Origin of the sequence: Pseudomonas sp. R43(2017) (assembly GCF_002112345.1) — a bacterium.
GTDB lineage: Bacteria > Pseudomonadota > Gammaproteobacteria > Pseudomonadales > Pseudomonadaceae > Aquipseudomonas > Aquipseudomonas kribbensis.
On sequence record NZ_NEHJ01000010.1, the window covers coordinates 172293 to 228791 of the forward strand.

The window sequence follows — 56499 nt, forward strand, 5'->3', positions numbered from 1 at the left end:
GCCTATGTGCCGTCGTCCGACACCTTCATCGAGAAGGATGCGTCGATCAACGATCACATCGAGCAGATGCGTCTGTCGGCGACCAAGGCATTGCTCGAGCGCAAGGACGCGATCATTGTCACCACGGTGTCGTGCATCTACGGTCTGGGCAGCCCGGAAACCTATTTGAAAATGGTCTTGCACGTCGATCGCGGCGACAAGCTCGATCAGCGCGCGCTGGTACGGCGCCTGGCCGACCTGCAATACACCCGCAACGACATGGATTTCGCCCGGGCGACGTTCCGGGTGCGCGGCGACGTGATCGACATTTATCCGGCCGAATCCGACCTCGAAGCGATCCGCATCGAGCTGTTCGATGACGAAGTGGAGAGCATTTCCGCGTTCGACCCGCTGACCGGCGAAGTCATCCGTAAACTGCCGCGCTTCACCTTCTACCCGAAAAGCCACTACGTGACGCCCCGGGAAACTCTGCTCGACGCCATCGAAGGGATCAAGGTCGAGTTGCAGGAACGTCTGGAATACCTGCGCAATAACAACAAACTGGTCGAAGCTCAGCGTCTGGAGCAACGGACCCGGTTCGACCTGGAGATGATCCTCGAACTCGGCTACTGCAACGGCATCGAAAACTACTCGCGCTATCTCTCGGGGCGTCCGGCCGGCGCTGCGCCGCCAACGCTCTACGATTACCTGCCGGCGGATGCATTGCTGGTGATCGACGAATCCCACGTCAGCGTGCCGCAAGTCGGCGCGATGTATAAGGGCGACCGTTCGCGTAAAGAAACGCTGGTGGAATACGGCTTCCGCCTGCCATCGGCGCTGGATAACCGGCCTATGCGCTTCGACGAGTGGGAAGGGGTGAGCCCGCAGACGATTTTCGTCTCGGCCACGCCCGGCAACTACGAAGCCGAACATGCCGGACGAGTGATCGAACAGGTTGTGCGCCCGACCGGTCTGGTCGACCCGCAGGTGGAAGTGCGCCCGGCGCTGACTCAGGTTGACGATCTGCTTTCGGAAATCACCAAGCGCGTGGCGCTGGAGGAGCGGGTGCTGGTCACCACGCTGACCAAGCGCATGGCCGAGGACCTGACCGATTACCTGGCCGATCACGGCGTACGCGTGCGTTATCTGCACTCGGACATCGACACTGTCGAACGGGTGGAAATCATCCGCGACCTGCGCCTCGGCACCTTCGATGTGCTGGTGGGGATTAACCTGCTGCGGGAAGGCCTGGACATGCCGGAAGTGTCGCTGGTGGCGATTCTCGATGCGGACAAGGAAGGCTTTCTGCGTTCCGAGCGTTCGTTGATCCAGACCATCGGCCGTGCGGCACGTAACCTCAATGGCCGGGCGATTCTCTACGCGGATCGCATTACCGGTTCGATGGAGCGTGCCATCGGCGAGACCGAGCGCCGTCGTGACAAACAGATAGCCTTCAACCTGGCCAACGGCATCACGCCGAAGGGCGTGTTCAAGGACGTCGCCGACATCATGGAAGGCGCCACCGTGCCCGGTTCGCGCAGCAAGAAGCGCAAAGGCATGGCCAAGGCCGCCGAAGAAAACGCCAAGTACGAAGCGGAATTGCGTTCGCCAAGCGAGATCACCAAACGCATCCGCCAACTGGAAGAGAAGATGTACCAGTTGGCCCGCGACCTGGAATTCGAAGCGGCGGCGCAGATGCGCGACGAAATCGCCAAAATGCGCGAGCGGCTTTTGGCAGTCTGATTCGAGTCAGTGTGCCTCCCCGGCCTTCAGTCCGGCAGGCAATTTCTTGGTCAGCAATATCGCCAACATGCTGATCCCCAGCGCAATCCCGACAAAATGAAAGGCATCGTTGTAGGCCATGATCAGCGCCTGCTGATGGACGATGTCACTCAATTTCCCCAGCGCCGCCGTATCACTGCCAAAGCGATCGGTCATCGACGCCAGGCGTTCGGCCACCTGCGGATTGGTCGGCACCACCGCTTCGCGCAAATAATCGAAGTAGGTCTTGGTGCGAGCATCCAGCAACGTCGCGAGCAGGGCAATGCCGATGGCGCCGCCGAGGTTGCGCAGGATGTTGAACAGGCTCGACGCCGACCCCGCATCCTGCGGCAGGATATAAGCCGTGGCGATCAGCGAAATGGTCACCATGATCAGCGGCTGGCCGAGGGCGCGGATGATCTGGATCTGGTTGAATTGCGGCCCGGCAAAGTCCGGGTTGAGCACGCCGGATGAGAAACTTGCCAGCCCGAACAGACCGAACCCCAAGGTACACAGCCATTTGGGCGACACGAACTTCATCAGCTTCGGCACCAGCGGAATCAGGAACAGCTGCGGCACGCCCATCCACATGATCACTTCGCCGATCTGCAGGGCGTTGTAGTTCTGGATCTGCGCCAGATACAGCGGCAGCAGATAGATCGAGCCGTAGAGGCCAACGCCCATGCCCAGGCTGGAAATACTCGACAGCCCGAAGTTTCGATTGCGCAGGATGCCGAGATTGATCAGCGGGTTGGGCTTGGAAATCTGTACGATCACAAAGGTGATCAGGCTCAGCAGGGCGATGCTGCCCAGCGTCACGATCAGGCTCGATTCCAGCCAGTCCTTGCGATGGCCTTCTTCAAGAAACACCTGCAGGCAACCAAGGCCGATGCCCAGCGTCAGGATGCCGGTGTAATCGGTGCTTTTCAGCAGTTCCCAGTGCGCCTCTTTCTTCTCGAGGCCGTACATCAGCCCGGCGATCATGATCAGCCCCGGCGGCACGTTGATATAGAAGATGTACTCCCAGCCCCAGTTTTCCGTGAGCCAGCCGCCGAGGGTCGGTCCGATGGACGGGGCGAAAGTGGCGGTCATGGCGAACATTGCCATGCCTTTGGCGCGGTGGTGTTCGGGGAGTTTGATCAGGGTCAGGGTGAAGGCCAGCGGAATCAGCGCACCGCCAGTGAAGCCCTGCATGGCGCGAAACACGATCATGCTGTCGAGGCTCCAGGCCATCGAGCACAGCAAGGACGAAATCAGAAACCCCAGCGACACCCACACCGCCAGCCGTCGCGCCGAAAGCAACTGCACCAGCCACGCGGTCAGCGGGATCATGATGATTTCCGCCACCAGGTACGAGGTGGAAATCCACGAGCCTTCCTCCAGGGTCGCCGACAGGGCGCCCTGAATGTCCTTGAGTGACGAGTTGGTGATCTGGATATCGAGCACCGCCATGAAGGCGCCGAGCATGACACTCATCACCGCGATCCAGTCCCGCCGGGTCGGTTCGCCGACCGGGCGGATCAGTTGATCACCGGCCATTGTCTGGGGCGTCTTTGATATTCACGGTGGCGGTGACCGACATGCCCGGACGGATTTTGCCGTGCAGCGGGTTGTCAGCCTTGAAGGTCAGTTTGACCGGAATCCGCTGTACGACTTTGGTGAAGTTGCCGGTGGCGTTATCCGGCGGCAACAGGCTGAACTGCGCGCCGGAAGCTGCGAAAAGGCTGTCGACCCGGGCTTCGATCGGCGTATCGCCATAAGCGTCGAAGAGCAGTTCGGCCTTCTGCCCCGGCTGCATGTGGCCGATCTGGGTTTCCTTGAAGTTGGCCTGCACCCAGATGTCTTCGTCCGGGACGATCGACAGCAGGTACGCGCCGGCCTGAACAATCTGGCCATTGCGGGCGGCGCGCTGGCCGACGAGGCCGCTGATCGGCGCGTGGATTTCGCTACGGGTCAGGTTCAGTTCGGCCTGGGCGAGGTCGGCACGGGCGTTGGCGATCTGCGCATCGAGGCGCTTGATCTCGGCATTCAGCGCGCTGACCTGCTGGCGCTGGCTCTGCGCATCGGCCTGGGCCTTGGCCACTTGCGAGCGGGCGATGTGGTTGTCGGCGGAGAGGGTGGTGACCCGCTCCTCGGAAACGAAACCGGGTTTGCGCAGGGCTTCTGCGCGGGACAGGTCAATCTGCGAGCGGCCCAGTGTGGCTTGCGTGGTTGCCACTTGCGCTTCGCTGGCGGCGATCAGGCTGGATTGTTGAGTCAGTTTGCTCTGAGCCTGCAGGCGCTCGGCTTCACGGGTGGCGAGGGCGGCATTGGCACGATCGACGGCGAGGCGGAAGTCGTCGCCTTCGAGACGCACCAGCAACTGGCCTTTTTCCACGTGCTGGTTGTCCTGCACCAGGACTTCGTCGATGCGCGCGCTCAACTGGCTCGACACGCGGGTGATTTCACCCTGGACATAGGCGTTGTCGGTGCTTTCATAAAAGCGCCCCTTGAAAAACCAATGAGCGAAAAAGCCCCCGGCAATCAGCAGGACGAGCAGCAGGAAAATGAACAGGCGACGCTTGAGTTGGGCAGGCATGGGCAAACTGTAGTCGAGGAATTGTAAGGAAAGTTATCAGCAGGCGAATCTGGCATACAGCCGATGAACGGTAAATGCCGTCTGCTGATATTCAGCCATTCACCGCGGCCTACGGGCGTTACAGACGCAAAATTGGCTTAAATGCCCTGCCCGCTGGAGCGGGGCGGGTGTCGCCTGTTACCATTCGCCGCTTGATTGTTCTTTGCTTTTCATTCTTTTCGAGACATGCCATGACCACCGTCCGCACTCGCATCGCGCCATCGCCTACCGGGGATCCCCACGTAGGTACCGCTTACATCGCATTGTTCAACTACTGCTTTGCCAAGCAGCACGGCGGTGAGTTCATCCTGCGCATTGAAGACACCGATCAACTGCGTTCGACCCGCGAGTCCGAACAGCAGATTTTCGACGCTCTGCGCTGGCTCGGCATCGACTGGAGCGAAGGCCCGGACGTCGGCGGCCCACACGGTCCTTATCGCCAGAGCGAACGTGGCGACATCTATCAGAAGTATTGCCAGCAGCTGGTCGACATGGGCCACGCTTTCCCATGCTTCTGCACTGCGGAAGAGCTGGATCAGATGCGCGCCGAGCAAATGGCACGCGGCGAAACTCCGCGTTACGACGGCCGTGCACTGTTGCTGTCCAAGGAAGAAGTCGCGCGCCGTCTGGCTGCCGGCGAGCCGCATGTGATCCGCATGAAAGTGCCGACCGAAGGCGTCTGCGTGGTGCCGGACATGCTGCGTGGCGATGTCGAGATCCCGTGGGATCGCATGGACATGCAAGTGCTGATGAAGACCGACGGCCTGCCGACGTACTTCCTGGCCAACGTGGTCGACGACCATCTGATGGGCATCACTCACGTGCTGCGCGGTGAAGAATGGCTGCCATCGGCACCGAAACTGATCCTGCTCTACGAATACTTCGGTTGGGAACAACCGGAGCTGTGCTACATGCCGCTGCTGCGTAACCCGGACAAGAGCAAGCTGTCCAAGCGCAAGAACCCGACCTCGGTGACGTTCTACGAGCGTATGGGCTTCATGCCTGAAGCGATGCTCAACTACCTGGGCCGCATGGGCTGGTCGATGCCGGACGAGCGCGAGAAGTTCTCGCTGCAGGAAATGGTCGACAACTTCGACCTCAAGCGCGTGTCGCTGGGCGGGCCGATTTTCGACATCGAGAAGCTGTCGTGGCTCAACGGTCAGTGGCTGCGTGATCTTCCGGTGGAAGAGTTCGCCGCTCGCGTACAGAAGTGGGCGTTCAACTCCGAATACATGATGAAGATCGCGCCGCACGTCCAGGGTCGCGTCGAAACCTTCAGCCAGGTTGCACCGCTGGCCGGGTTTTTCTTTGCCGGCGGGGTTAATCCTGATGCCAAGCTGTTCGAGTCGAAAAAGCTCTCGGGTGATCAGGTTCGTCAACTGATGCAGTTGATCCTGTGGAAACTGGAAAGCCTGCGTCAGTGGGAGAAGGACAGTATCACCGCGACGATTCAGGCGGTGGTCGAATCTCTCGAGCTGAAACTGCGTGATGCGATGCCGTTGATGTTTGCGGCGATCACTGGTCAGGCAAGTTCGGTATCGGTGCTCGATGCGATGGAAATCCTCGGGCCGGACCTGACCCGTTTCCGTCTGCGCCAGGCGATTGACCTGCTGGGCGGCGTGTCGAAGAAAGAAAACAAAGAGTGGGAAAAGCTGTTGGGCGCTATCGCCTGATTGCGTTTGACTCTGCAGGACGCGCCGCAGGTCAGGATCTTTTGATCCCGTCCTTCGGCGTTTTCCCCCGAATTTACGGGGGGAGGGCGGTAAGTGATTGTTATGCCGACAAAAAATTTTGAAATTTTTCAAAAATAAGTTTGACAGGCTTTCGATACGCCCTTAAGATTCGCCCCGTCCTCAGCGATGACATCAACGATGAGGGGCTATAGCTCAGCTGGGAGAGCGCTTGCATGGCATGCAAGAGGTCGACGGTTCGATCCCGTCTAGCTCCACCAATTTACACTTCGAAGCCTGGCCACACCGGCTTCGAAGCGATCAACACTCAGCGTTGATCAGTTGTATAGAAGGGTTTGCGTCCCCTTCGTCTAGTGGCCTAGGACACCGCCCTTTCACGGCGGTAACAGGGGTTCGAGTCCCCTAGGGGACGCCAGTTTTACAGAAGCGATGTTACAAGTAGTCGCTCCGCCGCGAGGCGAAAAATCCGGGGCTATAGCTCAGCTGGGAGAGCGCCTGCATGGCATGCAGGAGGTCAGCGGTTCGATCCCGCTTAGCTCCACCAATTTACAGTTCAAGGTCTGGCCACACCGGCCTTGAATCGATCAGATCTCAGCACTGATCAGTTGTATAGAAGGTTTGTGTCCCCTTCGTCTAGTGGCCTAGGACACCGCCCTTTCACGGCGGTAACAGGGGTTCGAGTCCCCTAGGGGACGCCACGATTACCCGCCTTGCGGGATTTATAAGGGTCATTCAATTATTGAATGGCCCTTTTGTTTGTCTGGCGTTTGGCCAAATCTCCTTTTTCCTTAAACTGTGCTTCAGACCAGCGGTCATATTTTCGACTTGCAGAATATTATTATGAGAATAATATTCTAATCGTAATATTCGGAGGCAACGATGAACGACAAAAAAGCTCAAACCCGCGAACGCATCCTCAAGGCTGCCAGCGCCGCTCTGATCCAGCGTGGCCCGGCCGAGCCGAGCGTGGGTGAAGTGATGGGCGCCGCCGGCCTGACTGTCGGTGGCTTCTATGCGCACTTCGAAAGCAAGGACGCAATGATGCTTGAGGCGTTCAAGCAGTTGCTGGGTCGCCGCCGGGACCTGATTGCCGACATGGACTCCGAATTGACCGGCGAAGAGCGTCGCGCCCTGGTGGCTGCGTTCTACCTGTCGCGCAAGCACCGTGACTCCAGTGATTCGGCCTGCCCGATCCCGGCCTCCATCGGCGAGCTTGGGCGGCTGCCGGAAGCGTTTCGCATAGCGCTGAACGAGCACCTGGAACTGATGATCGCGCAGTTGGCTTCAAGCCCTGAAGACATCGATAAAGCGTTGGCCGACGTGGCCCTGATGGTAGGTGGTCTGGCGCTCTCAAGGGCGTTGGGGCCTGGTGATCTATCCGATCGATTGCTGCGCGCTGCCAAATCGGCGGTGCGTTGACCTGAAGGCAACAAGCCTGAGGAGAGAGCGATGAGCACGTTGAAGTGGGTTCGCGGCGTTAATGGCACCTTGGGCTGGTTTGCACCGAAGCTGGTGGCAAGAAAAATGCGGCTGGCATTCATGACGCCCCGCGCAAATTCACCGCGGGATTGGGAATTGCCGCTGCTGGCTAAATCCGAGCGGATCACTTTGCGCTTCGGTCTCTCCGCACTGCGTTGGGGGCAAGGCCCGACGGTTCTGCTGATGCACGGTTGGGAAGGGCGGCCGACCCAGTTTGCCGCGCTGATTACGGCGCTGGTGGAATCCGGTTATACGGTCGTCGCGCTCGACGGCCCGGCCCACGGTCGTTCGCCAGGACGTGAAGCCAACGTCGTATTGTTCGCCCGCGCCATGCTCGAAGCCGCTGCTGAATTGCCACCGCTGCAAGCGGTCATCGGTCACTCCATGGGTGGCGCCAGCGCCATGCTCGCAGTGCAACTGGGCCTGCGCACCGAAACCCTGGTCAGCATTGCCGCGCCGGCCCGAATTCTGGGCGTGTTGCGCGGGTTTGCCCGCTACGTCGGAATGCCGCCGAGAGCTCGTTCTGCCTTCATCCGCCAGGTCGAACAGGACGTCGGCATGCGCGCCGCCACCCTCGATGTCGCTCACTATCAACTGGATATGCCAGGCCTGATCGTGCATGCCGAGGACGACACCTTCGTCTCGGTCAAGGAATCCCAACTGATCCACGAATCCTGGTTCGACAGCCGACTGCTGCGCCTGGAGACCGGCGGTCACCAGCGCGTGCTGGCCGACCCTCGGGTGATTGATGGCGTGTTATCACTGCTCGCCGGGCGCAGCCTTCAGGCGCGGCAATCGGCCTAGTCATCCGTTACACTGCCCCGGTTGAATCATTTGACCGGGAGTAGGGCATGGGCTGGGATCGGGCAACGCCGTTTACCATTGATCTGCAAGTGGGCGCCGAGGACATCGACGGGCTGGGGCACGCGAATAACGCGGTTTATGTGTCCTGGCTCGAACGCTGCGCCTGGCGCCACTCGCAGCGGCTGGGGCTGGATCTGGTCGAGTACCGGCGTCTGGATCGGGCGATGGCGGTGGTGCGGCACGAAATCGATTATCTGGCGGCCGCCTACGAAGGTGACGAACTGCAATTGGCGACCTGGATCGTCGATTGGGATCAGCGCCTGAAAATGACCCGTCACTTCCAGTTGATTCGCCCCAGCGACAACACCACGCTACTGCGCGCCCAGACCACTTTCGTCTGCATCGAACTGTCCACCGGCAAGCCCAAGCGCATGCCCGCCGAGTTCATTGAAGGTTACGGCCCGGCCATCCAGACAGCGGAAATGGGTTTAACCCGCGAAACCCAGTAAACTGCCGCACGTTTTTCCTTGAGTGTGTGTTTCCCATGCAAATTGCTCTGGCGCCGATGGAAGGGTTGGTCGACGACATCCTGCGCGATGTCCTGACCCGTGTCGGCGGTATTGACTGGTGCGTGACCGAGTTCATCCGCGTCAACGACCAGTTGCTGACTCCGGCCTATTTCCACAAGTTCGGTCCCGAACTGCTCAACGGTGCCCGCACTGCTTCCGGCGTGCCACTGCGCGTGCAATTGCTGGGTTCCGACCCGGTGTGCCTGGCGGAAAACGCTGCGCTGGCCTGCGAATTGGGCTCTGAAGTGATCGATCTGAACTTCGGCTGCCCGGCCAAAACGGTCAACAAGTCCCGTGGCGGTGCGGTGCTGCTCAAGGAGCCGGAGCTGCTCAACCAGATCGTCGAACACGTGCGACGTGCGGTGCCGGCGCACATTCCCGTCACCGCCAAGATGCGCCTGGGTTTCGACAGCCCGGATGGCTCGCTGGTCTGTGCCACGGCACTGGCCGAGGGCGGCGCCGAGCATATCGTGGTTCATGCCCGGACCAAGATGGACGGCTACAAGCCGCCGGCCCATTGGGAGTGGATTCCGCGTGTGCAGGATGTGGTCAAGGTGCCGGTGTTTGCCAACGGCGACATCTGGAGTGTTGAAGACTGGCGTCGTTGCCGGGAAATCAGCGGCGTCGAGGACATCATGCTCGGTCGTGGTCTGGTTTCGCGTCCCGATCTGGCCAAACAGATCGCTGCCGCCCGTGCCGGCGAGGAAGTGGTCGAGATGACCTGGGCCGAACTGATGCCGCTGATTCAGGACTTCTGGCTGCAAGCCAAAGCGCAGATGACTGCGCGCCAATCGCCGGGCCGTTTGAAGCAATGGCTGGCGATGCTGACCCGCAACTATCCCGAGGCCACCGAGCTGTTTACCGTGCTTCGCCGCGAAACCGAGCCGGACCAGGTCTCGCGTTTGCTGGGCTTGCCGGTCGCCGAAGCCGCCTGAAAAAATCTTCAAATAATCTCTTGAAAACAAAACGCAGGTCCCTATCTAAGGGTTACGCGATGCCGAATTCGGGTCGCGGAGACAAAAACCTTGCTGATTGTTTTCAGGAGATTTGAACCATGAGTACTGCATTTTCCCTCGCGCCACTGTTCCGTTCCTCGGTAGGTTTCGACCGTTTCAACGACCTGTTCGAAACCGCCCTGCGCAACGAGCCAGGCAGCAGCTATCCGCCTTACAACGTCGAAAAACACGGTGACGATCAATACCGCATCGTCGTGGCGGCGGCCGGTTTCCAGGAAGAAGACCTGGAACTGCAAGTCGAGAAAGGCGTGCTGACCATCAGTGGCGGCAAGCGTGACGCGAACGAAGGCGTCACTTTCCTGCACCAGGGCATCGCCCAGCGTGCATTCAAGCTGTCCTTCCGTCTGGCCGATCACATCGAGATCAAGGCCGCCGGCCTGAGCAACGGCCTGCTGAGCATCGATCTGCTGCGCGTGATCCCGGAAGAAGCGAAAGCCAAACGCATCCCGATCAACGGGACGCAGAAGCCGGCTCTGCAATAAGCCGACCGACAAGAAGGGCGCCGAAAGGCGCCCTTTTTTGTGCCTGTCAAACCAGCAAGCCTTTCAACACCTCCAGCGCCACCGGCCGACTGTGCAAATACCCCTGATACAAATGGCAACCCAGCCCTTGCAGGAACGCCAGCTGCTCGGGGGTTTCCACGCCTTCAGCGATCACTTCCAGTTCCAGGCTGCGGGCCATGGCGACGATGGCGCGGATGATCTCGGCGTCGTTGGGGTCGCTGGTGGCGTCGCGGATGAAGGACTGATCGATCTTCAGGGTGTCCACCGGCAGGCGTTTCAGGTAGGTCAGTGATGAATAGCCAGTACCGAAATCGTCCATGGCGAAGCTCACGCCAAGCTTTTTCAGGCGACGCATCTTGCTGATGGTGTCTTCCAGGTTCTGGATCACGATGCCTTCGGTGATTTCCAGTTTCAGCAGCGAGCAAGGCAGGCCATGACTGGTCATGCTGTGTTCGATGCGTTCGACGAAGTCGTTCTGGCGGAACTGCCGGGGACTGATGTTCACGCACAGGCTGAACGCCAGCGGATCGATCAAGCCGTCGGCGATCAATTGCTTGAAGGCATCGCAGGCCTCATCGAGGATCCAGGTGCCGACCTCGAGGATCAGCCCGCTGTCTTCCAGGACCTTGATGAATTCGGTGGGCGATTGCGCGCCGAGTTCCGGGTGATTCCAGCGCACCAGCGCTTCGGCGCCGATGATACGGTTGTCTCGGGCGTCCACTTGCGGCTGGAAGTGCACGTTGAATTCACCACGGGACAGCGCCAGTCGCAAATCGGTTTCCATGCGCAGCCGTTCGCTGGCGGCTTTCTGCATAGTGTTGTGATACATCTGCGTGGTGTTGCGCCCGGAGTCCTTGGCCCGGTACAGCGCGATGTCCGCGCGTTTGAGCAGGTCGGTCGGGGTCGAGCCGTGATCAGGAATCAGCGCCACACCGATGCTCGGCGTCACTTGCAGGCGCTGGCCGTCGAGGAACATCGGCTCCGACAGCAGTTCGCGAATGGTGTCGGCCAGCTCCCGCACCTGAACGCTGACCTCGTTGCGCGTGCCTTCCAGCCCGCTGAGCAACACCACGAATTCATCGCCACCGAGCCGCGCCACGGTGTCTTCCATGCGCACACTGGCTTCGAGGCGCGCGGTGATGATTTTCAGCACGGTATCGCCGACCGGATGGCCGAGCGAATCGTTGATGTGCTTGAAGTGGTCGAGATCGAGAAACAGCAGCGCGCCGCGCAAGTTGTGGCGTTTGAGCAGGGCGATCTGCTGGCTCAGGCGATCCATCAGCAATGCGCGGTTGGGCAGGTTGGTCAGCGGATCGTGATAGGCCAGATGACGGATCTGCGCTTCGGCGTTCTTCAGCAGGCTGACGTCCCGGGCGGTCATCAGCAGGCAGGCGATTTCGTTGAGGGTGATCGGCTCGACCGAGACTTCCACCGTCAACAGTTCCCCGCGTTTGTTGCGCCCGAGCATTTCCTGATGGTGTACGCGGCCCTTGATCTGTAGCTCGGCGAGCAACCCCGAGCGCTGTTTTTCCTCGGCCCAGATGCCGACCTGATACACGGTTTTGCCCACCACTTCGTCGGCGCGGTAGCCGGTCAGGCGACAGAAACCGTCGTTGACCTCCAGATAACGCCCGGTGTCGCGTTCGGTGATGGTGATGGCGTCAGGGCTGGAGTGAAATGCCTTGGCGAACTTCTCTTCACTGGCCTTGAGCGCCGCTTCCGAGCGCTGTTGCTGGGTGATGTCACGCAGCGTGGTGACGATGCACGGCTGGTTGCCGACGCTGATCTGGCGGCTGGAAATCACACAGGTCAGCGATTGGCCGTCCTTGTGCTGGACGATGATCGCGACGTTGCTCAGGCCCTGTTCGCGGATCACCCGTTCGATGCGTTGCAGGCTTTTGGCGGAAGCGTCCCACAGGCCGATTTCTTCAGCGGTGTGGCCGATGACATCGGTGGCGCTCCAGCCGAAGGTCTGGGTGAAACTGGAGTTGATCTCGATGAACTCCCCGGTTTCCTGGCGGGTGACGCAGATCGGGTCGGGGCTGACCTGGAACAGGGTGGCGAATTTTTCTTCCGAGGCCACCAGCCGTTGTTCGCGTTCGACCTGATCGGTGATATCGAGCAGGGTACCGGCCATGCGCAGCGGCGCGCCGTTTTCGTCGCGATAGAGGCGGGCGCGGCTTTCCAGGTAGCGCGAGCTGCCGTCCGGCAATTGCACGCGATACGTCAATTGATAGTTGCCCGCGGGTCCTTCGCGCAAGCTGCGGTAGGCGTCACGCATGCTGTCGCGCTCTTCGCCGGGCACGCCTTCGAAGAATTCATCGAACGATTCGTGGAACGGAATTGGCTCCAGCCCGTGCAATTGCGCGGCCCGGGCCGAGCCGTAGAGCATGCCGCTGGGAATGTGCCAGTCCCAGGTGCCGAGCTGTGCCGAGTCCAGTGCCAGATCGAGGCGTTCCTGGCTGTCCTTGAGGGCGTGTTCGGCGGCTTTGCGTTCGGTGGTGTCGAGAAAGGTGCTCAACAGATAAGGCTGGCCCTCGAGTTCGACTTTTTGTGCACTGAGAATGCCGTCGTGAACCTGACCATTACTGGCGCGGAATTGCACTTCCATGCTGATCAGTTCGCCCTTGGCCTTGGTTTTCTTGACCAGCTCCGCCCGCTGCTCGGGATGCACCCACAGGCCCAGCTCCAGGGTGGTGCGGCCGATGGCGCTCTGCACCGGCCAGCCGAACAGGCTTTCGAAATACTGGTTGGCCTCGCTGATCAGGCCGTCTTCCTGGCGGGTCAGCAGCACCATGTTCGGGCACAGGTGAAACAGTGTGGCGAAACGTTTCTCCGAGCTGCTGAGGGCCTGTTCCCGTTGCCGCTGGTGGGTGATTTCACGGATCACCCCGATCATTCGGGGGCGGCCATGTTTGTCCGGCAGCAGGCTGCCATTGATCTCCAGCCAGTGCAGGCTGCCGTCGGGCCAGCGAATGCGGTGGTGCATCGCCTGTTCCAGCGGCGCGCCGGCAATCACTGCGTGGAAGGCGCGAATGGTTTTCGCCCGGTCTTCCGGCGGCAACAGGTCAAGGTATTCCAGGTCTTCGGGCAGCGGCTGCCGTGGATCGAAGCCGAACAGGGCCTGGGTGCCCCGCGACCAACTGATCTGCCCGCGCTCGATATCCCAATACCAGGCGCCGAGGCGGGCGCCGTTGAGCGCCGCGAGCAATTGCGGCGCGCTCTCCCAGCTCTGTTCGGAACGCCGTGGATCAATGGCCTGAATACGCGGCATCGGCGGAATACGGTCAACAGATTTCGGCATTGTTAAGGGGCCTTGAGCTGATTTGGGCGTTAGGCACAGGGGACGGCAGCTCTATAGGAGTAGCACAAGTCAGCCGAGAGTCCCTGGCAGATCGATTTGCGCGTCCAGCAGGGCCATAAACGCCCGTGCAGCATTCGACAGCGTCCGTTCGGTGTGCAGGATATAGCCTAGCTGGCGACTGAGCTGTATGCCCGGCAAAGGTATGCGCGCCACCTGTTCATCGAGCATGGTGCGCGGCAAAACGCTCCAGGCCAGGCCGATCGACACCATCATTTTGATGGTTTCCAGATAGTTAGTGCTCATGGCGATGTTCGGTGTCAGGCCCTGAGCCTCGAACAGGCGTTGGACAATATGGTGGGTAAAGGTGTTGCCGCCGGGGAAAACCGCAGGATGACCGGCAATATCCGCCAATGTGACAGCGCCGTTGCTGATCAATGTGTGTTCCGGGGCGACTACGAAATCCAGCGGGTCATCCCAGACCGGCGTCGCTTTGACCAGTGTGTGCGGCTCCGGCGCCAGGGTGATGACCGCCAGCTCCGCACGGCCATGGAGGATTTCCTCGTAGGCCACTTCCGAATCGAGGAACTGAATATCCAGCGCCACCTGTGGGTAACGGCGGGTGTATTCCCTCAGCAGGGGCGGCAAACGGTGCAGGCCGATGTGGTGACTGGTGGCCAGGGTCAGGCGGCCCGTGACTTCGCCGGTCAGGTTGGTCAAGGCGCGGCGGGTGTCATCGAGCACGTTGAGAATTTGATAGGCCCGTGGCAGCAAAGCCCGGCCGGCCTCGGTCAGGCCCACTTCACGGCCCAGCCGGTCGAACAGCCGCACGTTCAATTGCTGCTCCAGCCCGGCGATGCGTTTGCTGATCGCCGGTTGCGTCAGGTGCAGGCGTTCACCGGCGCCGGAGAAACTCCCGGACTCGGCGATCGCGATAAAGGCATTGAGGTTGGCCAGATCCATGTTTGTATTCCAGCTGGTTATCCAAAGCATAAAAAATATGAATTTGAGTTATTCAATCTAACCCCATAGGATCGGCCTCACAAGCCAAAGGGTTATTGATAAGCCCAGGGCATAGAAACAAGCTGATGAGGAAACGTCTGATGGCCGGCAAAACGCTCTACGACAAGCTCTGGGATTCGCATTTGGTCAAGCAGCGCGACGATGGTTCGGCGCTGATCTATATCGATCGTCACATCATCCACGAAGTGACCTCGCCGCAAGCCTTCGAAGGCCTGCGTCTGGCCGGGCGCAAGCCATGGCGCATCGATGCCAACATCGCGACCCCGGACCACAACGTACCGACCACCCCGGAGCGCAAGGGCGGCATCAGCGCCATTGCCGACCAGGTCTCGCGTTTGCAGGTTCAGACCCTCGACGACAACTGCGATGAGTACGGCATCGTCGAATTCAAGATGAACGACGTGCGCCAGGGCATCGTCCACGTGATCAGCCCGGAGCAGGGCGCGACCTTGCCGGGCATGACCGTGGTCTGCGGCGACTCGCACACCTCGACCCACGGCGCATTCGGCGCCTTGGCCCACGGTATCGGCACTTCCGAGGTCGAGCACGTGCTCGCCACCCAGTGCCTGGTCGCCAAGAAAATGAAGAACATGCTGGTGCGCGTCGAAGGCCAGTTGCCGTTCGGCGTGACCGCCAAGGACATCGTCCTTGCCGTGATCGGCAAGATCGGCACCGCCGGCGGTAACGGCCATGCCATCGAATTTGCCGGCAGCGCGATTCGCGATCTGTCCATCGAAGGCCGCATGACCATCTGCAACATGTCCATCGAAGCCGGCGCCCGGGTGGGCCTGGTGGCGGCGGACCAGAAGACTGTGGATTACGTAAAGGGTCGTCCATTCGCACCGAAAGGCGCCGAGTGGGATCTGGCGGTCGAATCCTGGAAAGACCTGGTGTCCGACGCCGACGCGCATTTCGACACGGTGGTTGAACTCGACGCTGCGCAAATCAAGCCGCAAGTCAGCTGGGGCACTTCCCCGGAAATGGTGTTGGCCGTTGATCAGAACGTGCCGGACCCGGCCAAAGAGATGGATCTGGTCAAGCGCGACTCGATTGTCCGCGCCTTGAAATACATGGGTCTGACCGCCAATCAGGCGATCACCGACATTCAGCTCGACCGCGTATTCATCGGTTCCTGCACCAACTCGCGCATCGAAGACCTGCGCGCTGCGGCGGTGATCGCCAAGGGCCGCAAGGTCGCGTCGACCATCAAGCAGGCCATCGTGGTGCCGGGCTCGGGTCTGGTGAAGGCGCAGGCTGAAGCCGAAGGTCTGGACAAGATCTTCCTGGAGGCCGGTTTCGAATGGCGTGAGCCGGGTTGCTCGATGTGTCTGGCGATGAACCCGGACCGTTTAGAGTCCGGCGAGCATTGCGCCTCGACGTCCAACCGTAACTTCGAAGGCCGTCAGGGCGCCGGTGGCCGTACCCACCTCGTCAGCCCGGCCATGGCCGCTGCGGCGGCGGTGAACGGTCGTTTCATCGACGTTCGTGAATTGATCTAAAAGGAGCGCAGCATGAAAGCTTTTACCCAGCACACTGGTCTTGTCGCGCCTCTGGATCGTGCCAACGTCGACACCGACCAGATCATCCCGAAGCAGTTTCTGAAGTCGATCAAACGCACCGGTTTCGGCCCGAACCTGTTTGACGAGTGGCGTTACCTGGATGTCGGCCAGCCGTATCAGGACAACTCCAAACGGCCGCTGAACAAGGAATTCGTGCTCAACGCCGAGCGTTATCAAGGCGCCAGCGTGTTGCTGGCCCGAGAGAACTTCGGTTGCGGCTCCAGTCGTGAGCACGCGCCGTGGGCGCTGGAAGAATACGGTTTCCGCAGCATCATTGCGCCGAGCTACGCCGACATCTTCTTCAACAACAGCTTCAAGAACGGCTTGCTGCCGATCATCTTGAGCGATGCGGAAGTCGACGAGCTGTTCAAGCAGGTCGAGGCCGCGCCGGGTTATCAGTTGCAGATCGATCTGCACGAGCAGACCGTGACCAGCCCGAACGGCAAGGTGTACCGCTTCGAGATCGACGCGTTCCGCAAGCACTGCCTGCTCAACGGTCTGGACGACATCGGCCTGACCTTGCAGGACGGCGACGCGATTGCGGCGTTCGAAGCCAAACATCGTGCGAGCCAGCCGTGGTTGTTCCGCGACGCCTGAGCAAGATTTGAGATTGATGCCGTCAGGGCTGGCCTCTTCGCGGGCAAGCCCGCTCCCACAGTAATTTGCGGTGTTCACGAAACCTGTGGGAGCTGGCTTGCCAGCGATGAGGCCGGCAAAAGCAACACAGACTCCAGCCCAAAAGGAAGTCCCCATGAGCAGCACCGCCCAACACAGTCAGGTTGTACAGAAGCAATTCGGTGAACAGGCCGCCGCCTACCTGAGCAGCGCCGTTCACGCTCAAGGCACTGAATTTGCGCTGCTGCAGGCTGAGCTGGCGGGGCAGGGCGAGGCTCGGCTGCTGGACCTGGGTTGCGGTGCCGGGCACGTGAGTTTTCACGTCGCACCGTTGGTGAAGGAAGTGGTGGCCTACGACCTGTCGCAGCAGATGCTCGATGTGGTGGCTGCCGCTGCGGTTGATCGTGGTTTGAGCAACGTTTCCACGGTCAATGGTGCCGCCGAGCGTCTGCCGTTCGCCGATGGTGAGTTCGACTTCGTGTTCAGCCGCTATTCGGCGCACCATTGGAGCGATCTCGGCGTGGCCTTGCGCGAAGTGCGCCGAGTGTTGAAACCGGGTGGCGTGGCGGCGTTCGTCGATGTGCTGTCGCCGGGCAGTCCGCTGTTCGACACCTATCTGCAGAGCGTCGAGGTACTGCGCGACACCAGCCATGTACGCGATTATTCTGCCGGTGAGTGGCTGCGCCAGGTCAGCGAGGCCGGTCTGCACACCCGCAGCACCACGCGTCAGCGCCTGCGTCTGGAGTACAACAGCTGGGTCGAGCGCATGCGCACGCCCGAGGTGATGCGCGCCGCGATCCGTCAGTTGCAGCAATCGATGGGCAACGAAGTACGCGAATATTTTGAGATTGAGGCCGATGGTTCGTTCAGTACAGATGTACTGGTGCTCTGGGCCGAGAAATAAATTTAGAACGACAAGCATTTTTCCGGGCGCGCCAGTCGCTGGCGCACCGACTGAAGACACGAGGAAAGCATGAGCAAGCAGATTCTGATTCTCCCAGGCGACGGTATTGGTCCGGAAATCATGGCCGAAGCGGTCAAGGTGCTGGAACTGGCCAACGACAAGTACAGCCTGGGCTTCGAGCTGAGCCATGACGTGATCGGTGGCGCCGCCATCGACAAGCACGGCGTGCCGCTGGCCGACGAAACCCTGGACCGTGCCCGCGCCGCTGACGCCGTGCTGCTGGGCGCCGTGGGCGGCCCGAAATGGGACACCATCGAGCGTGACATCCGCCCTGAGCGCGGCCTGCTGAAGATCCGTGCGCAACTGGGCCTGTTCGGCAACCTGCGTCCGGCGATCCTTTATCCGCAACTGGCCGACGCATCGAGCCTGAAGCCGGAAATCGTTTCCGGCCTGGACATCCTGATCGTCCGTGAGCTGACCGGTGGCATCTATTTCGGAGCGCCGCGCGGCACCCGTACCCTGGAAAACGGCGAGCGTCAGTCCTACGACACACTGCCGTACAGCGAAAGCGAGATCCGCCGCATCGCCCGTGTCGGTTTCGACATGGCCATGGTTCGTGGCAAGAAGCTGTGCTCGGTGGACAAGGCCAACGTATTGGCGTCCAGCCAGTTGTGGCGTGAAGTGGTCGAGCAGGTGGCCAAGGATTACCCTGAGGTCGAACTGAGCCACATGTACGTCGACAACGCCGCCATGCAACTGGTGCGCGCGCCGAAGCAGTTCGACGTGATCGTCACCGACAACATGTTCGGCGACATCCTGTCCGACGAAGCGTCGATGCTCACCGGCTCCATCGGCATGCTGCCGTCGGCTTCGCTGGATGCCAACAACAAGGGCATGTACGAGCCTTGCCACGGTTCGGCACCGGACATCGCGGGCAAAGGCATCGCCAACCCGCTGGCGACCATTCTGTCGGTGTCGATGATGCTGCGTTACAGCTTCAATCTGCACGAAGCCGCAGATGCCATCGAGAAAGCGGTCAGCGTGGTGCTGGATCAAGGCCTGCGCACCGGCGACATCTTTTCGGCCGGTTGCACTAAAGTCGGTACGCAGGAAATGGGTGACGCAGTAGTCGCCGCGCTGCGGAATCTGTAATCTCTCGGGCCCGCTGCGAAATTCAAGACAAAGCAGCGGCCCACTTTTCAAGAAGGTGTAGTTGCGATGAAACGTGTAGGTCTGATCGGTTGGCGCGGTATGGTCGGTTCCGTGCTCATGCAGCGGATGCTGGAAGAGCAGGATTTCGATCTTATCGAGCCGGTGTTTTTCACCACTTCCAATGTCGGTGGCCAAGGCCCGTCCGTGGGCAAGGACATTGCTCCGCTCAAGGACGCTTACAGCATTGAAGAGCTGAAGACCCTCGACGTGATCCTGACCTGCCAGGGCGGCGACTACACCAGCGAAGTGTTCCCGAAGCTGCGCGAAGCCGGCTGGCAGGGTTACTGGATCGACGCGGCCTCGAGCCTGCGGATGAACGACGACGCCGTCATCATCCTCGACCCGGTCAACCGCAAGGTCATCGACCAGCAGCTCGATGCGGGCACCAAGAACTACATCGGCGGCAACTGCACCGTCAGCCTGATGCTGATGGGCCTGGGCGGTCTGTTCGAGGCCGGTCTGGTCGAGTGGATGAGCGCCATGACCTATCAGGCGGCCTCCGGTGCCGGCGCGCAGAACATGCGTGAACTGATCAAGCAGATGGGCGCGACCCACGCCGCTGTCGCCGATCAACTGGCCGATCCGGCCAGCGCGATCCTCGACATCGACCGTCGTGTGGCCGAAGCCATGCGCAGCGACGCTTACCCGACCGAAAACTTCGGTGTACCTCTGGCCGGCAGCCTGATCCCGTGGATCGACAAGGAACTGCCGAACGGCCAGAGCCGCGAAGAGTGGAAGGCCCAGGCCGAGACCAACAAGATCCTCGGCCGCTTCAAGAGCCCGATCCCGGTCGACGGCATCTGCGTGCGCATCGGCGCCATGCGTTGCCACAGCCAGGCGCTGACCATCAAGCTGAACAAAGACGTGCCGATCGCCGACATCGAAGGGCTGATCAGTCAGCACAACCCATGGGTCAAGCTGGTGCCGAACAACCGTGAAATCAGCATGCAGGAGCTGAGCCCGACGAAAGTCACCGGCACCCTGAACGTACCGGTCGGTCGTCTGCGCAAGCTGAACATGGGTTCGCAATTCGTTGGCGCGTTCACCGTCGGCGACCAGTTGCTGTGGGGCGCGGCCGAGCCGCTGCGCCGCATGCTGCGGATCCTGCTGGAGCGTTGATCGCTTGAAGCAATGAACGAACCCGTGCCTTGCAAGAGGCGCGGGTTTTTTTTGCCTGTCTGGCAGCCACCCGGTAAAGTGCCGCTCCCCCCGTTCCACCAGAGGTCGCACCATGAGCCAGCCCATTGATATTGCCGTGATCGGCGCCACCGGTATTGTCGGCGAAACCCTTGTGCAGATTCTCGAGGAGCGCGACTTCCCGGTCGGCAACCTGCACTTGCTGGCCAGCAGCGAATCCGCCGGCAGCTCGGTGCTGTTTCGCAACAAGAACGTGCGCGTGCGCGAAGTCGACGAGTTCGATTTCAGCAAGGTCAAGCTGGCGTTCTTTGCCGCCGGCCCGGCGATCACCCTGAGCTACGCGGCTCGCGCCCATGCGGCGGGTTGCTCGCTGGTCGATCTGTCCGGCGCCTTGCCGGCGGATCAGGCGCCGCAAGTGGTGCCGGAGGCCAACGCCGCTGTACTGGCGAGTATGAAAGTGCCGTTCCAGGTCAGCAGCCCGAGCCCGTCGGCCGCCACGCTGGCGGTGGTGCTGGCGCCGTTGCTCGATCTGGTCGATCTGCAATATGTGCATGTCACCGCCAATCTGGCCGTTTCCGCCCAGGGCCGTGAGGCGGTTGCCGAGCTGGCTCGCCAGACGACGGAGCTGCTGAACATGCGTCCGCTGGAGCAGACATTCTTCGATCGGCAGATGGCGTTCAACCTGTTGGCTCAGGTCGGTACGCCGGATGCGCACGGCCATACGCTGCTGGAAAAACGTCTGGTGCGCGAGCTGCGTCAGGTGCTGGCCAAACCTTCATTAAAGATTTCCGCAACTTGCGTTCAAGCCCCGGTGTTTTTTGGCGATAGCTTTAGCGTGACCTTGCAGTCAGCGAGCGCGGTCGACCTGGAAAAGGTCAATGCCGCGCTTGAAGACGCCGAGGGGATCGAGCTGGTCGAGGCCGGCGATTACCCGACCGCGGTCGGTGACGCGGTGGGGCAGGACGTGGTCTATGTCGGGCGGGTTCGCGCCGGTGTCGACGAGCCGTCGGAACTTAATCTGTGGCTGACGTCAGATAACGTACGCAAAGGTGCGGCGCTCAACGCGGTGCAAGTGGCCGAGTTGTTGATAAAAGACCTGCTGTAAAAGATACTTGGCAACAATTTGTCGACTGATTCTAGCCGGGCGCTATGCTTGGCCAGACCGCTTGATGACGTAATACCCTCCGGGACTTTCCGGGGCATCAAAGAAATGATCGCGCGCGGCATGCTGTCGTCGTCGCGCGCAATGCCTTACGGCAGCGACAATCAACATCTTCTCGCTGGCCGAGGAACGTTCAAACAAAGGAAGAGGCTATGGTTCAAGTTCGCAAACTGGTGTTAGCAATAGCGGCCGCCTCGGCGCTGTCCTCCGGTATGGCGCATGCCCTCGGGCTCGGGGAGCTGACCCTGAAGTCGACCCTGAACCAGCCGCTGGTGGCGGAAATCGAGCTGCTCGATGTCAAGGATCTCACCGCTGCCGAAGTGGTGCCGAGCCTGGCCTCGCCGGAAGATTTCGCCAAGGCCGGCGTCGATCGCCAGGCCTTCCTCAATGATCTGACCTTCACCCCGGTGCTCAACGCCAGCGGCAAAAGCGTGCTGCGCGTAACCTCGAGCAAGCCGCTGTCGGAACCGATGGTGAAATTCCTCGTGCAGGTGATGTGGCCGAACGGTCGCCTGCTGCGCGATTACAGCGTGCTGCTGGATCCGTCGAAGTTCTCGCCGCAGACCGCTGATGCCGCTGCTCAGCCAGCGCCGGCACAAACCATCACCGCGCCGACCACGGGTGCAACGCATCCGAGCCACACCACCACGCCGCGCGACACTCTGTGGGAAATCGCAGCCAAGGCGCGCACTGGCGGTTCGATCCAGCAGACCATGCTGGCGATTCAGGCTCTGAACCCTGACGCATTCATCGACGGCAACATCAACCGCCTGAAAACCGGTCAGGTGTTGCGTCTGCCGGATCAGGTGCAAAGCACTGCGCTGCCGCAGTCGAAAGCGATTGCCGAAGTGGCCGCACAAAACGAGGCTTGGCGTCAGGGGCGTCGTTATGTAGCCAAGCCAGGCACCGGTCAGCAGCAACTGGATGCCACCAAGCGTGGCCGCGCCAATGCCGGCGCTGCACAGAATGCCAAGGACAACCTGAGTCTCGTTTCCGCCGAAAGCGGCAAGGCTAGCGGCAAGGGGCCGGCTGGCGATGCCAAGGCGCTGAGCAACAAGCTGGCGGTGACTCAGGAAAGTCTCGACACGACCCGTCGTGACAACGCAGAACTGAAGAGCCGCATGGCTGATCTGCAAAGCCAGCTGGATAAACTGCAACGTCTGATCGAGCTGAAGAACAATCAACTGGCGAAAATGCAGGCTGAAGGCCCGGGCGCAGCCCCGGCGCCGGCAGCTGACGCGGCTGCGCCAGCCGTTGCGCCGGTTCCGGCCATTACTGCGGAACTGGCTGCGACTCCACCGGCGACTCCGGCCGAGGCTGCACCTGCCGCACCTGCGCCCGAAGCCGCCGCTCCGGCACCGGTTGAGCCGGTGGTCGAGCCGAAGCCTGCTGCCGACGAAGACAAGACCTTCAACGAGCTGCTGACCAACCCGATCCTGCTGGGTCTGGTCGGTGGTGGTGCGGTGGTGTTCCTGCTTCTGCTGTTGCTGCTGGCTCGTCGTCGCAAGGCGCAACAGGAAGCCGAGAAACATCTGCGCATGGCCCGTGCCCTGGAAGAACAGTCGTTCTCGCCTGAGCTCGATCTGCCGGAAGACAGCTTCGAAGGCCTGGAAGTGCCGGCGGCAAGCGTCAAGCTCACGCCTGCGCCTGCGCCTGCACCGGCACCTGCCCCTGTGGTGGCTCCGGTGGTGATGGCCGAGCCGATCGCCGCGCCACTGGTAGCCCCGGCAGCCGAGCGCTCCGATGACGTGCTGGACAAGGCACAGTCGCACATCGATGGTGGTCGTCTGAATCAGGCAGCAGCGTTGCTGGAGGAGGGCGTCAGCCTGGAACCGCAGCGCAGTGATCTGCGCCTGAAACTGATGGAAGTCTACGGTCGCCAGGGTGATCGTGATGCCTTCGTCGGTCAGGAGCGCCAACTGGTCGCCAATGGCGATAACTTCGCCAAGGTCGAAGAGCTGAAAAGCCGCTTCCCGGCCATGGCGGTCGTTGCGGCTGCCGGTCTGGCGGCAGCGGCCATTGCGGCAGAGCTGGACGAGGATTACGTCAAGGAACTGCTGCTTGATGAGCCAGAAGCGCCTGCCGCCAAGGCGGACGACGATCTGGACAGCGCTTTTGACCTGAGCCTGGATGATCTTGACAACATCAAACCGGTGGAGCCTGTTGCACCGGTGGCTGCTGTCGAACCTGAAGCGCCGGTCGAGCTGGACGAATTCCCGGCCGATGACGACCTGAGCTTCGAGTCGGTGCTGCAGCAGCAGACCGAAATCAAGGAAAACCTCGACGACCTGTCTGACTTCGATCTGGACCTGGATCTCGGTGCCGATCCTGCGCCTGTGCCGGTTGAACTGGCTGACGACGATTTCCTGCTGGATCTCGACGAGAGCGTGAAGGATCTGCCGCCGGTCGAGCCGCCAGTGGTGGCTGAAGCCCCTCTGGACGATCTGGAGCTGCCAGCCGATTTTGATCTGTCCCTGGCGGACGAGATGGATGCGACCCCGGCCGAACCGGACGCTTTCGCCGCCGAGCTGGACGACGTCAATGCCGAGCTGGATCGCCTGTCGAGCAGCATCAACGAGCCGAGCTTCACCGAAGCCGACGCAGCGTTGGGCGGTGATCTGAACGACGAGGACTTCGACTTCCTCGCCGGTACCGACGAAGCCGCCACCAAACTCGATCTGGCCCAGGCCTACATCGACATGGGTGACAACGACGGCGCACGCGACATCCTCAACGAAGTGCTCAGCGAGGGTGACGACAAGCAGAAGAGCGAAGCGAAGGAAATGCTTTCGCACCTGGCCTGAGTCAGCGTTCGGCAGTAAACAAAACGGCAGCCCATCAAGGCTGCCGTTTTTGTTTGGGTCTGGTATCCCCGGTGCGCCGCCTTATAATGCCCGACTTTGTAGATCAGCAGGCTGTACCGACTTGGCAAACATAGATAACCCGGCCGCCGAAATGGCCCCCGAAGGCTTTTTTCGCGTCGCCCTGGGCGTTGAGTACAAGGGTTCGCGCTACAGCGGCTGGCAGCGCCAGTCCACGGGTGTGCTCACCGTGCAGGAAACCCTGGAAAAAGCCTTGTCGAAGGTCGCCAATTCGCCGATCTCGCTGCAGTGCGCCGGGCGCACCGATGCCGGCGTGCATGCCTGCGGGCAGGTCGTACATTTCGACACCCAGGTCGACCGCTCGCTGAAAGCCTGGGTCATGGGCGCCAACATCAATCTGCCCCACGACATCAGTGTCAGTTGGGCGAAGGTCATGCCTGCGCACTTTCATGCGCGGTTCAAGGCCATTGCCCGGCGCTATCGCTACGTGATCTACAACGATCAGATCCGCCCGGCGCATCTCAATGAAGAAATCACCTGGAATCACCGTCCGCTGGACGTGGAGCGCATGGCCGAAGCTGCGCAGTACCTGATCGGTACTCATGATTTCAGCGCCTTCCGTGCCGGCCAGTGCCAGGCCAAGTCGCCGATCAAGCAGATGCACCATCTGCGCGTGACCCGTCACGGCAAAATGATCGTGCTGGATATCCGCGCCAACGCCTTCCTGCACCACATGGTGCGCAATATCGCCGGGGTGCTGATGACGATCGGTGCCGGCGAGCGGCCGCCGGAGTGGATGAAGGAAGTGCTGGAAAGCCGCGAGCGTCGCTCCGGCGGGGTCACGGCGCATCCGTTCGGGCTGTATCTGGTGCAGGTCGAGTACCACGACGAGTTCCCGTTGCCCGAGCGTTTCATCGGGCCACATTTCCTTACGGGTTTCTCGGAACTTGACGGCTGACGCCCTCGAATGCATTTGTTACCATCCGGGACTTTCCCGGATTTGCCCTGAGGTTTTTATCGACATGTCGGCCGTTCGCAGCAAGATTTGCGGGATTACCCGCATGGAAGATGCGTTGGCAGCCGTCGAGGCCGGGGCCGATGCCATCGGGTTCGTGTTCTACGCTAAAAGCCCACGTGCGGTGACTGTGCAGCAGGCGCGGGCGATCATCGCTGCGTTGCCGCCGTTCGTGACCACCGTCGGGCTGTTCGTCAATGCCAGTCGTTGCGAGCTTGGCGAAATCCTCGATGCCGTGCCGCTGGATCTGCTGCAATTTCATGGTGATGAAACCGCTGCCGAGTGCGAAGGGTGGCACCGGCCATATATCAAGGCCCTGCGGGTCAAGGCGGGCGATGACATCGCCGCCGCTTGCGATGCCTACCCGAGCGCCAGTGGCGTGCTGCTCGATACCTACGTCGAAGGCGTGCCCGGTGGAACCGGTGAGGCGTTCGACTGGTCATTGATTCCGCAGGGTTTGAGCAAGCCGCTGATTCTGGCCGGCGGCCTGACCCCGGAGAACGTCGCTGACGCCATTGCCCGGGTGCGGCCATACGCCGTGGACGTCAGTGGCGGGGTAGAGGCGAGCAAGGGCATCAAGGATCACGCAAAGATTCGGGCGTTCATCAACGCCGTACGTTGATGTGACGGCTGGCAGACTGCCGCCGTCCACAGCTCTGTAGAAAAGAGGCTGAGGGTCTTTTCGGGTTGTACGCAGGTCAGTTCCGCTGACCCGGCAGTCCATGAACCATCGCCACACATGAATTTAGCTGAAGGGCATACGCGGGGCCGCGAACCAGAGCGTTCGGGCCGCCGGTACTGGAGAAAGAAAGCATGAGCAACTGGTTGGTAGACAAGCTGATCCCTTCGATCATGCGTTCGGAGGTCAAGAAGAGCTCGGTGCCTGAAGGCCTGTGGCACAAATGCCCGTCCTGCGAGGCCGTGCTGTATCGTCCGGAGCTGGAAAAGACCCTGGACGTTTGCCCTAAGTGCAACCACCACATGCGTATTGGCGCACGTGCGCGCATCGACATCTTCCTGGATGCCGAAGGTCGTGTTGAGCTGGGCGCCGATCTCGAGCCGGTTGACCGTCTGAAATTCCGCGACGGCAAGAAGTACAAGGATCGTCTGGTGGCTGCCCAGAAGCAGACCGGCGAGAAAGACGCTCTGGTTTCCATGAGCGGCACCCTGCTGGGCATGCCTGTTGTGGTTTCGGCGTTCGAATTCAGCTTCATGGGTGGCTCCATGGGCGCCATCGTCGGTGAGCGCTTCGTGCGCGCCGCCAACTACGCCCTGGAAAACCGTTGCCCGATGGTCTGCTTCTCCGCCTCCGGTGGCGCGCGGATGCAGGAAGCCCTGATCTCGCTGATGCAGATGGCCAAAACCTCGGCGGTGCTGGCACGTCTGCGTGAAGAAGGCATTCCGTTCATCTCCGTACTGACCGACCCGGTCTACGGCGGCGTTTCCGCCAGTCTGGCAATGCTCGGCGACGTGATCGTCGGCGAGCCGAAAGCCCTGATCGGCTTCGCCGGTCCGCGTGTGATCGAGCAGACCGTTCGTGAAAAACTGCCGGAAGGCTTCCAGCGCAGCGAGTTCCTGCTGGAACACGGCGCAATCGACCTGATCATTGACCGTCGCGAGCTGCGTCCACGCCTGGGCAACCTGCTGGCGCAACTGACCGGCAAGCCGACCCCGACCTTCGTTGCCGCGCCGATCGAGCCGATCGTCGTTCCGCCGGTGCCTGCCAACGTATGACCGAGCGCACCCTTGGCGAGTGGCTCGCCTACCTTGAGCAGTTGCATCCTTCGGCCATCGACATGGGGCTGGAGCGTTCGCAACAGGTAGCGTCCCGCATGGGGCTGGGCCAGCCGGCGCCTCGGGTGATTACGGTCACTGGCACCAACGGCAAGGGTTCGACCTGCGCGTTCGTGGCTTCGCTGCTGCGGGCGCAGGGCCTGAGTGTTGGTGTCTACAATTCCCCGCACCTGCTGCGTTACAACGAGCGGGTGCAGCTCAATGGCGTCGAAGCCACTGATGCACAGCTGTGCGAAGCCTTCGCGGCGGTCGAGGCCGGGCGTGGCGAGACTTCCCTGACTTACTTCGAAATGGGCACCCTGGCGGCGTTCTGGCTGTTTCAACAGGCCGGGCTTGATGCGGTGGTGCTGGAAGTCGGTCTGGGCGGGCGTCTGGACACGGTCAACGTGGTCGATGCCGACATCGCGCTGGTCACCAGCATTGGTGTCGATCATGCCGATTACCTAGGCAACACCCGCGAATCCGTGGCTTTCGAGAAGGCCGGGATTTTTCGTCAGGGCAAACCTGCGCTGTGCGGCGATCTGAATCCTCCACAACCTTTGCTGGACAAGGCGCGCGAGCTTGCTTGCCCGTTCTTCCTGCGTGGGCGGGATTTCGATCTCGGCATCACTGATCAATTCTGGCAGTGGCGCGGCACCGGTGCTGACGGTCAGGTCGTCGAGCTGCGGGATTTGCCACTGCTCGATCTGCCGATGGAGAACGCTGCGCTGGCGTTGCAGGCTTATTTGCTGCTGGGTCTGCCTTGGGATGCTCAACAGATTGTTGCGGCCTTGCAGGCGACTCGCGTGGTTGGTCGTCTGGATCGTCGCTCGTTCCAGTGGAACGGCAAGCGCCTGAACCTGTTGCTGGATGTCGGGCATAACCCGCACGCGGCGGAGTACCTGGCCCGACGTCTGGCGGCTCGTCCGCCGGTCGGCAAGCGCCTGGCGGTGTTCGGCCTGCTGGCGGACAAGGATCTGGACGGTGTGGTTGGTGAATTGAATGCCAGCGTCCAGCATTGGGCGGTGGCGCCACTGGACTCGCCGCGCGCGCGTCCGGTGGCTGAATTGAATGTTGCATTGCAGAACCTTGGCGCCTCGGTCACGTCTTATGACAGCGTGGCGGCCGCCCTGGAAGGGCAGTGCGCAGTGGCCACCAGCGACGACGAGATCTTGCTGTTCGGATCATTTTATTGTGTCGCCGAGGCCCTTGAATGGCTGGCCCGGCGCTCCACGGAGGAAGCGGCAAATGGCTTTGCTGGATAAAGCGTACAAACAGCGCATGGTCGGTGCCCTGGTGCTGGTGGCGCTGGCGGTGATTTTCCTGCCGATGCTGTTTTCCCGTCAGGACGAACAGCGTCAGGTGACCGTCGATGCGCCGGCTGCTCCGAAGGCACCTGCCGTGGCGCAGATCCAGATGGAGACGGTCGCGGTGCCTGAGCCACAGGTTTTGCCTCAGGAACCAGTGCCGAGCGATTACGAAGTTGCCGAGCAAACGGCGCCAGCGGCACCGATTGCGCCTGCAGCTCCAGCCCCGGCCCCGGTCGCCAAACCGGTTGCGGTTGCTCCGGCACCTGCACCCGTGACCAAGCCTGCAGCAGCCCCGGCCCAGCCGATCGCTGCGCTGTCTGCCAAGCCGGATACCACCCAGAGCCGCGTCGATGCCAACGGCCTGTCGGTAAGCTGGTCGGTGCAACTGGCCAGTCTGTCGAGCCGCGCCAGCGCCGAAAGCCTGCAGAAAACCCTGCGCAGTCAGGGTTACAACGCTTACATCCGCTCCGCCGATGGCAAGAACCGGGTGTTTGTCGGTCCGCTGATCGAGCGTGCCGAAGCCGATCGTTTGCGCGATCTGTTGAGCCGCCAGCAGAACCTCAAGGGGTTTGTGGTGCGCTTCCAGCCCGAGCGTGGCTGAAAACTATCACCTCGATTGAAATGCACTGACAATCGCAGCTTACCGACAGCCATGCGCTCTGCTAAAATGCGCCGCCTTATCCGTCTGTAGGCTGCACTGTGCCATTTACCTGGGTTGACTGGGCGATCGTTGCAATCATCGCCATCTCCGCTTTGATCAGTTTGAGCCGCGGCTTCGTCAAGGAAGCACTATCGCTGGTGACCTGGATCATCGCAGGAGCGGTTGCCTGGATGTTCGGTGGCTCACTGTCCGAGTACCTCGCCGGATACATTCAAACTCCATCGGCTCGTGTGATCACGGGCTGTGCCATCATGTTTGTCGCCACACTGATCGTGGGCGCAATGATCAATTATCTTATCGGCGAGTTGGTTCGCGTCACCGGGTTGTCCGGGACCGATCGATTCCTCGGCATGGCCTTCGGCGCTGCGCGTGGCGTGTTGCTGGTGGTCGTGGCGGTCGGGCTGTTGAGCCTGGGGCCGGTACAGCAGGACGGGTGGTGGAAAGAATCACAGCTCGTGCCAAAGTTTCTATTGGTCGCCGACTGGTCCAAAAACCTGATTCTCGGGTGGAGCAGTCAGTGGCTTGCCAGCGGAATCAGCGTACCCGCTGATATTCCGTTCAAGGAGCAACTCTTGCCGTCGGCCAAAACGCCTCAGTGAGTGTTGTTCAGTTCAGATCCATTAAGTAGGGGTTGCGTCGCATGTGTGGCATCGTCGGTATCGTCGGTAAGTCGAACGTCAATCAGGCGCTGTATGACGCGCTAACCGTGCTCCAGCACCGCGGCCAGGACGCTGCCGGTATCGTGACCAGCCATGATGGCCGGTTGTTCTTGCGCAAGGACAATGGCCTGGTGCGTGACGTGTTCCAGCAGCGTCACATGCAGCGCCTGGTCGGCCACATGGGTATCGGCCACGTCCGTTACCCGACTGCCGGCAGCTCGACCTCGGCCGAGGCCCAGCCGTTCTACGTCAACTCTCCGTACGGCATCACCCTGGCGCACAACGGCAACCTGACCAACGTTGAACAGTTGGCCAAAGAGATCTACGAATCCGATCTGCGTCACGTCAACACCAGTTCCGACTCGGAAGTGCTGCTGAACGTGTTCGCCCACGAGCTGGCCCAGCGCGGCAAACTGCAACCGACCGAAGAAGACGTGTTTGCCGCCGTAACCGACGTGCACAACCGTTGTGTCGGTGGTTACGCCGTCGTGGCGATGGTGACCGGTTACGGCATCGTCGGTTTCCGTGACCCGCACGGCATCCGTCCGATCGTGTTCGGCCAGCGTCACACCGACGAAGGCGTCGAGTACATGATCGCGTCCGAAAGCGTTTCGCTGGACGTGCTCGGCTTCACCCTGATTCGCGACCTGGCGCCGGGCGAAGCGGTCTACATCACTGAAGACGGCAAGCTGCACACCCGTCAGTGCGCGACCAACCCGTCCCTGACCCCATGCATCTTCGAACACGTCTACCTGGCGCGTCCGGATTCGATCATCGACGGCGTTTCGGTCTACAAGGCCCGTCTGCGCATGGGTGAGAAACTGGCCGAGAAGATCCTGCGCGAGCGTCCAGAGCACGACATCGACGTGGTCATCCCGATTCCGGACACCAGCCGCACTGCGGCACTGGAACTGGCGAACCATCTGGGCGTGAAATTCCGCGAAGGCTTCGTCAAAAACCGTTACATCGGCCGTACCTTCATCATGCCCGGCCAGGCCGCGCGCAAGAAATCGGTACGCCAGAAGCTCAACGCCATCGAGCTGGAGTTCCGCGGCAAGAACGTGATGCTGGTGGACGACTCGATCGTTCGCGGTACCACCTGCAAGCAGATCATCCAGATGGCTCGCGAAGCCGGCGCGAAAAACGTCTACTTCTGCTCGGCCGCTCCGGCTGTGCGCTTCCCGAACGTGTATGGCATCGACATGCCGAGCGCTCACGAGTTGATCGCACACAATCGTTCGACTCAGGATGTCGCTGACCTGATCGGCGCTGACTGGCTGATCTATCAGGACCTGCCTGACTTGATCGAAGCGGTCGGTGGCGGCAAGATCAAGATCGAAAACTTCGACTGCGCGGTGTTCGACGGCAAGTACGTCACCGGCGACGTCGACGAGGCTTACCTGAACAAGATCGAACAGGCACGCAACGATGCCTCGAAGGTCAAGACCCAGGCGGTCAGTGCGATCATCGATCTGTACAACAACTGAGTTTCAACCGGCCCTTAGGGGCCGGTTTTGTATCTGGCAAAAGACTTTTTATTTATCGAGAACAGGGCAAGGAGTGACAGCATGAGTCAGGAATGGGATGCCGGTCGGCTGGACAGCGACCTCGAAGGCGTAGCGTTCGATACCCTGGCCGTACGTGCCGGTCAGCACCGTACGCCGGAAGGCGAGCACGGTGATCCGATGTTCTTCACTTCCAGCTACGTGTTCCGTACCGCCGCCGACGCCGCTGCACGGTTTGCCGGGGAAGTGCCGGGCAACGTTTACTCGCGTTACACCAACCCGACCGTTCGCTCGTTCGAAGAGCGCATTGCTGCGCTGGAAGGCGCTGAGCAGGCCGTAGCCACTGCGACCGGCATGGCCGCAATCATGGCGGTGGTGATGAGCCTGTGCAGCGCCGGCGATCATGTGCTGGTGTCGCGCAGCGTGTTCGGTTCGACCATCAGTCTGTTCGAGAAGTACTTCAAGCGCTTCGGCGTGGAAGTCGACTACGTGCCGCTGGCCGATCTGTCGGCCTGGGATGCGGCGATCAAGTCCAACACCAAGTTGCTGTTCGTCGAGTCGCCGTCCAATCCGCTGGCTGAGCTGGTGGATATCACCGCGCTGTCGGAAATCGCACACGCCAAGGGCGCGATGCTGGTGGTCGACAACTGCTTCTGTACGCCTGCGCTGCAGCAACCGCTGAAGCTCGGTGCAGACATCGTTGTGCACTCGGCCACCAAATTCATCGACGGCCAGGGTCGTTGCATGGGCGGCGTGGTGGCCGGTCGCGGCGAGCAGATGAAAGAAATCGTCGGCTTCCTGCGCACTGCCGGACCGACCCTGAGCCCGTTCAACGCCTGGATCTTCCTCAAAGGCCTGGAAACCCTGAATCTGCGGATGAAGGCGCACTGTGCCAACGCCCAGCAACTGGCCGAATGGCTGGAGCAACAGGACGGCATCGAGAAAGTGCATTACGCCGGTCTGAAGAGCCATCCGCAGCACGAGCTGGCCCAGCGTCAGCAGAAGGGCTTTGGCGCGGTCGTCAGTTTCGAGGTGAAGGGTGGCAAGGAGGGCGCCTGGCGCTTTATCGATGCGACCCGTTTGATTTCTATCACTGCCAACCTGGGTGACAGCAAAACCACCATCACTCACCCGAGCACCACGTCCCACGGTCGTCTGGCACCGCAGGAGCGTGAAGCGGCGGGGATTCGTGACAGCCTGATCCGCATCGCGGTCGGCCTGGAAGACGTCGCTGACCTGCAAGCCGACCTGGCGCGCGGTCTGGCGGCGTTGTGATCGAGTTGTCCACGCCAAATACGGGCACCCATGGCCGCGTTGCGCTGGTCACGGGTGCCGCTCGCGGCATCGGTCTGGGGATCGCAGCATGGCTGATCAGCGAAGGCTGGCAGGTGGTGCTGACGGATCTGGATCGGGCGCGAGGCTCGAAAGTGGCGAAAGTGCTGGGTGAGAACGCCTGGTTCATCGCCATGGACGTGGCAGATGAGAGCCAGGTGGCGCTGGGTGTCGCTGAAGTGCTGGGGCAGTTCGGTCGTCTGGATGCGTTGGTATGTAACGCTGCCGTGGCGGATCCGCACAACATCACTCTGGAAAGCCTGGATCTGGCCTACTGGAACCGGGTGCTGGCGGTGAATCTCAGCGGGCCGATGTTGCTGGCCAAGCATTGTGCGCCGTATCTGCGGGCGCACAACGGGGCAATCGTCAATCTGGCCTCGACCCGGGCGGCGCAGTCAGAGCCTGATACCGAAGCCTATGCGGCGAGCAAGGGCGGCTTGCTGGCGTTGACTCATGCGCTGGCAATCAGCCTCGGGCCGGAGATTCGGGTCAATGCGGTCAGTCCAGGCTGGATCGACGCGCGGGATCCTTCTGCACGGCGCGCTGAACCGCTGACCGATACCGATCATGCCCAGCATCCAGCGGGCAGGGTAGGGACAGTCGAGGATGTGGCGGCGATGGTGGCGTGGCTGCTGTCGAAGAATGCCGGGTTTGTGACGGGGCAGGAATTCGTGGTCGACGGCGGTATGACCAAGAAGATGATCTACTCGGAATGACATGTTTTTGTCTTTTTGAGAAAAACTTCAATCCTGCTATTGACTTAGGTTCGCTACCTGCGTAAATTTCGCGGCCTCGGAGATGCAAACGGGTGATTAGCTCAGCTGGGAGAGCGTCTGCCTTACAAGCAGAATGTCGGCGGTTCGATCCCGTCATCACCCACCACTCCCGAGATACTTGCGAAAGCAAGAGGTAGGCTGAAAGTGCCTCCACCGACGCGCAGCGGTAGTTCAGTCGGTTAGAATACCGGCCTGTCACGCCGGGGGTCGCGGGTTCGAGTCCCGTCCGCTGCGCCATATTCAACGAGTCAGACATTGTCTGGTTCGCGATTGAAAAGCACCGAAGCTTTCAATCAAACGAGTTACTTGAGCATCAGCTCAAAGCGATACGCAGCGGTAGTTCAGTCGGTTAGAATACCGGCCTGTCACGCCGGGGGTCGCGGGTTCGAGTCCCGTCCGCTGCGCCATATCTGTTTCAGGGACCACTGAACGCCTTGAAACACCGAAAGCAACCGTTGGTTGATTCGGAATCGATAGCAAAGACCCTGGTCGAAAGACCGGGGTTTTTTGTGTCTGAAATTTGACCTTTCCAAAATTCCTCCTCCAGTTGCCTCGCGACGATTGCATATTGTCCGCGCGGCAACATCTTCTGCGTCATCGGGTCGCTGCGATGCAATGCCACATTGATTTTTGATTCTTTAGTCAGATTTTTGTAACTGGTTGTTTGCTGCGAGCGCAGAAACCTTTAAAGTTAACCTTTCGGTCAGCTTTGCACTGTCATCACGCCCTTTGTTTAGCCAAAAAGGGCTTCTGCAAGACTCGAGATTCCCAGTAGATAACCAGAAGGGCGGATCCATAACCGCCCAGAGGATGATCCATGTCCAACCGTGAAATATCCCGGCGCTCGTTCCTTCAGGGCGGGCTGGTGGCGGGTGTGAGCGTTACGCTCACGCCGCTCAGTAGTCAGGCGCTGGCTGCCTTGATGGAAAACAGCGTGACCGTGCCGTCCGAGCAGTGGCTCGGCAACAACGGCAAGGCGCGCCAGCGTAACGATGCCTTGTCCAAGGTCTGCGGCAGCAAAGTGTTTGCCCGTGACATCCGTTCCAAGGACATGCCGGGCTGGCCCCAGCAGCAAGGTCATGCCATGTTGCTGAAAACCATCAAGGCCGACCGCATCTACGACGGCTATGACCTGTCGTGGCTCGGCGCCGATCTGCAGCCTGACCGCATCGTCACTGCGGCCGACCTGGACAAGGACGGTATCGTATTCCCGGAAGAGCATGCGCCGGATCCATTGCTGCCGGAAGGCAAGGTACCGATGTTCATCGGTCACCCGGTGGCTATCCTGATCTGGAACGATTTCGAGCGTTTCCGTCAGGCCAAGAACAAACTCAAATTCAATGACAAAGCGATTCGTTACGGTGCAAAAGTGCCGTTCTACGAAGGCGATCCCTATGGCAGTTTCCGCTACGTGCGCGTCGGTGGCCCGACCTCGGCGGACGAAGACGAGTTCGCCAGCCTCAAGGACTCGATCCTGTTCCCGATGCTGAAGAACCGCCGTCCGGTGTGGAATTCCCAACCGAACCTGCACGGCAACCTGACCGAGCGCGGGCTGTTCTACGCCGACCGCATGAAGAAAGAGATCGACACGCCGCCGGACAACTGGCTGGTGTTCGACGAGCGCTACAAGACCCCGTCGATCGAACCTGCCGCGATGGAGCCGGACAACGGCAACGGCTGGTACGACCCGGCCACCAAGACGCTGCATTTCGTCGTCGCCACCCAGTGCCCGCTAGAGGCTGCAACCGAGACCGCGAAGATGATCTCGCCGTCGCGCTTCGGCCTGGCCAACCTGAACATGCACCCGGGCTACACCGTCGGTTACGGTTCCAAGGACCACAACATTTTCGTCTACTACGCGGCCCTGGCAGCGTTGTACGGTGCAGGTGTGCCGATCCGTCTGGCCAACGACCGCTACGAGCAGTTCCAGAGCGGCATCAAGCGCCACCCGTTCGACATCCGCTACCAGTTGGCAGTGGACAAGACCGATCACAGCTTCAAGATTTTCCGTGCAGAGATGAGCGTCGATGGCGGCGGTCGGATCAATTACAGCCCGTCGGTGGCTGCGGTTGGTGCAACGGCAGCTCAGTCGATTTACTACATGCCGCAGAATGACCTGCAAGTTACCGCCTACCACTCCCGTGGCGTTGAAGCGGGTTCGATGCGTGGCTACGGCACGTTGCAGAGCATGGCTTCCACCGAAATGATGGTCGATGAAATCGCCGACCGCCTCGGTGTCGATGCCATCGATCTGCGCCGCAAAAACGCGCTGCGTTCGGGGATGAAAAACACCCAGGGCGCGATCCCGGCCGGTGCACTGCGCCTGCACGAGATTCTCGACAAGGCTTCGCTGCACGAAGTCTGGAAGAACCGCGACGCGATCAAGAAACAGCGCGAATCAGCGGATCCGGACAACTGGTACGGCGTCGGTTTCGCCATTTGCCAGAAAGACTTCGGCACCGGTTCCGAAGCGCCGATGGCCAGCATCGAGTTCACCGCTGAAGGGCGCATTTCCCTGCGTCACATCGGTATCGAGATCGGTACCGGCATGTCCACCTCGCAAGCGCTGGTGGTTGCTGACTTCCTCGGCAGCCCGGCACACGACGTGAAGACCGGCGAAACCGAATGGAAGGAAATGCAGCTGGTCACCGCCGGCAACCCTTACATCATGAGCCAGGCCGAGCAGGACAACTTCCTGCGCAACCCGCGCTGGGTCGGCAAGCTGGCGTCGGCCTCGTCGGCAACCAACTCCGCCTACTACTTCAGCCACGCCACCCGTGAAGCGGCGCGCGTGCTGTTCAACCACGGCTTGTGGCCGGCGGCGCTGGAGATCTGGCGTCAGGGCCCGTACGGCGGCCAGGCCAACCCTTACGTGGTGCGTCGCGAAGATGCGCATTGGGTCGACGGCAAACTGACTGCCAACGGCATGCAGCCGCTGAGTTTCGAAGAACTGGCCAAACGTGCTCACGAGCGCGGTCTGGTCACCGCGGCCACGGTCCACGGTTTCAACCGCTGGAGCTGGGCAGAAGCCGAATACAGCATCGACGGCGTGCGCGAGCGTCTGCCGCTCGACGGTCTGGCGGTGAAGTACGGCGACGGCGCCCCTAAAGCCAAAAAAGCGCAGATGACCAGCGACGGTTTCCACTTGCTGGACCGGCAGAACATCGCCTATCCGGTCGTTCAACTGAACAACGCTGCCGTGACCTACTACAGCCCGGTAGCGACGCTGGTCGAGTTGAAGGTCAACAAAGGTTCGGCAGAAGTCGAAGTGCTCAACCATCACTCGTGGCTGGAGTGCGGTCGGGTGCTGGTCGAAGAACTGGTTCGTGGCCAGCTCGAAGGCGGGATCGCCATGGGCATCGGTCACGCCTTGATGGAAGAGATGCCGCTGTACGAAGGCGGGCCGGGGGAGGGTGACTGGAACTTCAACCGTTATCGCCTGCCGATGGCGCGCCATGTGGCGGTGTGGAAGCAGACGTCGGAAATCCTGCCGCCGCTGTCGCCAAGCGATCCGTCCAAAGGCATCGCCGAAGTGGTGATGATCCCGGTGGTCGGTGCCATCGGTAACGCGGTGGCCCACGCCATCGGCAAACGTGTCCGCGATCTTCCAATCACTGCTGCGCGCATCAAGGAGGCCCTCAATGGCTAACCGTCCGCTTCAACTGACCCTCAACGGTCAATCCGTCGGCCCGGTGGACATCCCTGATGACCTGCCGATGATCGATTATCTGCACGAATACAAGAACCTCACCGGCTCGCGCCTGGGCTGCGGTCAGGGTATCTGCCACGCCTGTGTGGTGATCGTCGACAACCCGGACGGCACCAGCGAAGAAGTGCGCACCTGCATCACCGGCGCGCATTACTTCGAGGGCAAGAAAGTCCGCACCATCGAAGGCCACGCCAAACGCGACGAGCAAGGTCAGGTCACCGAGCTGAACCCGATCCAGCAGCGTTTCGTTGATGAGTTCGCTTTCCAGTGCAGCTACTGCGCACCGGGCTTCGTCAACGCCGCGACCGTGCTGGTGGAAAAGCTGCAACGCCAGCCGATCGTCAAAAGCAAACTGGAACAAGTCATCGAGGACAGCCTCGGCCATCACATCTGCCGTTGCACCGGGTACGTGCGTTACTACAACGCCACCCGCAACGTGCTGACCGATCTCGGCCTGGTCAAGGAGGGTTAAGCATGAAGCGTTTATTGACCCGCCTGACCCTGGCGGTCGGGTTTGCCGTGCCTGTGCTGGCGGCTCATGCGGATGATCAGGTCAAGCGCGGCGAATACCTCGCCCGCGCCGCCGACTGCATGGCTTGCCACACAGCGCCGGGCGGTGCGCCGTTTGCCGGTGGCCTGCCGATCGTGTCGCCGTTCGGCACGATCTACGGCACCAACATCACCCCGAGCAAAGAGCACGGCATCGGCCTTTACAGCGATGACGAATTCTTCGCTGCGCTCACCGAAGGCAAGCGTCGTGACGGCGCCAACCTGTACCCGGCGATGCCATACACCTCGTATCACTTGATGCCGCGTGCGGATTCGGATGCGATTCATGCGTATCTGAAAACCATCGAGCCAATCGAGCGTGCAGCGCCGGTGACGAGCCTGAGCTTTCCGTTCAACGTGCGTCCGGGTCTGATCGGCTGGAACATGATGTACGGCAAAGCCTTGAAGCTGGAGCCGGCCGAAGGCAAAAGCGACGCCTGGAAGCGCGGCCAGTACATGGTCGAAGTGCTGGGTCACTGCGGCGAATGCCACACGCCACGCGGCTTGCCGGGCGCGATGCAGCTGGACAAGCGCCTGACCGGCGGCATCCTCAACGGCTACCTGGCACCGAGCCTGCTGGCGACGGACCTGGCGGCGCGTGGCTGGAATCAACAGGACCTGAGCACGTTCCTCAAGCACGGCATGAGTGTCCAGGGCACGATGTTCAACGAGATGTTCCCGGTGTTCCACAACAGCACCCAGGGCCTGAATGATCCGGATCTGGCAGCGATGGCAACCTTCCTGCTCGGCGACAAGCCGCCGGCGGCGAAAGAACTGACCGACGTTCCAGTGGAGAAACTCAGTGCCAGTGCCCAGCGCGGCCGTCAGGAATACTTGAACGTCTGCGCCGGTTGTCACGCGGCCGGTGGCGAAGGCAAGCCGCACATTGCGGTGGCCATGCGCGGCAATACCACGCTGCGCCTGGAAGATCCGCGCAATCTGGTTCGAGTGATCGAGGACGGTATCGGCGAACAGAAATTCGCCGGATTCGAACACATGCAACCGATGCCGGGATTTGCCGACAAGCTCAGTGCCGAACAGTTGACCGATTTGCTGAACTACCTGCGTCAGGGTTGGGGTGGTCAATCTGCTGAACTGGCGGTGGGCGATGTGCAGAAGTTGCAGGCTGACGCCCCGTCCATCGAGCACAAGGCGCACTGATCATGCAGCATCTCGATCTGCAGGTTGTGCGTCGGGCGCTGGAATGGTCGACGGCGGGGCAGCGCATCTGGCTTTGCACCGTGCTGACCACCTACGGTTCGGCGCCTCGTGCGCCGGGTTCGCTGTTGGCGGTGAACGACGGCGGGCAGTGGATCGGGTCGCTGTCCGGTGGTTGCGTCGAGGAAGATTTTCTCGAACGCGTCGCCGAAGGTGCATTTCTCGATGCAATCAACGTCGTGCGTTATGGCGAAGGTGACGATCCGCGCTCGCGGGTCAGCCTGCCCTGTGGCGGCATTCTCGATGTGCTGGTAGAGAAATTTGACGCCGGTTGCGATGTGCAGGCGCATCTGCGTGAACTCGAATCGGCGTTGCTTGGGCAGCGCCGGTTGATTCGCGAGGTGGATCTGACCACGGGGGCGCGCAGCCTGTTTGCGGATCGTGAGCAGGGTGCGCGGATCGAGCGTGAAATCGATCGCGTGCGGATCCGCATTGGTGCCGCCCAGCGTTTGCTGCTGGCCGGCTATTCCAGTGTGGCGCAGGCCTGTGCGGAGTTCGCGGTCGGTCTCGGCTTCGAAGTGATTCTCTGCGATCCGCGTGATGAAGTGCTGGAAGGCGTGGTGCTCAATGGCGTGGAGATTCGCCGGCAACTGCCATCGGTGTTCATTGCCGATGGCGGCTGTCACCGTGATACGGCGGTGGTGGCGTTGACCCACGATCCGCGTATCGACGATCTGGCGATGATGGAAGCGGTACGCACCGAGGCCTTCTACATCGGCGTGATGGGTTCGCTGCAGACATCACAGAAGCGCTTCGAGCGATTGCGGCGGATTGGCGGTCTGGGGGAGGGCGAACTGGCGCGGATTCATGCGCCGATCGGTCTTAACCTTGGCAGCAAGACGCCTTCGGAAATCGCTTTGGCAGTGCTCGCGGATATCCTGCGGATTCGTAGCGGGATTGCGCGGGATCAGCTGTGATTGATGCTGAATGTAAAAAGGGCCGCTTTTCAGCGGCCCTTTTTTTGTGTCAGAAACCGAGCTTGTCGCGCAGTCCGTAATACCACGCGCCCAGTGCGGCAAACGGTGTGCGCAGCAGTTGCCCGCCGGGGAACGGGTAGTGCGGCAGGTCGGCAAACGCATCGAAGCGCTCGGCCTGGCCGCGCAGCGCCTCGGCCAGCACCTTGCCAGCGAGGTGCGTGTAGGTCACGCCGTGGCCGCTGCAGCCCTGGGAATAATAGATGTTGTCGCCCAGGCGCCCGACCTGAGGCAGGCGCGACAGGGTCAGCAGGAAATTGCCGGTCCAGGCGTAGTCGATTTTCACGTCCTTGAGCTGCGGGAAAGCCTTGAGCATTTTCGGGCGGATGATCGCTTCGATGTTTGCCGGATCCCGTGCGCCATACACCACGCCGCCGCCGAAGATCAGGCGTTTGTCGCCGGTGAGGCGGTAGTAGTCGAGCAGGTAGTTACAGTCCTCGACGCAGTAGTCCTGTGGCAGCAGGGACTTTGCCAGTTCTTCGCCAAGAGGTTCGGTGGTGATGACCTGAGTGCCGCACGGCATCGACTTGGCTGCGAGTTCCGGCACCAGATTGCCCAAGTAGGCGTTGCCGGCAACGATAATGAATTTGGCCCTGACCTTGCCCTTTGGTGTATGCACGACCGGGTTGGCGCCGCGTTCGATGCGCACGGCCGGCGACTGTTCATAGATGGTGCCGCCCAGAGATTCCACGGCAGCGGCTTCGCCAAGTGCCAGATTCAGCGGGTGGATGTGACCGCCGCTCATGTCGAGCATGCCGCCGATGTATTGATCGCAGGCGACCACTTCGCGGATGCGGCGCTGATCGAGCAGTTCAAGTTGAGTGTGGCCGAAGCGTTCCCAGAGGCGCTTCTGTGATTCCAGGTGGTCCATCTGCTTGGCCGACAGGGCCGCGAATACGCCGCCGTCCTTCAGGTCGCACTGGATATCATATTTGGCGACTCGCTCACGAATGATCCGGCCGCCCTCGAACGCCATCTGCCCGAGCAACTGAGCCTGCTTCGGGCCCACACTGCGTTCGATCACGTCGATGTCACGGCTGTAGCTGTTGACGATTTGCCCGCCGTTGCGTCCCGAAGCGCCGAAGCCGACTTTGGCGGCTTCCAGCACGGTCACGCGAAAACCGTTCTCCAGCAGGAACAGGGCCGAGGAAAGACCCGTATAACCAGCGCCGATCACACAGACATCCGTCTCCACGTCATCCTGCAGGGCAGGGCGTGGTGGTACGGCGTTGGCCGACGCAGCGTAATAAGACTCTGGGTAAGGGGTGTTCGCCATCCTGCAGCCTCTGTTTAATATATTTTACGAGTGCGACGATCCTACCCGAGTTGAAAAACCTCCGCCAGCCACCGGGAAATCTTCTTGCGATGGGTCGAAATTAAATATTTTGCATATTCATAGGGTTAGGTGAAAAAAAGGTGTTGACACCCCTCCGGAATTCCGTAGAATGCCGCCTCACAGCAGGCACGTAGCTCAGTTGGTTAGAGCACCACCTTGACATGGTGGGGGTCGTTGGTTCGAGTCCAATCGCGCCTACCAAACAAAATCCGCTCTGCTGGGCGGTCTGGAAGGGCTCACCGAAAGGTGGGCCCTTTTTTGTTGTCTGCGATTTCTAAGGCCCGGCCTTGAGGCGTCAACTCGACTCATGACGGCTACACTCCGGCGAATGTCAGCTGTGAGGGAGGGAGTGCGTGAGTCGCCAAGTCAGACGAGCCATCCTAGGTGATATCGAAAGCCTGTTGCAGATTGATCCTGTCGCTGGAATAGATGACAACCGCCGAAAATACATTGCGAGGGCTGTCCAGGCGGGGGAGTGTTGGGTTGTCTGCGAGCGGAACGATCCTGGTGCTCCTATCGGCTACGGTTGCCTGGATCGAAGTTTTTTTGGGGAATGGTTTATTCCTCTCGTGGTCGTCGCCAGTGAAATCAGGCGTTCCGGCGCAGGCCGGCAAATCGTGAGCTATATGGAGCGCCACTCCTCAGCAGAAAAGATCTTTACCTCGACCAATGTGTCCAACTTGCCGATGCGACGGCTTTTGGAGGAGCTTGGTTATCAACACAGCGGAAGGGTGGAGAATCTGGATCCGGGCGATCCTGAGCTCGTTTTCGTGAAGTTCTTGAGTTAAACGCGTGTCGCCGTTCGTCGCCGAAAACCTTGGCGTCCATTTAAAAAGTGTGGATATTTAAGGGGTTACGGTTTTTTTTAACTGGCCGGTTATCAAAAATACGTTGTTACACACTGAGAAAATCAGTAATATCCGCCCCGCGTTCACCACCACGGTTTATGCATTTTTAAATCCCAAGCTTCCATCAGCTGCTTGGGATTTTTTTTGCCTGCGATTTACCCCTCCTCACGCATTTGTCCTGTCGCTTTTCTCAACCAGCGCTGCCTTTCAGACCGGCATCGGGCAAGTCCATACTTTTTCGACTACTACTGTCTGGCCGATTTTCATCTCAGTCTGACGGGAGTTCATCAATGCTGTTTCATTGGTTTCTGGCTGCGGTTCACTTGCTGGCATTTGCCTTGGGTTTCTGGGCCGTGCTGACGCGCGGAACGGCGTTCAGCCGCCTGGCGACCGGGGCGGGTGAGGTCAGGCGGGTTTTGCTCGCTGACAATCTATGGGGCGTATCCGCTCTGGTGCTGCTGGTCACGGGTGGCATGCGAGCTTTTGGCGGTTACGAAAAGGGCACCGATTACTATCTGCATCAGCCGCTGTTCCATTTGAAGATGACGCTGTTTGTACTGATTCTGCTTCTGGAGCTTGCGCCGATGATTACGTTGATCAAATGGCGTATAGGTCTGGCGCGGGGAAATCCCCTCGAGACAGGGCGAGCAAAGATGTTTGCTCGAATCAGTCATGCCGAGGCGTTGTTGCTGGTTCTGATGGTGATAGCGGCCACCGGGATGGCGCGTGGGGTGACGTTCGGCTAAGCGGGCGCAATTCCCGGCTTTGATTCGGAAACGTCCGACAGCCAGCCATTGAAATGATGGTTAGTATCGGTGGCGAGGAAGGGGGAGGGAGTTGCAGCAGGAGGGAAAATAGCCTGCGCCGTCACCAATGAGGTGGGGGGATGGCAATACGGCGCTCGGATCTTTAGCCAGTCATGACGCGAGGGTGAACAGACTGGCTACTGACTGCGAAAGGGCTCAGGGGGTTTGTGGCTTGTCCGGTGCGGTCAGGCCAGCCTGGATGCGCTGGTAAATCTCTTCACGGTGTACGGCAACGTTCTTTGGAGCGTTGATGCCGATGCGAACCTGTTGGCCGCTTACGCCGAGGATGGTGATCGTAATGTCATCACCAATGTTTATGCTTTCACCGACTTTGCGGGTGAGTATCAGCATGGTCTTCTCCTTGATTGCTTTGTAGGGCACCTGATTCAGACAGTGCAGAGGTCGGTGGTACGTATAGATTAGTGCGAAGTCTCACGGTTTGGGTGCCTCTTTCTGACGCGCAGATGCGGCATTAATTCCCAGCGCGTAACTATACAGGTGCGGCAATCATCAATCTCGTAGTTTTGTGCCCATTTTGCTGGGCTCTGAAAGTATTCGCGAATGTTAAGATCCCCCTTTCGAGAATTCAGAGGGAAGCGTTGTGCGCAAATTGGTCTGGTTGGTCGCGGCACTGGCATTGGCGGGATGTGGTGAAGGCAAGAGTGTGGATGCTCAAAAGTCAAAACCGGTAGCGGCGGCAGCGCCGGCAGCCGTGTCCGGGCCGCAGTGGGATCTGGAAGTGCGGGGCGAAACACCTCAAGCCGTCAGTGATCTGAGCGGCTGGTTGATCGAGCATGCGTTTATCGCCAATGTCATCAAGGATGCCAGCGGAAAGACCCGGATCCTGCTGGGGCCATTCAATTCCAAGGCCGAAGCCGAAGCGAAACAGGCTGATGTGAATGCGGCGCTGATCAAGGCGAAAAAACAGAACATCGAGACGCTTGTGATCGAACGTACCGCAGCACAGTAAAGATTCCTTTCAGCGGAGCTGACTAAAGGGTGTCCGGTGTGATTCGTTTTTAAAAGCGTCACCGACGATTCCCAGAAGGAGCTCCGCATGGCCTCCGCCAGTCCCTACAAATTGTTCGATGTTGTTTTACGACACAAGCATCAGCTGAGTCCGCACCTCATGCGGATCACGCTCGCCAGCGAGGCTGTTGCCGAGATGGCAACCTGGGCGCCTGATCAGCGCGTCAAACTGTTTTTCCCGGCCGCGGACGGTTCGCCAGCCCGGCTCTCTCAGGGTGAGGGTTGGTACGCTCGTTTTCGCTCGATGCTGGCGGATCGACGCCCGGCGATGCGCACCTACACCATTCGCCACTTGCGTGCCGATCGGGGCGAAGTCGACATCGACTTTGTACTGCATGGCGAAACCGGGCCGGCTTCTCGCTGGGCTCTTCGAGCGCGGCCGGGCGAGTCGATGCAGATTCTGGCGCCCGATAGCCGGTTTTCGGCCAAGGAGGCGGGTGGTTTTGAATGGAAGCCTCCGCAAACCCTCCAGCAGCTTTTGCTGGTCGCCGACTCAACGGCATTGCCTGCCGCAATGGGGATTCTCGAGGAGCTGGCCGCACTGGTAGAGCCACCCCGGACCCAGGCGTTTTTTGAGGTCGACAGTGCGCAGGACATGCTCGCAGTCCCGGACTGGCCCGGCCTGTCGGTACAGTGGTTGATTCGAGAGCAAGCGGGGGCGGCGGTTGCCGGGACGCTGATGGTGGAGGCGGTGCGAAAGGCTGCGCTACCTGTCGACGCATCGACGATCAATCAAACGGTAGAACTGGCCGACGTCGATATCGATCAGGAGATCCTCTGGGAAATCGCCGAAACCGCCACTGACGGTTTCTATGGCTGGATTGCCGGTGAGTCTGCGGCGGTCATGAATTTGCGCCGATACCTGATCAAGGAGCGCGGTATCCCGCGAGATGCGCTCAATCTGATGGGCTACTGGCGATACAACAAGCCCGGCGGCTGACCACAAAAAAGGCCTCGAGCTTGAAGCGCGAGGCCTTTTCTTTTGCGCGGTCGATCAGCCGCAGGCTTTCATGTTCACCGGTCCGACGAACTCATTGCCGCGCCCCATCACGCACGCCACGCTCTGATTACGCTGACGCTCCCAGTCTTGCACCGGGTACGTCTTGTCCCACGCTTCATACAGTTGGCGATCCTGCTTCGACAAGCGCAAGCCGTATTGCTTGCTCATGTAGAAATAGGTGCGAGCGATCATGCCGCGAATCGAAGGGCGGGGCATGACCTTCTTCGCCTTGAAGTCGACCTGGGTCAGGCAGGAGCCATATTGACCCTTTTCGACCGGTAGCCAGCCATAGCTGAAGTTACTGCGATCACCGTTGACCTCGCCGATGCTCGGTACCAGGTTGTGCAGGTCGGCTTCGGCTTTCTGGTAGCTCGGGTCATAACGCGTGCAATTCTTGCGTCCGCCTTCCTGCCAGCACTGGCGCTGATGGCCGAACTCCCAGGCCGGGACAATGTGCTCCCATTCAATGCGGGCGGCGCGCTTGGCATTTTTACGCGGTACATAACCGCAAGCAGCCAGGTCGACCTTGTTTCCCGTGTACTTGCACCCGCAATAAAACTCGGTGGATTGTGGTGCGTACAGCTTCCAGGCGACCTTCTTGGCCTCGGTGAATGTGCGGGGTGCGCCAGCCTGGGCGCCCAAGGAAATGAACAGTAAAAGCAAAGCAAAAAAACGGACAATCATTGAGTCAATCTTCCTTCGGTACAACCCAGAAAATCTGCACGCCACCATCGTCTCGGTAGGCGAGGGTGACGTTGTCGTTCTCGTCGATCTCTTCCAGCAGGCGCTCCCACTCATCGATCGGTTCATCCGGAAGGCGGAAGATCAGAGCGGCTTTGGCTTTTTGTGCGGTGGGGGAGTTGATGATCTTTTGAATGCGCATGCCCATGCGTTCGTAGGCATCGGGAGCATCAGAGGAAGTGGCCACGAGGTTATCCTTATTAAGCTGTACGTGCATACAGTATTTAACTGTAGGCATTTTCGCAACTGCTTAAAAATCAAGAAAATCCTCTGACAGCGGTTTTCCGGTTTTGATGTGGCTCATCCGAATTTTTTGTGCAGGAAAGAAGCAGGGGCGGTGTAGGTTATTGCACCACCCGCCAGGGCTGCGAGTGGTGAGGCGGGTGCCCGGCCGAGATCCGGCCGGGCGAGGGAGAATCAGTACTCCCAGAACATCCGTTGTAGCTCTTTGCTGTCATTGGTTTTGGTCAGGGCGACCATCGCCAGGATGCGGGCCTTTTGCGGGTTCAGGTCGTGAGCCACGACCCAGTCGTACTTGTCGTCAGGCTGTTCGGCGTTACGTAGAACGAAGCCGCCGGCATTGACGTGGGAAGAACGAATGATCTGAACGCCATCCTTGCGCAGGGCCTGCAGGGCCGGGACGACGCGAGAAGACACCGAACCATTGCCGGTGCCGGCGTGAATGATGGCTTTGGCGCCGGACTGGGCCAGGGCTTTGTAGGCGGTGTCGCCGACATTACCGTAGGAATAGGCGATTTCTACGTCAGGAAGGCTCTTGATGTTCTTGATATCAAATTCCGAATCCATGGTATGGCGCTTGGCTGGCAAGCGGAACCAGTAGGACTTGCCTTCGACCACCATGCCCAGCGGGCCCCATGGGCTCTTGAACGCTTCGGTCTTGATGTTGATCATTTTGCTGACATCGCGGCCGGACTGAATTTCATCATTCATGGTCACCAGCACACCTTTGCCGTGGGCCTCTTTGCTGCTGGCGACGGCGACGGCGTTGTACAGATTGAGCATGCCGTCCGCCGACATGGCAGTACCTGGGCGCATCGAGCCGACAACGATGATCGGCTTGTCGGTTTTCTCCACCAGGTTCAGGAAGTAAGCGGTTTCTTCCAGGGTGTCGGTGCCGTGGGTGATGACGATGCCATCGACGTCTTTGCTGTCGGCCAGCTCGGATACGCGGCGACCCAGTTGCAGCAGGTTTTCATTGGTGATGCTTTCCGACGCGATCTGCATGACTTGCTCGCCACGCACGTTCGCCAGTTTGCTCAGCTCGGGAATGCCGGCGATCAATTGCTCGATACCGACCTTGGCGGCCTGATAGGTAGCGCTGTTGGCCGCACTGGCGCCGGCGCCGGCAATGGTGCCGCCCGTAGCAAGGACCACCACGTTGGCCAGTTTGGTCTGTGTTTCGACTTCTTTTGCCTGAAGGGCGGAGGGCAGGAGCAGCAAGAGGGCCAAAGCGCCCGGAACCAATGTGTTGAAAGCAGATTTCATTATTTTTCTCTCTAGTAGTGAGACGGTGCTGGTGCAGGTTCATCTAGATGCGCCCCGGGCCGATCTGAATGCCAGGGGTGCAGGGAGGGAGCAGGATCTGTACCAGCCGTACTGTGCTCTAGGGAAATGTTTAACCTTATGATTTATATCAATAATTTTTTGATTGGCGAGAATCGCCTATCCGGTATTCCGAACAGAGGCCTCTTTCGTGTTCGGCTCTCCGAAAGGTACTACTGCCGTTGTCGAACGAATCAAGTTGCAGGTTTTGGATTCTCAGCTAAAGAAAGCTGCTCGCAGGCCGATGGGTGTTGAAGGAAACTGGAATTGAGGGAGTTCACATGTCACTGACGATCGGTTTTTCCAACCCCGGTGCTGTCACCATCGGCGGCAAAACCGCAGCTACGATCAATGCGATGAGTGATGCGCAAGCGGATGCTTCCACTGAAGCGCTGGGCGCAGAAAAACCAGAGAGCAATCAGGTCAGGACCGGCGGTCCCGCGCAAGAAGACAGCAAGACCGAAGGGGGTGGCGATAACCTGAGTGTCACCGTCAAGATGCTGCTGAAGCGGATGCAGGAATTACAGAAACAATTGCAGGAGCAGCAGCAACGATTGGCTGCGGCACAAGCTGCGAGCTATCCGACTCCGGAAGCGAAGTCGCAGGCGGTCATGGCCGTTCAGGGCGAGATCGCCGAAACCAGCGGCGCGCTGCTGGAAGTCTCGGCCGCGCTGGTCAAGGAAATGTCGAAAGGTTCTTCCGCCGGTAACGTGGTCAACACTACGGCTTGAGCACTTAAGGGGCGAATCTGCGGATTCGCCCTACAATCAATACCGATTTCTGATTGTTGACAAACGTGGGCAGGATTCGCATAGTTCGGTCTACGCAAACGTTTGCGCGGCTTTCCCGAGACCCTGTTGTCTGGAAGATGCCGACGAAGCTTACGCCAGCGCAAGCGTTGCTCACAATAATCATAAGATCGGAGTGAACCCATGAAGCTGCCATTTGCTGGACGTCTTCTCGCTGTCGCCATGCTGGCTGCCGCATCCGCCGCACTGCCTGTCTCTTCGGCTTTCGCCGAGTCCCCCGAAAAACCCAAGGTCGCGCTGGTCATGAAGTCTTTGGCCAACGAATTCTTCCTCACCATGGAAGACGGCGCCAAGGCTTACCAGAAAGAACACTCCGCCGATTTCGATCTGATCTCCAACGGCATCAAGGACGAAACCGACACGGCAGGCCAGACCCGCATCGTCGAGCAGATGATTCTGGCGAAGGTCAACGCACTGGTCATCGCGCCTTCTGACTCCAAGGCCATGGTGCCGGTGATCAAGAAGGCCGTCGACGCCGGCATCACCGTGATCAACATCGACAACCAACTCGATCCCGCCGTCATCAAAAGCAAGAATATCTCCGTACCGTTCGTAGGCCCGGACAACCGCAAAGGTGCACGTCTGGTGGGCGAGTACCTGGCCAAGCAACTTAAGGCCGGTGACGAAGTCGGCATCATCGAGGGCGTTTCCACAACGACCAACGCCCAGCAGCGTACCGCTGGCTTCAAGGATGCGATGGAAGCTGCGCAGATCAAGGTAGTTTCCCTGCAGTCCGGCGACTGGGAAATCGACAAGGGCAACAAGGTTGCCGCGTCGATTCTCAGCGAGTACCCGGACGTCAAGGCGTTGCTGGCCGGTAACGACAGCATGGCGGTCGGCGCTGTTTCCGCTGTGCGTGCGGCCGGCAAGGCCGGGCAGGTACAAGTGGTCGGTTATGACAACATCAACGCCATCAAACCGATGCTGCAGGATGGTCGCGTACTCGCAACGGCTGACCAGTTCGCTGCCAAACAGGCCGTGTTCGGTATCGAAACCGCGCTGAAAATCATCAAGGGCGAGAAAGTCGACAGTGGCGCCAACGGCGTCATCGAAACCCCCGTCGAGCTGGTCACCAAAAAGTAGTCCTTCGGCGACACAACGGCGCTCGTCCGTCCGGGCGAGCGCATGGAGAGTTTTTATGTCAGTTTCCGCCCCGAACGCTGTCCTCTCGGTCAGCGGTATCGGTAAGACCTATGCGCAGCCGGTGCTCACCGGCATCGACTTGACGCTGATGCGCGGTGAAGTGCTGGCACTGACCGGCGAGAACGGTGCCGGTAAAAGTACCCTGTCGAAAATTATCGGTGGTCTGGTGACCCCGACCACCGGGCAGATGCAGTTCCAGGGCAAGGAATACCGCCCTGGCAGCCGTACCCAGGCCGAAGAGCTTGGCGTGCGCATGGTCATGCAAGAACTCAATCTGTTGCCGACCCTTTCGGTAGCGGAAAACCTGTTTCTCGACAACCTGCCAAGCAACGGTGGCTGGATCAGTCGCAAACAGCTGCGCAAGGCTGCCATCGAAGCCATGGCCCAGGTCGGCCTGGATGCCATCGATCCCGACACGCTGGTTGGCGAGCTGGGTATCGGTCACCAGCAAATGGTCGAGATCGCGCGTAACCTGATCGGCGATTGCCATGTGCTGATTCTCGACGAGCCGACCGCGATGCTCACCGCTCGCGAAGTCGAAATGCTCTTCGAGCAGATCACCCGGCTGCAGGCGCGAGGCGTTGCGATCATTTATATCTCCCACCGTCTCGAAGAGCTGGCCCGAGTCGCACAGCGCATTGCCGTGCTGCGTGACGGCAATCTTGTTTGCGTCGAGCCGATGGCCAATTACAACAGCGAGCAACTGGTCACCCTGATGGTCGGCCGCGAGCTGGGCGAACACATGGACATGGGCCCGCGAAATATCGGTGCTCCTGCGTTGACGGTGAAAGGCCTCACTCGTTCCGACAAGGTTCGCGACGTGTCCTTCGAAGTGCGTGCCGGTGAGATTTTCGGCGTTTCCGGATTGATCGGGGCAGGGCGCACGGAACTGCTGCGCCTGATCTTCGGCGCCGATCTTGCCGACAGCGGCAGCGTTGCCCTCGGTTCGCCAGCGCAAGTGGTGAGTATCCGCTCGCCGGTCGACGCAGTGCGCAATGGCATCGCCCTGATCACTGAAGACCGAAAGGGTGAGGGCCTGCTGCTGAGCCAGTCGATCAGCGCCAACATTGCCCTGGGCAATATGCCGGAAATTTCCAGCGGTGGTTTCGTCAACAATGGTGATGAAATCTCCCTGGCCAAACGGCAGATCGATGCCATGCGCATCCGCAGTTCCAGCCCGACTCAACTGGTGTCCGAACTGTCCGGCGGCAACCAGCAAAAAGTCGTGATCGGCCGCTGGCTGGAGCGCGATTGTTCGGTGTTGCTGTTCGATGAGCCAACTCGCGGTATCGACGTCGGTGCCAAGTTCGACATTTATAACCTGCTGGGTGAGCTGACCCGGCAGGGCAAGGCGTTGGTGGTGGTCTCCAGCGACCTGCGCGAGCTGATGCTGATCTGCGACCGCATCGGGGTATTGTCGGCGGGGCGTCTGATCGACACGTTCGAACGCGACAGCTGGACCCAGGATGACTTGCTTGCCGCCGCGTTCGCCGGCTACCAAAAACGTGATGCGTTGCTCAACGAAGCAGCGCCTAGGGATCTCCCATGAAAACTGCATCTTCTGCCGGTAAACGTAGTGGCAACTTCTACGGCCTGGGCACTTACCTGGGCCTGGCCGGTGCCCTGCTGGCGATGGTTGCGCTGTTCTCGGTCATGAGCAGCCACTTCCTGTCGTACAACACCTTTAGCACCCTGGCCAACCAGATCCCCGACCTGATGGTGTTGGCGGTGGGCATGACCTTCGTGCTGATCATCGGCGGAATCGACTTGTCGGTGGGCTCGGTGCTGGCGCTTGCGGCATCGACCGTCAGCGTGGCGATCCTGGGCTGGGGCTGGAGTGTCCTGCCGGCCGCACTGCTTGGCATGGCAGTGGCGGCACTGGCCGGTACGGTGACCGGCTCGATCACGGTTGCGTGGCGAATTCCGTCGTTCATCGTTTCGCTCGGCGTGCTGGAGATGGCCCGGGGTCTGGCGTATCAGATGACCGGTTCGCGCACGGCCTACATCGGTGACTCGTTTGCGTGGCTGTCGAACCCGATTGCCTTTGGTATTTCGCCGTCGTTCATCATCGCCTTGCTGGTGATCTTCATTGCTCAAGCGGTGTTGACCCGAACCGTGTTCGGTCGCTATCTGATCGGCATCGGTACCAACGAGGAAGCTGTACGGCTGGCGGGCATCAATCCCAAGCCCTACAAGATTCTGGTGTTCAGTCTGATGGGGCTGCTGGCCGGTATCGCGGCGCTGTTCCAGATTTCCCGCCTGGAAGCGGCCGACCCGAATGCCGGTTCAGGCCTTGAGCTGCAAGTGATCGCTGCGGTGGTCATCGGCGGCACCAGCCTGATGGGCGGCCGTGGTTCGGTCATCAGTACGTTCTTCGGGGTCTTGATCATCTCCGTCCTGGCGGCCGGTCTGGCGCAGATCGGCGCAACCGAGCCGACCAAGCGCATCATCACCGGCGCAGTGATCGTCATCGCGGTAGTGCTCGATACGTATCGCAGCCAACGCGCAAGCCGGCGGGGCTGAGACATGGCGACAATCAAGGATGTGGCGGCGCTTGCGGGAATTTCCTACACGACCGTCTCCCATGTTGTGAACAACACCCGGCCGGTGAGCCAGGAAGTGCGGCTGAAAGTCGAGGCGGCGATCAAGAGCCTCGACTACGTGCCGAGTGCCGTTGCCCGATCGCTGAAGGCCAAGACCACTGCCACCATCGGCTTGCTGGTGCCCAACAGTCTTAACCCGTACTTTGCCGAACTGGCCCGGGGGATCGAGGATTACTGTGAGCGTAATGGCTACTGCGTAATCCTCTGCAACTCCGACGACAATCCGGAAAAGCAGCGCAGCTACCTTCGGGTGCTGCTGGAGAAACGCATCGATGGCTTGATTGTCGCCTCCGCTGGCGGTGACAGTGGCCTGGTGCAAGGTCTGGCCGGAGTCAAGACGCCGATGGTGATCGTTGACCGGGGGCTGGAGGGGGTGGACGCCGATCTCGTGCGCATCGACCATGAATATGGCGCCTATCTGGCAACGAGGCACCTGATCGAACTCGGCCATCGCGATATCGCCACGATTGGCGGTCCGGCGAGCACCAGTGTTGCGCAAATGCGTCAGGCCGGATTTTGCCGCGCCTTGAAAGAGGCAGGTATTGAAGTACCTCCATTGCGGATGCTGGAAAGCGATTTCACCAGCACTGGCGGCTACAACGCGGCTGCGGTTTTGCTTGGGGGCAATCCCCCCAGTGCAATCTTTGCCGGCAACGACATGATCGGCATCGGTGTGCTGCGCGCCGCCGCCGAGCGCAATGTGCGCGTACCTGCGCAGTTGTCGGTGATCGGCTTCGACGATATCCAGATGAGCCGGTACGTGTACCCGGCGCTGACCACTGTGGGGCAGTCGATCCTGCAGTTGGGCGAGATGGCGGCGGAAGTGTTGCTGCGAAGAATTGCTACCCCGGATCTGGCTACGGATCAGCGGATCGTGACCCCGAGTATTGTCTTGCGAGAGTCGACTGCGCCGCTGGCTGGCGTGTTTACCGAATATCGCTGAAACCGAATTGATGAGTAGTGGTGTATGCCTGCAAATGTAGTGGTAATAGGCAGTCTGAACATGGACCTGGTCACCCGGGCGCCTCGTTTGCCCCGGGGTGGCGAGACACTGATCGGACATTCGTTCGCGACTGTGTCAGGTGGCAAGGGTGCCAACCAGGCGGTGGCCGCCGCCCGGTTGGGCGCTCAGGTGTCGATGGTCGGTTGTGTCGGCAATGACGACTATGGCGTGCAATTGCGCGAGGCATTGCTGGTCGAGCAGATCGATTGTCAGGCGGTCAGCGTGGTCGAGGACTCCAGTGGCGTAGCGCTGATTGTGGTCGATGACAACAGTCAGAACGCTATCGTCATCGTTGCCGGGGCTAACGGTTCGATGACGCCTGCGGTGATCGACCAGTTCGACGCGGTATTGCAGGCGGCGGATGTGATTATTTGTCAGCTGGAAATTCCCGATGCCACCGTCGGTCATGCGCTCAAGCGCGGTCGTGAACTGGGCAAGACGGTCATCCTGAATCCGGCCCCGGCCAGCCGTCCATTGCCGGCGGACTGGTTTGCTTCCATCGACTACCTGATTCCCAATGAAAGCGAAGCCGCAGCCCTCAGCGGTTTGTCGGTGGACTCGCTGGAAAGCGCTGAAAAAGCAGCTGCACAACTGATTTCCATGGGCGCCGGCAACGTGATCGTCACGCTGGGTGCTCAGGGTGCGTTGTTCGCCAACGGCTCGGGTTACCAGCACTTTCCTGCACCCAAAGTGAAAGCGGTCGATACCACGGCTGCCGGGGACACCTTCGTCGGCGGTTTCGCGGCGGCGCTGGCCGCCGGCAAAACCGAGGTCGAGGCCATTCGTTTTGGTCAGATAGCTGCGGCGCTGTCTGTTACTCGTGCGGGTGCCCAGCCGTCCATTCCCACTTCATCCGACGTACAGGCGTTCAAACCCGCATGAAAAAGACACCATTGCTCAATATCGCGCTGTCTCGGCTTATCGCCTCCCTGGGTCATGGCGACATCGTCGTGATCGGTGATGCCGGCTTGCCCGTGCCGCCGGGTGTCGAGTTGATCGACCTCGCGCTGACCCACGGTGTTCCGGATTTCGTCAGCACCCTGAAGATCGTGCTCAGCGAAATGCAGGTGGAAAGTCATGTGCTCGCCCAGGAAATCTTCGACAAGCAACCCACTGCGCTGGCTTCGCTGGACGTATTGAATGAAGAAGGTGCGCTGGGGCGGCGCGATCTGCTCGGTCATGAGCAATTCAAGGCTCTCAGCCGACAGGCGCGAGCGATTGTTCGTACAGGCGAATGTCAGCCGTACTGCAACATCGTGCTGGTGGCCGGGGTAACGTTTTAACGGGGCTCAGTCCCTTTTCTGATTTCAAATGCACAAGGAATGCGCCATGCACCGCTATGCTCAAAAAATTCACCAACTGATCCGGAGCCTGCTGCTTTTGTCCGTGATAACCGCGACCGGCGCCCAGGCGGCGGAAAAGATCGATCTGATCATCGATACCGATCCGGGTGCCGATGATGTAGTGGCCCTGTTGTTTGCTCTGGCATCGCCGGAGGAGCTGAACATTCGCGCGCTGACCACCGTGGCTGGCAACGTGCGTCTCGACAAGACATCACGCAATGCGCGACTGGCCCGCGAGTGGGCCGGGCGTGAAGAGGTGCCGGTTTACGCCGGCGCACCGAGGCCGTTGATGCGCACACCGATCTACGCCGAGAACATCCATGGCAAGGAAGGCCTGTCGGGTGTCACCGTGCATGAGCCGAAAAAAGGCCTGGCTGAAGGCAATGCGGTCAACTACCTGATCGACACTCTGAAAAAAGCCAAACCGCACAGCATCACCATTGCCATGCTCGGGCCGCAAACCAACCTCGCGCTGGCACTGATCCAGGAGCCGGAGATCGTTCAGGGCATCAAGGAAGTGGTCATCATGGGTGGCGCGCACTTCAACGGTGGCAACATCACTCCTGTGGCCGAATTCAACCTGTACGCCGATCCGCAAGCGGCTGAAGTCGTGCTCAAGAGCGGCGTGAAGCTGACTTACCTGCCGCTGGATGTCACCCACAAGATCCTCACCAGCGATGCACGCCTGAAACAGATCGCGGCGCTGAACAACAACGCGAGCAAGATTGTCGGCGATATCCTCAACGAGTACATCAAGGGCGATATGGAACACTACGGCATTCCGGGTGGTCCGGTGCATGACGCCACGGTCGTGGCTTACCTGCTCAAACCAGAACTGTTCACCGGCCGTTCGGTGAACGTGGTGGTTGATAGCCGTGAAGGTCCGACCTTCGGGCAGACCATCGTCGACTGGTATGACGGCCTGAAAGCCCCGAAAAATGCCTTCTGGGTGGAAAACGGTGATGCTCAGGGCTTCTTCGATCTGTTGACTGAACGCCTGAAGCGTCTGAAGTAAGCAACAGGCCCGCAGGTGCCAGCCTGCGGGCCATTTTTATTCTTTCTCGATGTCCGATGTGCCCTTGAAGTCATCCGGATACTTCTCGAACAGCTGGGCAATAAATGATTGCGCGGCTTGTGTTCCCAGCGTCTTGACCAGCAGGTCGATGCTGATCAATGCCAGTTCCTCCGGACTGCCCGGACTGTAAGAACTATGGCCTTGTGGCCAGTGGGCCTTGATGTCGGCTGAGATGCTTACGGTCGTCATGATGGGCTCGGAAGGTTACGGGACTGGAATCTTGAGTTAACCACTTTGGCCGGTGTTTGGCACTGCGACTTAGGCATGAGCGCAGGGCTATGCGACACTTGGTCGTCTTCGAAATGACCAAGGGCCTGAGTTGTGCAAATCGATTTGAATTCCCCCGGCGGCCTGACGCTGGACGCCGTGCGTCTGATGCTGGCTTCGGCCAGCGACGATGAGCACACCCAGTTACGCGTAACCAAGGGCGGCATTGCATATATCTCTTCGGGCGTCACGGGTGGCCAGGCTATCGATGGCTTGTCGTTTCGCCTGGAGACTTGGGCCAAGGGCTCGGGTTATGTGGGCAACGTTGCGGCCAGTGACGAGGTCTGGGTGATGCAAATCTTCAATGCGCTCAAGGACAACTGGCCGAATCCGCCCTTTGACTACATTGATGTCTACTGAGCACTGGTCATATTCAGTGACGATTGTATGAAGAAGGATCGGGCGTTGCTGAGGCAAACTCGCCGTTTTTCTGATCGTGGGGCAGGGGAGTGGCGCAGGTCATGAAACCAAACGCTGTATTGGCGGTCGCACGATGTTCGCTCAACTATTGAAAAAAGGAGGCTTCATGCCTTGGAAGCTCGCGTCACTGGGTACTCTGATGGCAGTTGCCATGCTGGCTGGCTGCACTACCACGTCCAGCGAGTCGCAGAAGGATCCCGTGGCAACCGAAACCGGTCACAGTCGTTGCGAGGCAACCGCTGCAGAGTTCGCCGTCGGCAAAAAGGCTTCGCCGGAATTGCTGGATCAGGCGCGCAAAAAGGCCGGCGCGCAGAATGCCCGGTTCCTCAAGCCTGACGACATGATCACCCTTGAGTACCGGTCTGATCGGCTGAACCTCAATACCGACAACAATCTGGTGGTCACTCGGGCCAGCTGTGGCTGAGTTGTACAGACTTTTGTCACGCGCATAAAAAACCCCGTCACATGGACGGGGTTTTTTTAGTGCGCCGGGAAATTACTCTGGGCGAACTTGTGCAGCTTGCATACCCTTTTGGCCTTTCTCAGCCACGAAGGAAACGGTCTGGCCTTCTTTCAGGCTTTTGAAACCGTCGGATTCGATAGCTTTGAAGTGTACGAACAGGTCGTCACCGCCACCTTGAGGAGTGATGAAGCCGAAGCCTTTTTCATCGTTGAACCATTTAACGGTGCCGGTTTGGCGATTAGACATGGTGTATCTCCAAGAAACATATATTTTCAGTAGTACTGTGCTGCTCAGGCCAACTGGGCACACCGGGGTATCATAGTCGAAATGTTCGCTTTGGTAGCCCCCCGGACGTGCTGTTTGCTTTCATATTGCAGACGCTTCGACAGTTTGAATGTCTGTAACCCCCGGTTTC

Annotated in this window: 52 protein-coding genes and 8 tRNA genes (1 of these 60 cut by a window edge); 49 read left to right on the plus strand and 11 right to left on the minus strand. The window is 60.1% G+C overall.

What is annotated here, in order from left to right:
* On the plus strand, window positions 1-1722 hold the 3' portion of the coding sequence (uvrB, locus tag CAG02_RS25770; protein WP_085711986.1) for an excinuclease ABC subunit UvrB. The gene continues 294 nt to the left of window position 1, outside the view; only the last 1722 of its 2016 coding nucleotides appear in the window; its start codon lies off the left edge, out of view; the stop codon is at window positions 1720-1722.
* A 6-nt stretch (window positions 1723-1728) separates the two neighbouring features.
* Here the strand turns inward: uvrB and CAG02_RS25775 are convergent, their stop codons facing one another.
* Window positions 1729-3219: an MDR family MFS transporter gene (locus CAG02_RS25775; RefSeq protein ID WP_170931647.1), complete on the minus strand. Its 1491-nt coding sequence runs from the start codon at window positions 3217-3219 to the stop codon at window positions 1729-1731.
* Between the two features lie 49 nt (window positions 3220-3268).
* Window positions 3269-4318, minus strand: a complete 1050-nt coding sequence (locus CAG02_RS25780) for an HlyD family secretion protein (protein WP_085711988.1) — start codon at window positions 4316-4318, stop codon at window positions 3269-3271.
* 230 nt (window positions 4319-4548) lie between these two features.
* Between CAG02_RS25780 and gltX the strand changes: the two genes are divergently transcribed.
* The 10 genes from gltX (at window position 4549) to CAG02_RS25830 (ending at window position 10398) form a co-directional block, all read left to right on the plus strand.
* Window positions 4549-6030, plus strand: a complete 1482-nt coding sequence (gltX, locus tag CAG02_RS25785) for a glutamate--tRNA ligase (RefSeq protein ID WP_085711989.1) — start codon at window positions 4549-4551, stop codon at window positions 6028-6030.
* 202 nt (window positions 6031-6232) lie between these two features.
* Window positions 6233-6308, plus strand: a tRNA-Ala gene (locus tag CAG02_RS25790).
* Window positions 6309-6387: 79 nt separating this feature from the next.
* Window positions 6388-6463 (plus strand) — tRNA-Glu (locus tag CAG02_RS25795).
* Window positions 6464-6516: 53 nt separating this feature from the next.
* Window positions 6517-6592: transfer RNA gene (locus CAG02_RS25800), tRNA-Ala, on the plus strand.
* A 78-nt stretch (window positions 6593-6670) separates the two neighbouring features.
* A tRNA-Glu gene (locus CAG02_RS25805) sits at window positions 6671-6746 on the plus strand.
* Window positions 6747-6927: 181 nt separating this feature from the next.
* Window positions 6928-7467, plus strand: a complete 540-nt coding sequence (locus CAG02_RS25810) for a TetR/AcrR family transcriptional regulator (protein ID WP_085711990.1) — start codon at window positions 6928-6930, stop codon at window positions 7465-7467.
* Window positions 7468-7497: 30 nt separating this feature from the next.
* A complete protein-coding gene (locus CAG02_RS25815) occupies window positions 7498-8331 on the plus strand; it encodes an alpha/beta fold hydrolase (protein WP_085711991.1) in 834 nt (277 codons plus the stop codon).
* 47 nt (window positions 8332-8378) lie between these two features.
* Window positions 8379-8840 carry a thioesterase family protein gene (locus tag CAG02_RS25820; protein ID WP_085711992.1) on the plus strand — a complete coding sequence of 154 codons (462 nt, stop codon included), beginning with the start codon at window positions 8379-8381 and terminating at the stop codon, window positions 8838-8840.
* Window positions 8841-8875: 35 nt separating this feature from the next.
* Window positions 8876-9835 (plus strand): tRNA-dihydrouridine synthase, encoded by a 960-nt coding sequence (locus CAG02_RS25825; protein WP_085711993.1) that lies wholly within the window; start codon window positions 8876-8878, stop codon window positions 9833-9835.
* A gap of 119 nt (window positions 9836-9954) precedes the next feature.
* Window positions 9955-10398 carry an Hsp20 family protein gene (locus CAG02_RS25830; protein WP_085711994.1) on the plus strand — a complete coding sequence of 148 codons (444 nt, stop codon included), beginning with the start codon at window positions 9955-9957 and terminating at the stop codon, window positions 10396-10398.
* Window positions 10399-10444: 46 nt separating this feature from the next.
* Here CAG02_RS25830 and CAG02_RS25835 read toward each other — a convergent pair whose 3' ends face one another.
* A complete protein-coding gene (locus CAG02_RS25835) occupies window positions 10445-13723 on the minus strand; it encodes a PAS domain S-box protein (protein ID WP_085711995.1) in 3279 nt (1092 codons plus the stop codon).
* Between the two features lie 69 nt (window positions 13724-13792).
* Window positions 13793-14683 (minus strand): LysR family transcriptional regulator, encoded by an 891-nt coding sequence (locus CAG02_RS25840; RefSeq protein ID WP_085711996.1) that lies wholly within the window; start codon window positions 14681-14683, stop codon window positions 13793-13795.
* Window positions 14684-14823: 140 nt separating this feature from the next.
* Between CAG02_RS25840 and leuC the strand changes: the two genes are divergently transcribed.
* The 23 genes from leuC to CAG02_RS25955 all read left to right on the plus strand — a co-directional run bounded on the left by leuC (window position 14824) and on the right by CAG02_RS25955 (window position 39578).
* Window positions 14824-16242: a 3-isopropylmalate dehydratase large subunit gene (leuC, locus tag CAG02_RS25845; RefSeq protein ID WP_085711997.1), complete on the plus strand. Its 1419-nt coding sequence runs from the start codon at window positions 14824-14826 to the stop codon at window positions 16240-16242.
* 12 nt (window positions 16243-16254) lie between these two features.
* Window positions 16255-16899, plus strand: a complete 645-nt coding sequence (gene leuD, locus CAG02_RS25850) for a 3-isopropylmalate dehydratase small subunit (RefSeq protein ID WP_007956446.1) — start codon at window positions 16255-16257, stop codon at window positions 16897-16899.
* Between the two features lie 154 nt (window positions 16900-17053).
* Window positions 17054-17821: a class I SAM-dependent methyltransferase gene (locus CAG02_RS25855; RefSeq protein WP_085711998.1), complete on the plus strand. Its 768-nt coding sequence runs from the start codon at window positions 17054-17056 to the stop codon at window positions 17819-17821.
* A 69-nt stretch (window positions 17822-17890) separates the two neighbouring features.
* Complete coding sequence (gene leuB, locus CAG02_RS25860; protein ID WP_085711999.1) at window positions 17891-18973, plus strand: 3-isopropylmalate dehydrogenase; 1083 nt, start codon at window positions 17891-17893, stop codon at window positions 18971-18973.
* Window positions 18974-19039: 66 nt separating this feature from the next.
* Entirely contained in the window at window positions 19040-20152 is a 1113-nt protein-coding gene (asd, locus tag CAG02_RS25865) for an aspartate-semialdehyde dehydrogenase (RefSeq protein ID WP_011333354.1), read from the plus strand.
* 112 nt (window positions 20153-20264) lie between these two features.
* Window positions 20265-21275 (plus strand): aspartate-semialdehyde dehydrogenase, encoded by a 1011-nt coding sequence (locus tag CAG02_RS25870; protein ID WP_085712000.1) that lies wholly within the window; start codon window positions 20265-20267, stop codon window positions 21273-21275.
* 209 nt (window positions 21276-21484) lie between these two features.
* Window positions 21485-24136 (plus strand): FimV/HubP family polar landmark protein, encoded by a 2652-nt coding sequence (locus tag CAG02_RS25875; RefSeq protein ID WP_085712001.1) that lies wholly within the window; start codon window positions 21485-21487, stop codon window positions 24134-24136.
* Between the two features lie 151 nt (window positions 24137-24287).
* A complete protein-coding gene (gene truA, locus CAG02_RS25880) occupies window positions 24288-25112 on the plus strand; it encodes a tRNA pseudouridine(38-40) synthase TruA (RefSeq protein ID WP_085712002.1) in 825 nt (274 codons plus the stop codon).
* A gap of 64 nt (window positions 25113-25176) precedes the next feature.
* The gene (locus CAG02_RS25885) at window positions 25177-25791 is read left to right on the plus strand and encodes a phosphoribosylanthranilate isomerase (RefSeq protein ID WP_085712003.1); all 615 of its coding nucleotides are present in this window, start codon (window positions 25177-25179) and stop codon (window positions 25789-25791) included.
* 191 nt (window positions 25792-25982) lie between these two features.
* The gene (gene accD, locus CAG02_RS25890) at window positions 25983-26903 is read left to right on the plus strand and encodes an acetyl-CoA carboxylase, carboxyltransferase subunit beta (protein WP_085712004.1); all 921 of its coding nucleotides are present in this window, start codon (window positions 25983-25985) and stop codon (window positions 26901-26903) included.
* Window positions 26900-28207 carry a bifunctional tetrahydrofolate synthase/dihydrofolate synthase gene (folC, locus tag CAG02_RS25895; protein WP_085712005.1) on the plus strand — a complete coding sequence of 436 codons (1308 nt, stop codon included), beginning with the start codon at window positions 26900-26902 and terminating at the stop codon, window positions 28205-28207. Before accD ends, folC begins: the two co-directional genes overlap by 4 nt.
* Window positions 28191-28853 (plus strand): SPOR domain-containing protein, encoded by a 663-nt coding sequence (locus CAG02_RS25900; RefSeq protein WP_085712006.1) that lies wholly within the window; start codon window positions 28191-28193, stop codon window positions 28851-28853. The genes folC and CAG02_RS25900 overlap by 17 nt, the downstream gene beginning before the upstream one ends.
* Before the next feature lie 98 nt (window positions 28854-28951).
* A complete protein-coding gene (locus CAG02_RS25905; protein ID WP_007956464.1) occupies window positions 28952-29512 on the plus strand; it encodes a CvpA family protein in 561 nt (186 codons plus the stop codon).
* A 41-nt stretch (window positions 29513-29553) separates the two neighbouring features.
* Window positions 29554-31059: an amidophosphoribosyltransferase gene (gene purF / locus CAG02_RS25910; RefSeq protein ID WP_007956466.1), complete on the plus strand. Its 1506-nt coding sequence runs from the start codon at window positions 29554-29556 to the stop codon at window positions 31057-31059.
* A gap of 81 nt (window positions 31060-31140) precedes the next feature.
* The gene (locus CAG02_RS25915) at window positions 31141-32352 is read left to right on the plus strand and encodes an O-succinylhomoserine sulfhydrylase (protein ID WP_085712007.1); all 1212 of its coding nucleotides are present in this window, start codon (window positions 31141-31143) and stop codon (window positions 32350-32352) included.
* Window positions 32349-33125, plus strand: a complete 777-nt coding sequence (locus CAG02_RS25920; RefSeq protein WP_085712008.1) for an SDR family oxidoreductase — start codon at window positions 32349-32351, stop codon at window positions 33123-33125. Before CAG02_RS25915 ends, CAG02_RS25920 begins: the two co-directional genes overlap by 4 nt.
* Window positions 33126-33215: 90 nt before the next feature.
* Window positions 33216-33291: transfer RNA gene (locus CAG02_RS25925), tRNA-Val, on the plus strand.
* 54 nt (window positions 33292-33345) lie between these two features.
* Window positions 33346-33422, plus strand: a tRNA-Asp gene (locus tag CAG02_RS25930).
* Between the two features lie 93 nt (window positions 33423-33515).
* Window positions 33516-33592: transfer RNA gene (locus CAG02_RS25935), tRNA-Asp, on the plus strand.
* A 410-nt stretch (window positions 33593-34002) separates the two neighbouring features.
* A complete protein-coding gene (locus tag CAG02_RS25940) occupies window positions 34003-36834 on the plus strand; it encodes a xanthine dehydrogenase family protein molybdopterin-binding subunit (protein WP_085712009.1) in 2832 nt (943 codons plus the stop codon).
* On the plus strand, window positions 36827-37366 hold the full coding sequence (locus tag CAG02_RS25945) for a (2Fe-2S)-binding protein (RefSeq protein ID WP_039771584.1): 540 nt from the start codon (window positions 36827-36829) through the stop codon (window positions 37364-37366). The genes CAG02_RS25940 and CAG02_RS25945 overlap by 8 nt, the downstream gene beginning before the upstream one ends.
* A gap of 2 nt (window positions 37367-37368) precedes the next feature.
* On the plus strand, window positions 37369-38604 hold the full coding sequence (locus CAG02_RS25950) for a cytochrome c (RefSeq protein WP_085712010.1): 1236 nt from the start codon (window positions 37369-37371) through the stop codon (window positions 38602-38604).
* A 2-nt stretch (window positions 38605-38606) separates the two neighbouring features.
* Window positions 38607-39578, plus strand: a complete 972-nt coding sequence (locus CAG02_RS25955) for an XdhC family protein (RefSeq protein ID WP_085712011.1) — start codon at window positions 38607-38609, stop codon at window positions 39576-39578.
* Window positions 39579-39627: 49 nt separating this feature from the next.
* Here CAG02_RS25955 and CAG02_RS25960 read toward each other — a convergent pair whose 3' ends face one another.
* Entirely contained in the window at window positions 39628-40911 is a 1284-nt protein-coding gene (locus CAG02_RS25960; RefSeq protein ID WP_085712012.1) for an FAD-binding oxidoreductase, read from the minus strand.
* A 184-nt stretch (window positions 40912-41095) separates the two neighbouring features.
* Between CAG02_RS25960 and CAG02_RS25965 the strand changes: the two genes are divergently transcribed.
* The 3 genes from CAG02_RS25965 (at window position 41096) to CAG02_RS25975 (ending at window position 42565) form a co-directional block, all read left to right on the plus strand.
* A tRNA-Val gene (locus CAG02_RS25965) sits at window positions 41096-41172 on the plus strand.
* A gap of 152 nt (window positions 41173-41324) precedes the next feature.
* Window positions 41325-41759: a GNAT family N-acetyltransferase gene (locus tag CAG02_RS25970; RefSeq protein ID WP_085712013.1), complete on the plus strand. Its 435-nt coding sequence runs from the start codon at window positions 41325-41327 to the stop codon at window positions 41757-41759.
* A 350-nt stretch (window positions 41760-42109) separates the two neighbouring features.
* Complete coding sequence (locus tag CAG02_RS25975) at window positions 42110-42565, plus strand: DUF2214 family protein (protein ID WP_085712014.1); 456 nt, start codon at window positions 42110-42112, stop codon at window positions 42563-42565.
* Window positions 42566-42781: 216 nt separating this feature from the next.
* Here the strand turns inward: CAG02_RS25975 and csrA are convergent, their stop codons facing one another.
* A complete protein-coding gene (gene csrA / locus CAG02_RS25980) occupies window positions 42782-42976 on the minus strand; it encodes a carbon storage regulator CsrA (RefSeq protein ID WP_003179932.1) in 195 nt (64 codons plus the stop codon).
* 250 nt (window positions 42977-43226) lie between these two features.
* On the opposite strand from csrA, the gene CAG02_RS25985 reads away from it, so the two are divergent.
* Together CAG02_RS25985 and CAG02_RS25990 are read left to right on the plus strand one after the other, a co-directional pair.
* Window positions 43227-43595, plus strand: coding sequence for a penicillin-binding protein activator LpoB (locus CAG02_RS25985; protein ID WP_085712015.1), 369 nt, complete (start codon window positions 43227-43229; stop codon window positions 43593-43595).
* Window positions 43596-43682: 87 nt separating this feature from the next.
* The gene (locus tag CAG02_RS25990) at window positions 43683-44594 is read left to right on the plus strand and encodes a siderophore-interacting protein (RefSeq protein WP_085712016.1); all 912 of its coding nucleotides are present in this window, start codon (window positions 43683-43685) and stop codon (window positions 44592-44594) included.
* A 54-nt stretch (window positions 44595-44648) separates the two neighbouring features.
* Here the strand turns inward: CAG02_RS25990 and CAG02_RS25995 are convergent, their stop codons facing one another.
* The 3 genes from CAG02_RS25995 to CAG02_RS26005 all read right to left on the minus strand — a co-directional run bounded on the left by CAG02_RS25995 (window position 44649) and on the right by CAG02_RS26005 (window position 46901).
* Window positions 44649-45338, minus strand: coding sequence for an endonuclease (locus CAG02_RS25995; RefSeq protein ID WP_085712017.1), 690 nt, complete (start codon window positions 45336-45338; stop codon window positions 44649-44651).
* Window positions 45339-45342: 4 nt separating this feature from the next.
* Window positions 45343-45633, minus strand: a complete 291-nt coding sequence (locus CAG02_RS26000) for a DUF1654 domain-containing protein (protein WP_085712018.1) — start codon at window positions 45631-45633, stop codon at window positions 45343-45345.
* 179 nt (window positions 45634-45812) lie between these two features.
* Window positions 45813-46901, minus strand: coding sequence for an asparaginase (locus CAG02_RS26005; protein ID WP_085712019.1), 1089 nt, complete (start codon window positions 46899-46901; stop codon window positions 45813-45815).
* 338 nt (window positions 46902-47239) lie between these two features.
* Between CAG02_RS26005 and CAG02_RS26010 the strand changes: the two genes are divergently transcribed.
* The 8 genes from CAG02_RS26010 to CAG02_RS26045 all read left to right on the plus strand — a co-directional run bounded on the left by CAG02_RS26010 (window position 47240) and on the right by CAG02_RS26045 (window position 54874).
* The gene (locus CAG02_RS26010; RefSeq protein ID WP_085712020.1) at window positions 47240-47689 is read left to right on the plus strand and encodes a hypothetical protein; all 450 of its coding nucleotides are present in this window, start codon (window positions 47240-47242) and stop codon (window positions 47687-47689) included.
* A gap of 201 nt (window positions 47690-47890) precedes the next feature.
* Window positions 47891-48850, plus strand: coding sequence for a sugar ABC transporter substrate-binding protein (locus CAG02_RS26015; protein WP_085712021.1), 960 nt, complete (start codon window positions 47891-47893; stop codon window positions 48848-48850).
* Window positions 48851-48905: 55 nt separating this feature from the next.
* Complete coding sequence (locus CAG02_RS26020; RefSeq protein WP_085712022.1) at window positions 48906-50459, plus strand: sugar ABC transporter ATP-binding protein; 1554 nt, start codon at window positions 48906-48908, stop codon at window positions 50457-50459.
* Window positions 50456-51433, plus strand: a complete 978-nt coding sequence (locus CAG02_RS26025; protein WP_025111208.1) for an ABC transporter permease — start codon at window positions 50456-50458, stop codon at window positions 51431-51433. The genes CAG02_RS26020 and CAG02_RS26025 overlap by 4 nt, the downstream gene beginning before the upstream one ends.
* A 3-nt stretch (window positions 51434-51436) precedes the next feature.
* Complete coding sequence (locus CAG02_RS26030) at window positions 51437-52456, plus strand: LacI family DNA-binding transcriptional regulator (RefSeq protein ID WP_085712023.1); 1020 nt, start codon at window positions 51437-51439, stop codon at window positions 52454-52456.
* A gap of 24 nt (window positions 52457-52480) precedes the next feature.
* A complete protein-coding gene (rbsK, locus tag CAG02_RS26035; RefSeq protein WP_085712024.1) occupies window positions 52481-53398 on the plus strand; it encodes a ribokinase in 918 nt (305 codons plus the stop codon).
* The gene (gene rbsD / locus CAG02_RS26040; RefSeq protein WP_085712025.1) at window positions 53395-53799 is read left to right on the plus strand and encodes a D-ribose pyranase; all 405 of its coding nucleotides are present in this window, start codon (window positions 53395-53397) and stop codon (window positions 53797-53799) included. The genes rbsK and rbsD overlap by 4 nt, the downstream gene beginning before the upstream one ends.
* Window positions 53800-53845: 46 nt before the next feature.
* On the plus strand, window positions 53846-54874 hold the full coding sequence (locus CAG02_RS26045; protein WP_085712026.1) for a nucleoside hydrolase: 1029 nt from the start codon (window positions 53846-53848) through the stop codon (window positions 54872-54874).
* A gap of 36 nt (window positions 54875-54910) precedes the next feature.
* Here CAG02_RS26045 and CAG02_RS26050 read toward each other — a convergent pair whose 3' ends face one another.
* Window positions 54911-55123 carry a hypothetical protein gene (locus tag CAG02_RS26050; RefSeq protein WP_085712027.1) on the minus strand — a complete coding sequence of 71 codons (213 nt, stop codon included), beginning with the start codon at window positions 55121-55123 and terminating at the stop codon, window positions 54911-54913.
* 132 nt (window positions 55124-55255) lie between these two features.
* On the opposite strand from CAG02_RS26050, the gene CAG02_RS26055 reads away from it, so the two are divergent.
* Window positions 55256-55561, plus strand: coding sequence for a hypothetical protein (locus CAG02_RS26055; RefSeq protein WP_085712028.1), 306 nt, complete (start codon window positions 55256-55258; stop codon window positions 55559-55561).
* A 166-nt stretch (window positions 55562-55727) separates the two neighbouring features.
* Window positions 55728-56045 (plus strand): I78 family peptidase inhibitor, encoded by a 318-nt coding sequence (locus CAG02_RS26060; protein ID WP_085712029.1) that lies wholly within the window; start codon window positions 55728-55730, stop codon window positions 56043-56045.
* A 72-nt stretch (window positions 56046-56117) separates the two neighbouring features.
* Here the strand turns inward: CAG02_RS26060 and CAG02_RS26065 are convergent, their stop codons facing one another.
* Window positions 56118-56330, minus strand: coding sequence for a cold-shock protein (locus tag CAG02_RS26065; protein ID WP_003179963.1), 213 nt, complete (start codon window positions 56328-56330; stop codon window positions 56118-56120).
* Window positions 56331-56499: the final 169 nt, after the last annotated feature.

Excerpts from the sequence above, each read along its gene's own strand:
- CAG02_RS25780 (WP_085711988.1), bottom strand. The coding sequence starts at position 4,318 with ATGCCTGCCCAACTCAAGCGTCGCCTGTTCATTTTCCTGCTGCTCGTC.
- gltX (WP_085711989.1), top strand. The coding sequence starts at position 4,549 with ATGACCACCGTCCGCACTCGCATCGCGCCATCGCCTACCGGGGATCCC.
- CAG02_RS25810 (WP_085711990.1), top strand. The coding sequence starts at position 6,928 with ATGAACGACAAAAAAGCTCAAACCCGCGAACGCATCCTCAAGGCTGCC.
- CAG02_RS25815 (WP_085711991.1), top strand. The coding sequence starts at position 7,498 with ATGAGCACGTTGAAGTGGGTTCGCGGCGTTAATGGCACCTTGGGCTGG.
- CAG02_RS25820 (WP_085711992.1), top strand. The coding sequence starts at position 8,379 with ATGGGCTGGGATCGGGCAACGCCGTTTACCATTGATCTGCAAGTGGGC.
- CAG02_RS25825 (WP_085711993.1), top strand. The coding sequence starts at position 8,876 with ATGCAAATTGCTCTGGCGCCGATGGAAGGGTTGGTCGACGACATCCTG.
- CAG02_RS25830 (WP_085711994.1), top strand. The coding sequence starts at position 9,955 with ATGAGTACTGCATTTTCCCTCGCGCCACTGTTCCGTTCCTCGGTAGGT.
- CAG02_RS25835 (WP_085711995.1), bottom strand. The coding sequence starts at position 13,723 with ATGCCGAAATCTGTTGACCGTATTCCGCCGATGCCGCGTATTCAGGCC.
- CAG02_RS25840 (WP_085711996.1), bottom strand. The coding sequence starts at position 14,683 with ATGGATCTGGCCAACCTCAATGCCTTTATCGCGATCGCCGAGTCCGGG.
- leuC (WP_085711997.1), top strand. The coding sequence starts at position 14,824 with ATGGCCGGCAAAACGCTCTACGACAAGCTCTGGGATTCGCATTTGGTC.
- leuD (WP_007956446.1), top strand. The coding sequence starts at position 16,255 with ATGAAAGCTTTTACCCAGCACACTGGTCTTGTCGCGCCTCTGGATCGT.
- CAG02_RS25855 (WP_085711998.1), top strand. The coding sequence starts at position 17,054 with ATGAGCAGCACCGCCCAACACAGTCAGGTTGTACAGAAGCAATTCGGT.
- leuB (WP_085711999.1), top strand. The coding sequence starts at position 17,891 with ATGAGCAAGCAGATTCTGATTCTCCCAGGCGACGGTATTGGTCCGGAA.
- asd (WP_011333354.1), top strand. The coding sequence starts at position 19,040 with ATGAAACGTGTAGGTCTGATCGGTTGGCGCGGTATGGTCGGTTCCGTG.
- CAG02_RS25870 (WP_085712000.1), top strand. The coding sequence starts at position 20,265 with ATGAGCCAGCCCATTGATATTGCCGTGATCGGCGCCACCGGTATTGTC.
- CAG02_RS25875 (WP_085712001.1), top strand. The coding sequence starts at position 21,485 with ATGGTTCAAGTTCGCAAACTGGTGTTAGCAATAGCGGCCGCCTCGGCG.
- truA (WP_085712002.1), top strand. The coding sequence starts at position 24,288 with ATGGCCCCCGAAGGCTTTTTTCGCGTCGCCCTGGGCGTTGAGTACAAG.
- CAG02_RS25885 (WP_085712003.1), top strand. The coding sequence starts at position 25,177 with ATGTCGGCCGTTCGCAGCAAGATTTGCGGGATTACCCGCATGGAAGAT.
- accD (WP_085712004.1), top strand. The coding sequence starts at position 25,983 with ATGAGCAACTGGTTGGTAGACAAGCTGATCCCTTCGATCATGCGTTCG.
- folC (WP_085712005.1), top strand. The coding sequence starts at position 26,900 with ATGACCGAGCGCACCCTTGGCGAGTGGCTCGCCTACCTTGAGCAGTTG.
- CAG02_RS25900 (WP_085712006.1), top strand. The coding sequence starts at position 28,191 with ATGGCTTTGCTGGATAAAGCGTACAAACAGCGCATGGTCGGTGCCCTG.
- purF (WP_007956466.1), top strand. The coding sequence starts at position 29,554 with ATGTGTGGCATCGTCGGTATCGTCGGTAAGTCGAACGTCAATCAGGCG.
- CAG02_RS25915 (WP_085712007.1), top strand. The coding sequence starts at position 31,141 with ATGAGTCAGGAATGGGATGCCGGTCGGCTGGACAGCGACCTCGAAGGC.
- CAG02_RS25940 (WP_085712009.1), top strand. The coding sequence starts at position 34,003 with ATGTCCAACCGTGAAATATCCCGGCGCTCGTTCCTTCAGGGCGGGCTG.
- CAG02_RS25945 (WP_039771584.1), top strand. The coding sequence starts at position 36,827 with ATGGCTAACCGTCCGCTTCAACTGACCCTCAACGGTCAATCCGTCGGC.
- CAG02_RS25950 (WP_085712010.1), top strand. The coding sequence starts at position 37,369 with ATGAAGCGTTTATTGACCCGCCTGACCCTGGCGGTCGGGTTTGCCGTG.
- CAG02_RS25955 (WP_085712011.1), top strand. The coding sequence starts at position 38,607 with ATGCAGCATCTCGATCTGCAGGTTGTGCGTCGGGCGCTGGAATGGTCG.
- CAG02_RS25960 (WP_085712012.1), bottom strand. The coding sequence starts at position 40,911 with ATGGCGAACACCCCTTACCCAGAGTCTTATTACGCTGCGTCGGCCAAC.
- CAG02_RS25975 (WP_085712014.1), top strand. The coding sequence starts at position 42,110 with ATGCTGTTTCATTGGTTTCTGGCTGCGGTTCACTTGCTGGCATTTGCC.
- csrA (WP_003179932.1), bottom strand. The coding sequence starts at position 42,976 with ATGCTGATACTCACCCGCAAAGTCGGTGAAAGCATAAACATTGGTGAT.
- CAG02_RS25990 (WP_085712016.1), top strand. The coding sequence starts at position 43,683 with ATGGCCTCCGCCAGTCCCTACAAATTGTTCGATGTTGTTTTACGACAC.
- CAG02_RS25995 (WP_085712017.1), bottom strand. The coding sequence starts at position 45,338 with ATGATTGTCCGTTTTTTTGCTTTGCTTTTACTGTTCATTTCCTTGGGC.
- CAG02_RS26000 (WP_085712018.1), bottom strand. The coding sequence starts at position 45,633 with ATGCCTACAGTTAAATACTGTATGCACGTACAGCTTAATAAGGATAAC.
- CAG02_RS26005 (WP_085712019.1), bottom strand. The coding sequence starts at position 46,901 with ATGAAATCTGCTTTCAACACATTGGTTCCGGGCGCTTTGGCCCTCTTG.
- CAG02_RS26010 (WP_085712020.1), top strand. The coding sequence starts at position 47,240 with ATGTCACTGACGATCGGTTTTTCCAACCCCGGTGCTGTCACCATCGGC.
- CAG02_RS26015 (WP_085712021.1), top strand. The coding sequence starts at position 47,891 with ATGAAGCTGCCATTTGCTGGACGTCTTCTCGCTGTCGCCATGCTGGCT.
- CAG02_RS26020 (WP_085712022.1), top strand. The coding sequence starts at position 48,906 with ATGTCAGTTTCCGCCCCGAACGCTGTCCTCTCGGTCAGCGGTATCGGT.
- CAG02_RS26025 (WP_025111208.1), top strand. The coding sequence starts at position 50,456 with ATGAAAACTGCATCTTCTGCCGGTAAACGTAGTGGCAACTTCTACGGC.
- CAG02_RS26030 (WP_085712023.1), top strand. The coding sequence starts at position 51,437 with ATGGCGACAATCAAGGATGTGGCGGCGCTTGCGGGAATTTCCTACACG.
- rbsK (WP_085712024.1), top strand. The coding sequence starts at position 52,481 with ATGCCTGCAAATGTAGTGGTAATAGGCAGTCTGAACATGGACCTGGTC.
- rbsD (WP_085712025.1), top strand. The coding sequence starts at position 53,395 with ATGAAAAAGACACCATTGCTCAATATCGCGCTGTCTCGGCTTATCGCC.
- CAG02_RS26045 (WP_085712026.1), top strand. The coding sequence starts at position 53,846 with ATGCACCGCTATGCTCAAAAAATTCACCAACTGATCCGGAGCCTGCTG.
- CAG02_RS26050 (WP_085712027.1), bottom strand. The coding sequence starts at position 55,123 with ATGACGACCGTAAGCATCTCAGCCGACATCAAGGCCCACTGGCCACAA.
- CAG02_RS26060 (WP_085712029.1), top strand. The coding sequence starts at position 55,728 with ATGCCTTGGAAGCTCGCGTCACTGGGTACTCTGATGGCAGTTGCCATG.
- CAG02_RS26065 (WP_003179963.1), bottom strand. The coding sequence starts at position 56,330 with ATGTCTAATCGCCAAACCGGCACCGTTAAATGGTTCAACGATGAAAAA.